At 61.8% G+C, this 57,671-nt stretch carries 45 protein-coding genes and 3 pseudogenes (1 of these 48 running past the window's edge); 26 read left to right on the top strand and 22 right to left on the bottom strand.

The genetic code is table 11. From position 1 onward, the window contains the following. The 4 genes from CZ345_RS11345 to CZ345_RS11325 all read left to right on the top strand — a co-directional run. Window positions 1–296, top strand: the 3' portion of a protein-coding gene (locus CZ345_RS11345; protein ID WP_077073254.1) for a helix-turn-helix domain-containing protein. The gene continues 43 nt to the left of window position 1, outside the view; 296 of the gene's 339 nt are visible here — the last part of the coding sequence; its start codon lies off the left edge, out of view; the stop codon is at window positions 294–296. A gap of 484 nt (window positions 297–780) precedes the next feature. Continuing rightward, on the top strand, window positions 781–1,191 hold the full coding sequence (locus tag CZ345_RS11335; protein WP_077073252.1) for an ArsR/SmtB family transcription factor: 411 nt from the start codon (window positions 781–783) through the stop codon (window positions 1,189–1,191). 167 nt (window positions 1,192–1,358) lie between these two features. Further along, window positions 1,359–2,459 carry a permease gene (locus CZ345_RS11330; protein ID WP_077073251.1) on the top strand — a complete coding sequence of 367 codons (1,101 nt, stop codon included), beginning with the start codon at window positions 1,359–1,361 and terminating at the stop codon, window positions 2,457–2,459. 210 nt (window positions 2,460–2,669) lie between these two features. Beyond that, on the top strand, window positions 2,670–2,906 hold the full coding sequence (locus CZ345_RS11325) for a thioredoxin family protein (RefSeq protein ID WP_077073250.1): 237 nt from the start codon (window positions 2,670–2,672) through the stop codon (window positions 2,904–2,906). Between the two features lie 364 nt (window positions 2,907–3,270). Here CZ345_RS11325 and CZ345_RS11320 read toward each other — a convergent pair whose 3' ends face one another. Next, entirely contained in the window at window positions 3,271–4,485 is a 1,215-nt protein-coding gene (locus CZ345_RS11320) for an aminotransferase class I/II-fold pyridoxal phosphate-dependent enzyme (protein WP_077074073.1), read from the bottom strand. A gap of 458 nt (window positions 4,486–4,943) precedes the next feature. Between CZ345_RS11320 and ppdK the strand changes: the two genes are divergently transcribed. Further along, entirely contained in the window at window positions 4,944–7,589 is a 2,646-nt protein-coding gene (gene ppdK / locus CZ345_RS11315) for a pyruvate, phosphate dikinase (RefSeq protein ID WP_077073249.1), read from the top strand. Between the two features lie 669 nt (window positions 7,590–8,258). Here the strand turns inward: ppdK and yedF are convergent. After that, window positions 8,259–8,864 (bottom strand): sulfurtransferase-like selenium metabolism protein YedF, encoded by a 606-nt coding sequence (gene yedF / locus CZ345_RS11305; RefSeq protein WP_077073247.1) that lies wholly within the window; start codon window positions 8,862–8,864, stop codon window positions 8,259–8,261. Between the two features lie 248 nt (window positions 8,865–9,112). Between yedF and CZ345_RS11295 the strand changes: the two genes are divergently transcribed. Beyond that, entirely contained in the window at window positions 9,113–10,594 is a 1,482-nt protein-coding gene (locus CZ345_RS11295; protein WP_077073245.1) for a PfkB family carbohydrate kinase, read from the top strand. 292 nt (window positions 10,595–10,886) lie between these two features. Here the strand turns inward: CZ345_RS11295 and CZ345_RS11290 are convergent, their stop codons facing one another. Beyond that, window positions 10,887–11,798, bottom strand: a complete 912-nt coding sequence (locus CZ345_RS11290; protein WP_077073244.1) for a LysR family transcriptional regulator — start codon at window positions 11,796–11,798, stop codon at window positions 10,887–10,889. Between the two features lie 323 nt (window positions 11,799–12,121). Between CZ345_RS11290 and CZ345_RS11285 the strand changes: the two genes are divergently transcribed. Both CZ345_RS11285 and CZ345_RS11280 read left to right on the top strand, forming a co-directional pair. Then, complete coding sequence (locus CZ345_RS11285) at window positions 12,122–12,991, top strand: amidohydrolase family protein (RefSeq protein ID WP_077073243.1); 870 nt, start codon at window positions 12,122–12,124, stop codon at window positions 12,989–12,991. A gap of 154 nt (window positions 12,992–13,145) precedes the next feature. Then, on the top strand, window positions 13,146–14,519 hold the full coding sequence (locus tag CZ345_RS11280; RefSeq protein WP_077073242.1) for an SLC13 family permease: 1,374 nt from the start codon (window positions 13,146–13,148) through the stop codon (window positions 14,517–14,519). Between the two features lie 90 nt (window positions 14,520–14,609). Here CZ345_RS11280 and CZ345_RS11275 read toward each other — a convergent pair whose 3' ends face one another. From CZ345_RS11275 to CZ345_RS17450, 5 genes are all read right to left on the bottom strand, one after another. After that, a complete protein-coding gene (locus tag CZ345_RS11275) occupies window positions 14,610–15,791 on the bottom strand; it encodes a hypothetical protein (protein WP_077073241.1) in 1,182 nt (393 codons plus the stop codon). After that, the gene (locus tag CZ345_RS11270; protein WP_144277339.1) at window positions 15,751–16,149 is read right to left on the bottom strand and encodes a hypothetical protein; all 399 of its coding nucleotides are present in this window, start codon (window positions 16,147–16,149) and stop codon (window positions 15,751–15,753) included. The genes CZ345_RS11275 and CZ345_RS11270 overlap by 41 nt, the downstream gene beginning before the upstream one ends. Before the next feature lie 16 nt (window positions 16,150–16,165). Next, window positions 16,166–16,627: a type III secretion system chaperone gene (locus tag CZ345_RS11265; RefSeq protein ID WP_077073239.1), complete on the bottom strand. Its 462-nt coding sequence runs from the start codon at window positions 16,625–16,627 to the stop codon at window positions 16,166–16,168. Then, on the bottom strand, window positions 16,611–17,195 hold the full coding sequence (locus CZ345_RS16685) for a hypothetical protein (RefSeq protein WP_144277338.1): 585 nt from the start codon (window positions 17,193–17,195) through the stop codon (window positions 16,611–16,613). The genes CZ345_RS11265 and CZ345_RS16685 overlap by 17 nt, the downstream gene beginning before the upstream one ends. A gap of 114 nt (window positions 17,196–17,309) precedes the next feature. After that, on the bottom strand, window positions 17,310–17,849 hold the full coding sequence (locus CZ345_RS17450; protein WP_239446680.1) for a hypothetical protein: 540 nt from the start codon (window positions 17,847–17,849) through the stop codon (window positions 17,310–17,312). On the opposite strand from CZ345_RS17450, the gene CZ345_RS17445 reads away from it, so the two are divergent. The 4 genes from CZ345_RS17445 (at window position 17,836) to CZ345_RS11245 (ending at window position 21,364) form a co-directional block, all read left to right on the top strand. Then, a complete protein-coding gene (locus tag CZ345_RS17445; protein ID WP_239446679.1) occupies window positions 17,836–18,282 on the top strand; it encodes an AEC family transporter in 447 nt (148 codons plus the stop codon). The two genes, CZ345_RS17450 and CZ345_RS17445, sit on opposite strands and share 14 nt — an antisense overlap. A gap of 102 nt (window positions 18,283–18,384) precedes the next feature. Next, window positions 18,385–19,458 (top strand): TRAP transporter substrate-binding protein DctP, encoded by a 1,074-nt coding sequence (gene dctP / locus CZ345_RS11255; protein WP_077073238.1) that lies wholly within the window; start codon window positions 18,385–18,387, stop codon window positions 19,456–19,458. Window positions 19,459–19,524: 66 nt separating this feature from the next. Continuing rightward, complete coding sequence (locus CZ345_RS11250) at window positions 19,525–19,995, top strand: TRAP transporter small permease (protein ID WP_077073237.1); 471 nt, start codon at window positions 19,525–19,527, stop codon at window positions 19,993–19,995. Window positions 19,996–20,068: 73 nt separating this feature from the next. Beyond that, window positions 20,069–21,364: a TRAP transporter large permease gene (locus CZ345_RS11245; RefSeq protein ID WP_077073236.1), complete on the top strand. Its 1,296-nt coding sequence runs from the start codon at window positions 20,069–20,071 to the stop codon at window positions 21,362–21,364. A 317-nt stretch (window positions 21,365–21,681) separates the two neighbouring features. Here the strand turns inward: CZ345_RS11245 and CZ345_RS11235 are convergent, their stop codons facing one another. From CZ345_RS11235 to CZ345_RS17435, 5 genes and pseudogenes are all read right to left on the bottom strand, one after another. Next, window positions 21,682–22,140: a hypothetical protein gene (locus CZ345_RS11235; protein WP_077073234.1), complete on the bottom strand. Its 459-nt coding sequence runs from the start codon at window positions 22,138–22,140 to the stop codon at window positions 21,682–21,684. 650 nt (window positions 22,141–22,790) lie between these two features. Continuing rightward, a complete protein-coding gene (locus tag CZ345_RS11230) occupies window positions 22,791–25,916 on the bottom strand; it encodes a hypothetical protein (protein WP_077073233.1) in 3,126 nt (1,041 codons plus the stop codon). Window positions 25,917–25,930: 14 nt separating this feature from the next. Then, entirely contained in the window at window positions 25,931–26,632 is a 702-nt protein-coding gene (locus CZ345_RS11225; protein WP_077073232.1) for a hypothetical protein, read from the bottom strand. A 335-nt stretch (window positions 26,633–26,967) separates the two neighbouring features. Further along, entirely contained in the window at window positions 26,968–27,240 is a 273-nt protein-coding gene (locus CZ345_RS17440) for a hypothetical protein (protein WP_239446732.1), read from the bottom strand. A 54-nt stretch (window positions 27,241–27,294) separates the two neighbouring features. Next, a pseudogene (locus CZ345_RS17435) lies at window positions 27,295–27,438 on the bottom strand (helix-turn-helix domain-containing protein); the annotation flags it as partial. A gap of 1,069 nt (window positions 27,439–28,507) precedes the next feature. Between CZ345_RS17435 and CZ345_RS11210 the strand changes: the two are divergent. Continuing rightward, entirely contained in the window at window positions 28,508–29,503 is a 996-nt protein-coding gene (locus CZ345_RS11210; RefSeq protein ID WP_077073229.1) for a diguanylate cyclase domain-containing protein, read from the top strand. A gap of 933 nt (window positions 29,504–30,436) precedes the next feature. Here CZ345_RS11210 and CZ345_RS11205 read toward each other — a convergent pair. The 4 genes from CZ345_RS11205 to CZ345_RS17215 all read right to left on the bottom strand — a co-directional run bounded on the left by CZ345_RS11205 (window position 30,437) and on the right by CZ345_RS17215 (window position 36,533). Next, complete coding sequence (locus CZ345_RS11205) at window positions 30,437–31,084, bottom strand: CatB-related O-acetyltransferase (protein ID WP_420843773.1); 648 nt, start codon at window positions 31,082–31,084, stop codon at window positions 30,437–30,439. 794 nt (window positions 31,085–31,878) lie between these two features. After that, complete coding sequence (locus CZ345_RS11200; protein WP_204224291.1) at window positions 31,879–33,690, bottom strand: ABC transporter ATP-binding protein; 1,812 nt, start codon at window positions 33,688–33,690, stop codon at window positions 31,879–31,881. Window positions 33,691–33,848: 158 nt separating this feature from the next. Beyond that, on the bottom strand, window positions 33,849–35,678 hold the full coding sequence (gene glmS, locus CZ345_RS11195; RefSeq protein WP_077073227.1) for a glutamine--fructose-6-phosphate transaminase (isomerizing): 1,830 nt from the start codon (window positions 35,676–35,678) through the stop codon (window positions 33,849–33,851). A 183-nt stretch (window positions 35,679–35,861) separates the two neighbouring features. After that, a complete protein-coding gene (locus CZ345_RS17215; RefSeq protein WP_077073226.1) occupies window positions 35,862–36,533 on the bottom strand; it encodes an OmpH/Skp family outer membrane protein in 672 nt (223 codons plus the stop codon). A gap of 225 nt (window positions 36,534–36,758) precedes the next feature. Here CZ345_RS17215 and CZ345_RS11185 point away from each other — a divergent pair, with 225 nt between their 5' ends. Together CZ345_RS11185 and CZ345_RS16300 are read left to right on the top strand one after the other, a co-directional pair. Then, window positions 36,759–37,046, top strand: a complete 288-nt coding sequence (locus tag CZ345_RS11185; protein ID WP_077073225.1) for a chorismate mutase — start codon at window positions 36,759–36,761, stop codon at window positions 37,044–37,046. A gap of 987 nt (window positions 37,047–38,033) precedes the next feature. Beyond that, window positions 38,034–38,787, top strand: a pseudogene (locus CZ345_RS16300) (IS5 family transposase). A gap of 12 nt (window positions 38,788–38,799) precedes the next feature. Here the strand turns inward: CZ345_RS16300 and CZ345_RS11170 are convergent. From CZ345_RS11170 to CZ345_RS11160, 3 genes are read right to left on the bottom strand one after another with little or no spacing between them, the layout of a single operon-like run. Beyond that, on the bottom strand, window positions 38,800–39,660 hold the full coding sequence (locus CZ345_RS11170) for an SIR2 family NAD-dependent protein deacylase (protein WP_144277337.1): 861 nt from the start codon (window positions 39,658–39,660) through the stop codon (window positions 38,800–38,802). Continuing rightward, window positions 39,629–40,390 carry a protein-ADP-ribose hydrolase gene (locus tag CZ345_RS11165; RefSeq protein WP_077073223.1) on the bottom strand — a complete coding sequence of 254 codons (762 nt, stop codon included), beginning with the start codon at window positions 40,388–40,390 and terminating at the stop codon, window positions 39,629–39,631. The genes CZ345_RS11170 and CZ345_RS11165 overlap by 32 nt, the downstream gene beginning before the upstream one ends. Continuing rightward, complete coding sequence (locus CZ345_RS11160) at window positions 40,387–41,088, bottom strand: 4Fe-4S binding protein (protein ID WP_077073222.1); 702 nt, start codon at window positions 41,086–41,088, stop codon at window positions 40,387–40,389. Before CZ345_RS11160 ends, CZ345_RS11165 begins: the two co-directional genes overlap by 4 nt. A gap of 677 nt (window positions 41,089–41,765) precedes the next feature. Between CZ345_RS11160 and CZ345_RS11150 the strand changes: the two genes are divergently transcribed. After that, window positions 41,766–42,668: a carbon-nitrogen hydrolase family protein gene (locus CZ345_RS11150; RefSeq protein ID WP_077073220.1), complete on the top strand. Its 903-nt coding sequence runs from the start codon at window positions 41,766–41,768 to the stop codon at window positions 42,666–42,668. A gap of 535 nt (window positions 42,669–43,203) precedes the next feature. Here CZ345_RS11150 and CZ345_RS11140 read toward each other — a convergent pair. Further along, entirely contained in the window at window positions 43,204–44,307 is a 1,104-nt protein-coding gene (locus tag CZ345_RS11140; protein WP_077073218.1) for a DHH family phosphoesterase, read from the bottom strand. Window positions 44,308–44,391: 84 nt separating this feature from the next. Continuing rightward, entirely contained in the window at window positions 44,392–45,357 is a 966-nt protein-coding gene (locus CZ345_RS11135; protein WP_077073217.1) for a polyprenyl synthetase family protein, read from the bottom strand. Between the two features lie 355 nt (window positions 45,358–45,712). On the opposite strand from CZ345_RS11135, the gene CZ345_RS11125 reads away from it, so the two are divergent. The 10 genes and pseudogenes from CZ345_RS11125 to CZ345_RS11080 form a co-directional block, all read left to right on the top strand. Then, on the top strand, window positions 45,713–45,922 hold the full coding sequence (locus tag CZ345_RS11125) for a DUF2065 family protein (protein WP_077073215.1): 210 nt from the start codon (window positions 45,713–45,715) through the stop codon (window positions 45,920–45,922). A 1-nt stretch (window position 45,923) separates the two neighbouring features. Beyond that, entirely contained in the window at window positions 45,924–47,315 is a 1,392-nt protein-coding gene (gene glmU, locus CZ345_RS11120; protein WP_077073214.1) for a bifunctional UDP-N-acetylglucosamine diphosphorylase/glucosamine-1-phosphate N-acetyltransferase GlmU, read from the top strand. Window positions 47,316–47,417: 102 nt separating this feature from the next. Then, window positions 47,418–48,750: pseudogene (hisD, locus tag CZ345_RS11115) on the top strand (histidinol dehydrogenase). Between the two features lie 185 nt (window positions 48,751–48,935). Further along, entirely contained in the window at window positions 48,936–49,841 is a 906-nt protein-coding gene (locus CZ345_RS11110) for a phosphoribosylaminoimidazolesuccinocarboxamide synthase (RefSeq protein ID WP_077073213.1), read from the top strand. 39 nt (window positions 49,842–49,880) lie between these two features. Next, on the top strand, window positions 49,881–50,645 hold the full coding sequence (locus CZ345_RS11105) for an enoyl-ACP reductase FabI (RefSeq protein ID WP_077073212.1): 765 nt from the start codon (window positions 49,881–49,883) through the stop codon (window positions 50,643–50,645). 498 nt (window positions 50,646–51,143) lie between these two features. Next, window positions 51,144–52,868 (top strand): ABC transporter substrate-binding protein, encoded by a 1,725-nt coding sequence (locus tag CZ345_RS11100; RefSeq protein ID WP_077073211.1) that lies wholly within the window; start codon window positions 51,144–51,146, stop codon window positions 52,866–52,868. Window positions 52,869–52,875: 7 nt separating this feature from the next. Next, window positions 52,876–53,169: an Asp-tRNA(Asn)/Glu-tRNA(Gln) amidotransferase subunit GatC gene (gene gatC / locus CZ345_RS11095; RefSeq protein WP_077073210.1), complete on the top strand. Its 294-nt coding sequence runs from the start codon at window positions 52,876–52,878 to the stop codon at window positions 53,167–53,169. Then, window positions 53,170–54,639, top strand: a complete 1,470-nt coding sequence (gatA, locus tag CZ345_RS11090) for an Asp-tRNA(Asn)/Glu-tRNA(Gln) amidotransferase subunit GatA (RefSeq protein ID WP_077073209.1) — start codon at window positions 53,170–53,172, stop codon at window positions 54,637–54,639. Between the two features lie 447 nt (window positions 54,640–55,086). Beyond that, window positions 55,087–56,196, top strand: coding sequence for a pyridoxal-phosphate-dependent aminotransferase family protein (locus CZ345_RS11085; protein ID WP_077073208.1), 1,110 nt, complete (start codon window positions 55,087–55,089; stop codon window positions 56,194–56,196). A gap of 70 nt (window positions 56,197–56,266) precedes the next feature. Continuing rightward, on the top strand, window positions 56,267–57,671 hold a 1,405-nt coding region (locus tag CZ345_RS11080; RefSeq protein WP_083717388.1), incomplete at its 3' end, for a malic enzyme-like NAD(P)-binding protein.

The following is a 57,671-nucleotide window of genomic DNA, read 5'->3' as shown; positions in this document are numbered from 1 at the left end:
CCAACATCACGGCAAAGAGAAAACGCATGGGTTTGAACCAGGCCCAGTTCGCGGAAAAACTGGGCATAGGGCCTGATTCCCTTTCGCGCATAGAACGCGGCCTCACGGCGCCCCGTTTTCAGACCCTGGAAAAGATTGCCCTTATTCTGGAATGCCCCGTTGCGGAACTTTTTCTGACGGGAGACGAACCCTCCTTCCGTTCATTCGTGCGGCATCATCACAACGCCGATTCCGCCATGAGCGAAATCATCTTCATGGCCGAAAAGATCATTCAGACGGCAAGAAACAAATCCTGACGCGCCGCAAAGGCCGGCTTCTCTGCGCAAGGCGTTCCCGATGCGGAACGTTTCGCGCTTCTTTTTTGCCCTCCGCAGAAAAAACGTGCCCCCGCCGCCTGCATACGGCCGAAGCAGCGACGCCTTGAAGGCGTCCTGCCGCGCGGCGGCGCCCTCTTCCGCCGTACCGCAGCGCCTTCCCCCGGCCTCTTCCGCCGTACCGCAGCGCCTTCCCCCGGACGGCCCCGCCCTTCGACGTGCGCCCGCGGCGCCCTTCTCCCGGGAAAACGTGTTTGCCCCGCAAACGCTCTCGCGCCACCCTCCCCCCAGAAACCGTCCCCGGCCGGATGCCCGCTCCTGTTCCGGCGGGAAAACGCCGCCGGCCATCTCCGGGAGTGCAGCACTCGCCTTTTTCACCATTCCGGCCTGTTCCGCCTTCCGCGCCTGCGAACTTCTTCGCCACGGAGACTTGACACAATTCAATATTTGTTGAATTGTCAAATCCATGGAAAGCAGACATGCCAGCAAGATATTTGAAGCCCTTTCGTCCGACGTGCGCCTCGACGTGTTCCGCCTGCTCGTCAAAAACGCGCCGGGCGGGCTTGTGGCCGGGGATATTGCCAAAAGCCTCGACCTGCCCGCCACCAACCTTTCCTTCCATCTCAAGGCGCTGGTGCAAAGCGGTCTGGTAGGCGTGGAAAGGGAGGGGCGCTTTCTGCGCTACCGGGCCTCCATTCCCCTCATGCTCGACATCATCGCCTACCTCACGGCAGAGTGCTGTTCCGGCAACCCGGAATGCTGCCGCACCTTCCGCAGGGAAAGCGGCGTGAATCCGCGCTTCCTGCCCCCCGTGGCGGAAAACGCCTGCCGCTCCGGCGAAAACGACGAAAAAGACGCCCCGGAGGCGACGGCCTGAATTCCGGGAACGGCCCCGGCCGGGCGCGGCAGCGCAGCGTCCGCATCCTGCCGGGCATGACAAAAGCCCGCAGGCCCCGTCGGAATTCGTAAAAAGGGCGGAAACGCTGCGGCATGTTTCTACGGTTATATTTCAATATTTCAACAAACATTGTAAGGAGACTTTCCATGTCCGAACTTCCCCGTTCCGGCCGCCCGCAGGGCGATGCGCCCGGAAAGAAACATATTTTCCCGGCAGGCATTGCCGGGGCCGTGCTTCTTGCCGTGCTGTGGTGGGCGGCATACAGCCGGGTGCAGGGCGTGTCCTCGTGGCTGGTGTTCGACGCGCTGGGCCTTGAAAGAGAATCGCACGTTGCCCTCGCGCTGGAATTCTTCCTTTACGATACGGCTAAGATCCTGCTGTTGCTCGTTGCGCTCATCTACGTCATTTCGTGGCTGCGCGCAGGGCTGAATGCGGAGCGAGTGCGCGATGTTCTCACCGGCAGAAAACGCGGGCTGGGCTATGCGCTGGGCGCGCTTTTCGGCGCGGTCACGCCCTTCTGCTCCTGTTCCAGCGTGCCGCTTTTTCTGGGCTTCACCACCGCGGGCATTCCCACGGGCATCACCATGGCCTTTCTCATCACCTCGCCCGTCATCAACGAAATTGCGGTGGTGCTGCTGTGGGGCCTGCTCGGCATGAAGTTCACGCTGCTCTATGTGGCGGTGGGGCTTGCGGCGGGTATCATAGGCGGCGCGTTCATGGATGCGGTGCGGGCCGAACGCTTTCTCCAGCCCTTCGTCATCGAGGCCATGAAAAGCCCCATACGGCCCCTGAGTTTTGCCGGGGGCCGCGCAAGGCTCACCCTGAGGGACAGGCACGACTTTGCCCGAAAGGAAACCTCCACCATTTTCCGGCGCGTATGGAAATGGGTGATTGTGGGCGTGGGCGTGGGCGCGGCCCTGCACGGCTTCGTGCCGGCGGGGTGGTTTGCCGAAAACCTGGGCGCAGGGGAATGGTGGACGGTGCCCGCCGCCGTTTTTCTGGGCATTCCGCTCTATTCCAACGTGACGGGCATCGTGCCCGTGATGGAAAGCCTGCTGGCCAAGGGCATGAGCGTGGGAACCACCATGGCCTTCTGCATGAGCGCCGTGGCCGCAAGCCTGCCCGAACTCATTCTGCTGCGGCAGGTGATGACCGCAAAAATGCTGGCCCTCTTCCTCGGTTATGTGTGGGTGATCTTCACCCTCACGGGCTGGCTGTTCAACGCCCTTCAGGGCGTACTGTTCTGACCCCCTTTCCGGGAAGGCGCACCGCTTCTGCGGTGAAGAAGGAGCGGTTTCGCGCGCTTTCCCCGTACCGTCAAAGCCCTCGTCCGGGGCCGCCCCGGGCGGACGGCTGAGGCCCTCCGTGTGCCGCCGCGCTGAAGCCGGACGCATTTTCCGGCGTGCCGCGGCAACAAAGCTGCGCTGTTCATCCATAAAAAACAAAGCGAGGTTGCCATGCTTGTCAGAGTGTTCGGCCCGGGCTGCGCCCGGTGCGCGGAAACGGAACGCATCGTTCTTGAAGCCGTTGAGGAATCCGGTTGCAACGCCGAAGTGCGCAAGGTGACCGACTTCAGGGAAATGATGGCCGCGGGCGTGCTCACCACGCCCGCCGTGGCCGTGAACGATACCCTGCTCTGCTCCGGCCGCGTGCCGGAAAAGGAAGAAGTGCTGGACTGGCTGCGCCGCGCGTAGCCCGGGTGCAGGGAGCGGGAAAACCGAATCCGCAGGCAGGGCCTTCCCCGCCCCTTCCGCCGGGGCGGCCGCTCTGCCGGGGAAGCGTTTCGCCCTGAGGCCGCCTTGCCTTGCGCCCCAAGGGGAGCACCGGCCGGAAAAGGCGGACTGCCCGGAAAAGGAAGCTTTTCCGCGGACCGCCTTCCCGGAAGAGCGCCGCTTTCCGCACGGCGCAGCTTTTGACCGCGGAGCCGGAATGCCCGTGCGGAAAAGGCCGTGCCCTGCGCTCCCCGAGCTCTTCCGCAGGATTGTTCCATTTCCGTAGCGCTGCCCGTTAAACAAAAAAGCCCCGCCGGACGACGGGGCTTTTTTTTGCTGCGGCAAGCTACTGCCTGTAATGGCGCAGGAAGTGTTCCAGCTTTTCCACGGCCTCGGCCAGAATGGAAATGCGGGGCAGGTAGACGATGCGGAAGTGGTCGGGCTTTTTCCAGTTGAAGCCGGAGCCGGGCACGAAGAGGATGCGGGTTTCGCGCAGGCAGTCCAGAGCGAACTGGGTATCGTCGGTGATGTGGTAGCGTTCCGTATCTATCTTCGGAAAGATGTAGAAGGCCGCCTTGGGCCTGGTGGCGGAAATGCCGGGAATGCTGTTGAGCGCTTCGTAGATGAAGTTGCGCTGTTCGTAGATGCGGCCGCCGGGCACGATGTACTCGTTCACGCTCTGATAGCCGCCGAGGGCCGTCTGAATGATGGACTGCCCGGGCACGTTGGAGCACAGGCGCATGTTGGAGAGCATGTTGATGCCTGCGATGTAGTCTTCCGCAAGGCTCTTGTTGCCGCTCAGAATCATCCAGCCCACGCGGAAGCCGCAGACCATGTGCGACTTGGAAAGGCCGCTGAAGGTCACGCAGAACAGATCCGGCGCAAGGGAGGCGATGGAAACGTGCTTTTCCCCGTCCATGACCAGGCGGTCGTAGATTTCATCGGAAAAGATGATGAGCTCGTGCCGCCGCGCAATGTCCACGATGCGTTCGAGCACCTCCACGGGATAGAGCGCGCCCGTGGGGTTGTTGGGATTGATGATGACGAGGGCCTTCGTCCTGTCGGTGATCTTGCTTTCCATGTCCTCCAGGTCGGGGAACCAGTCGGACTGTTCGTCGCAGATGTAGTGCACGGCCTTGCCGCCCGCGAGGTTGGCGCAGGCCGTCCAGAGCGGATAGTCGGGCGAGGGGATGAGGATTTCGTCGCCGTTGTTGAGCAGCGCCTGCATGGAAAGCTGGATGAGTTCGCTCGCGCCGTTGCCGGTGTAGATGTCCTTCATGCCCACATTGGGAATCTTCTTGATCTGGGCATACTGCATGATGGCCTTTCTGGCGGAGAACACCCCGCGCGATTCCGAATAGCCCTGCGAATTCACGATGGAATCGCGCATGTCGATAATCACCTCTTCCGGTGCGGAAAAACCGAACGGCGCGGGATTGCCGATATTGAGCTTCAGAATGTTCATGCCGTTCTCTTCCATGCGGGCGGCTTCGTCCACCACGGGTCCGCGCACGTCGTAAAGCACATTGTCCAGCTTGCTGGATTTGGAAAAGGTTCTCATCATAACTCCCGGTATGCTTTTCAGGCCAAAAAGGTATCTCTTCCGCAGGCCGCCGGAAAAAACGCGAATCCGGCGCGGAAAGGCCGCACCGAAGGCGGCGATGGAAAACCCTAGCACCATTCCCCCCGGACGCAAAGGACGTCCGCCCCCCTTTTTGAAAAAAAATCCGCCCCTTGAGGCCCCGTGCGGAAAAAACGCGCGCCCGCCCCGAAGCCGATGCCGCCGGAAAAAACGCGGAAGTTTCTCCGTGCGGGAAAAAGCGCACGCGCCGTATATGAGGCGCAATCTGCGCCGACTTCCCTGTGATTTCGCGCCTTCCGGGGGAAAGAGCCCTTTCTCCGACCCGTCCGTACGGATGCATAAGCCTTATTAATTGCTCCGCCGTATTGACGTTGCAAAAATACTTTCGTACTCTGATGCAAAGAACTGTCATCCTCATCAATAAGGAGAACGTCCATATGAAGTACGTGTATCTGTTTCATGAAGGGAATGCACAGATGAAGAGCCTCCTGGGCGGCAAGGGCGCCAACCTGGCGGAAATGACCAATATCGGCCTGCCGGTGCCCTACGGCATGACCATTTCCACCGACGCCTGCCGCGACTACTACGCCCACGGAGGAAAACTCCCCGAAGGGCTGGTGGAGGAGGTCATGGACAGCCTCGCCAGGGTGGAGGAAAAGGTGGGCAAGCGCTTCGGCGATGCGGAAAACCCGCTGCTGCTTTCCGTGCGTTCCGGGGCCGTCTTCTCCATGCCCGGCATGATGGATACCATTCTGAACCTCGGCCTGAACGCCGTCACCTTCCCCGCGCTGGCAAGGCTGACGAACAACCGCTGGTTCGCCTGCGACACCTACCGCCGCTTCATTCAGATGTTCTCCGACGTGGTGATGGAAATCCCCAAGGAAAAGTTCGAGGAAATTCTTCAGGAGCAGAAGGCCGCGCAGGGCGTGACCCTCGATCAGGAACTTTCCGTGGAATCGCTGGAAAACGTCATCGCCCGCAGCAAGGAACTCTACCGCCGGGAAATCGGCAAGGACTTCCCGGAAGACGTGCACGAACAGCTTCTGCTCTCCATCGAGGCGGTGTTCCGTTCCTGGAACAATCACCGCGCCATCGTGTACCGCACCATCAACAAGATCGACCACAACCTCGGCACCGCGGTGAACATCCAGTCCATGGCCTTCGGCAACATGGGCAATGATTCCGGCAGCGGCGTGGCCTTCACGCGCAACCCCTCCACGGGCGAGAACAGGCTCTACGGCGAATATCTGGTGAACGCCCAGGGCGAAGACGTGGTGGCCGGCGTGCGCACGCCCAACCCCATCGCCCACCTTGCCGAGGAAATGCCCGACATCTACAATCAGTTCCGCGACATCGCCGAAAAGCTGGAAAAGCATTACCGCGACATGCAGGACATCGAGCTTACCATCGAACACGGCAAGCTCTACATTCTTCAGACGAGAAACGGCAAGCGCACCGCGCAGGCCGCCCTCAAGATAGCCTGCGACATGGTGGAGGAAGGGCTCATCACCAGGAGCGAAGCCATCATGCGCATCGACCCCGAACACCTTGCCAACGTGCTGCACCGCCAGATCGACAGCTCCGCCAGCCCCCACGTTCTGGCCACGGGCCTTGCGGCCTCTCCGGGCGCGGCCTTCGGCTCCGTGGTGTTCGACGCCGACGAGGCGGAACACCTCGGCCGCATCGGCGCGAAGGTCATTCTCGTGCGTGTGGAAACCACGCCCGACGACATCCACGGCATCGTGCAGGCGCAGGGCATTCTCACCAGCCGCGGCGGCATGACCAGCCACGCGGCCGTGGTGACGCGCGGCATGGGCAAGCCCTGCGTGTGCGGCTGCGAATCCGTGAAGGTGGATTACGGCCAGCAGTGCTTCAGCGTGGGCGACACCGTGGTGAAGAAGGGCGACCTCATCTCCATCGACGGCACCACCGGCCGCGTCATTCTCGGCGCCGTTCCGCTGAAGGACCCGGAACTCTCCCACGAATACCAGACCATACTCGGCTGGGCCGACGAGGTGCGCGACCTGCAGGTGCGCGCCAACGCCGACACGCCGGAAGACGCGGAAAAGTCCCGCCGCTTCGGCGCGGAAGGCATAGGCCTTACCAGAACCGAACACATGTTCATGGCGCAGGAACGCCTGCCCTATGTGCAGAAGATGATTCTGGCCGAAACCACGGAAGAACGCAGCGCCGCCCTTCTGCCGCTGCAGATCATGCAGGAAAACGACTTCTACGGTATTTTGAAGGCCATGAACGGCCTGCCCGTGTGCATACGCCTGCTCGACCCGCCGCTGCATGAATTTCTGCCCAGCCTGGAAAAGCTGCTCGTGGAAACCACGGAACTGCGCGTGCGCGGCGACAACCCCGAACTTCTGCAGGAAAAGGAACATCTGCTCGCGCAGGTGCAGAAGCTCCATGAAGTCAACCCCATGCTGGGGCACCGCGGCTGCCGCCTCGGGATCACCTACCCCGAAGTGTACGAAATGCAGATGTACGCCATCTTCAACGCCGCCTCCCGCCTTGCGCGCGACGGCTACACCCCCCTGCCGGAAATCGAGATTCCGCTCACCATCAGCCTTGCGGAAATGGCCATTCTCAAGGAACGCTGCGACCGCATCGCCAGGGAATGCATGGCCCTGCACAAGGTGGAATTCCCCTACCTGTGCGGCAGCATGATAGAACTGCCCCGCGCGGCCCTGCTGGCCGGAGAAATCGCGGAAGCGGCGGAATTCTTCAGCTTCGGCACCAACGACCTCACGCAGACCTGCTTCGGCTTCAGCCGCGACGATGCGGAAGGCAAGTTCCTGCCCATCTACATCAACCAGCACATCATGAAGGACAACCCCTTCGCCGTGCTGGACCGCAAGGGCGTGGGCCGGCTCATGGAAATCGCCATCGAGGAAGGCCGCAAGACCAGGCCCGGACTCATGATCGGCATCTGCGGCGAGCACGGCGGCGACCCGAGCTCCGTGGAATTCTGCCATCAGATAGGGCTGGATCTGGTGAGCTGCTCGCCCTACCGTATTCCCATCGCCCGCCTTGCGGCGGCTCAGGCCGCGCTGAAGTACCCGAGAAACAAGTAAACGTACGCGCCCTGCGGCGCGCATGAACCTTCACTGCCGACAGGGGCCGCCGGGGCGAAAAAAGAGGAACGCCCGGGCGGCCCCGCCCTTTTACGGGCGGAAACCGGCCCGCCCTGCTTCGCCTCCCCGGCAGGAAAAAGGGCGCACGGCAGAACGCGCCGCCGTCTTCCGGGGAAAAGTCAGGCAAAGGAAAAAGTCACGGAGAAAAGGCCGCCGTCTTCCGCATGGCGGCGAGGCGGAGCGCCGAACGCCTCTCGTGCGCCGGGCCCCGGCGCAGACAACGTCCCTGCCGCATTCCTGCCGGAAATCCGCAGGCCGGGAGGCGAAGAACTCCGGCAGGGCCTGCTTCCGCGCTTTCCGGGGCAGGAAAATCCTGCATGCGGCACGGTTCCCCCGCTTCCGGCAAGGCGCGGCGGCTGAGAAGGCTCCCTTGCCGCCGAGGCCGGAACTTCGGAAGCAAAAACACCCTGCGATTTCGGCAAAAGGCAAAAAACGCAGGCAATCCCCCATGTTCCGCAAAGTCTGCAAAGCGCTCCGCCGCAATCCGGCGAAGTTTCCCGGAACGCTCCGGCGCAGGCAGGAGAAAACACCGCGAGGAGCACAAAAAAAGCCCCGGAAACCGGGGCGTTTTCTCCTTCGGCCCGCACGGGGGCGGAGGCTGCGGGCATATCAGACGCGTATGACCTTGTCCGCAAGGTCGAGGCTGGTCACGATATCCAGCATGTTGGTGGTTTCGCCCACCTGCTTCTGTTCAAGAAGATGATAATAATCCAGGCACGTTCCGCACACGAGTATGCTCACGCCCGCGCTTTCGAGCTTCTTCAGGGCGTCCAGCGCAGGGCCGGGGGTGGAGGCCAGGCGCACGCCGCCGTTGACCATGACGATGCGCCACAGGTTCCGCCCCATTTCCGGGAGCGTGGCAAGGAAGTTGTTCATGAGCTTTGCGCCGAGCTCGTCGCTGCCGCTGCCCACCACGTCGGAACTCAGAAACACCAGCGTACGGCAGGGCTCTTCCTCCCCCGCCTGCGCGATGACTTCCTCCGCAGCGGCGCAGCTTGCGCCCGCCCGGGCGGCAATGACGGCCCACAGGGAATCCCCGCGCTTCTCCACCTGCGGGGCATAGCCGCTCTTTGCCAGAAAACGGCTCACGTTTTCCGAGGCGGGGGCGTTGTCCACCAGCACTTCCACGGCCCCGGGCTTCTTTTCCACCAGCGCGCGGGTACGCAGCACCGGTTCCGGGCACGCCAGGCCCCGGCAATCCAGAACTTCCGACATGGTTCCTCCTTTTGTCCTTACGGGAACGGAAAACAGGCCGCGGCCTGCGCGGCCTTTTGCAGGCCGGCATTCCGCATGTTCCGCAAAAAGCAGGGCTTTTGCGGCGGAAGGCGGCCTACAGCCTTTGTGCAGGCTAACGGCTTTTCCCTGCCGAGGCAAGAAAGGGCCGCCTTTACTTCACCCTCCGCGCCTGCTATCGTTGCCATGCTCCGGCCCGTATGCGCCGTTCTTTTTTACGAGGAAACGCCATGCTGCTTTCAACCATAGTCAAGTCATATGCCAAGGTCAGGGTGCTCTGCGTGGGCGACGTGATGCTCGACCATTTCCTGTACGGAAAAGTGGAACGCATTTCCCCCGAAGCGCCGGTTCCCGTGTTCAACTTCCAGAGCGAGAAAAGAATGCTCGGCGGCGCGGGAAACGTGGTGGCCAACCTGCACAGCCTGGGCTGCTCGGCCGACCTTCTCTGCTTCATCGGAAGCGACTCCGCGGGCCGCGAGGTGCGCGCCCTGCTGGATGAGGTGTGCGAACACGCCCTGCCCGTGGAGGTGCCGGGCTTCCCCACCATTGAGAAAACCCGCGTCATTGCGGGCAACAGCCACCTTCTGCGCATCGACAACGAACGCCGCTTCGACTGCGCCGCCGATACCGGCGGACTGCTCGGCCCGGAACTGGATGAACGCATCCGTGCGGCGGACATCGTGCTTCTTTCCGACTACGCCAAGGGCATGCTTTCGCCGGAACGCTGCCGCCGCATCATCGACGCCTGCAAAAACGCGGGCAGGCCCGTCATCATCGACCCCAAGGGCGACGATTATTCCAAGTATGCCCGCGCCACCGTAGTCAAGCCCAACCTCAAGGAATTCAATCAGGCCACGGGCATGAACTGCAGCCCCGCCGATCCGGATTTTGAAGAAAAGCTCCGCGAAGGCGCGAAAAAGCTCTTTGAACGCCACGGCATAGAAAACCTGCTCGTCACGCTGAGCGAACACGGCATGGCCTTTGTTTCGGCAAAACGCCCGGACGAAGTGTTCCAGATTCCCACCGAGGCGCGGGAAGTGTTCGACGTTTCCGGCGCGGGCGACACCTCGCTTGCGGCCTTCGGCGCATCGCTTGCCACAGGCGCGGACATTCAGGACGCCATGAAGCTTGCCAACATCGCTTCCGGCGTGGCCGTGGGCAAGCTCGGCACCTCGTGCGTGACGGCGGCGGAAATACTCGACGCGCTCTCCCGCCGCCGCAGCGCCTCCGGCCCGGGCTGGAAGCAGAAAAGAAAGATCATCAGCCGCCGCGAAGCCGCCGACATGGCCGCCCAGTGCCGCGAACAGGGTAAAAAGGTGGGCTTTACCAACGGCTGCTTCGACCTGCTGCATCAGGGCCACCTGCATTCTCTCATGCAGGCGCGGCAGGAATGCGACGTGCTTGTGGTGGGCCTCAATACCGACGCCTCCATCAAAAGGCTCAAAGGCCCGGAACGCCCCGTTCAGGACGAAAAGACCCGCGCCCTGCTGCTGGCCTCGCTGGAATTCGTGGACTATGTGGTCATGTTCGACGACGACACCGCCCTGCCTCTGGTGGACGCCATACGCCCCGACCTCATTCTGAAGGAGGGCTATACCATCGACCGCTGGCCCGAGGCGCAGTTCGTGGAAAGCTACGGCGGAAAGGCCGTCACCCTCTCGAGGCTGGAAGGCTATTCCACCACGAACACCATACGGCGCATGAAGGGGTAAACGCGGGCTGCTCCCGCAAGACGCCCCGGCGAACACGCCGCTTTTCCGAAGGCCCCGCAGCACGCGGGGCCTTCGCTTACGGCCGGAGCACACAAAAAGACAAGGGGGAAGGCCGATGCCCGCGACTTCTCCGCCGCCCCCGCCTTCTTCCTCCCCGGCGGGCCGCCCCGCCATGCCGGGGAAAGGACGCCAAGGCTCCTTCCCCTCGCCCGGCAGCGAGCACAAAAACCCCGCCTGCACCATGAAAAACACGCCGCCCGCGCCGCCGGGAACATCCCGGAAAAAACGCGGGCTAGGCGGAAAGCCTCTTGGCAAAGCACTCTTTAATGGCGTCCACCACTTCCCTTTCCTCCCGCGTTATTCTGTCCGCAGAAGGATAAATGACGATATAGACAAGCGGGCTGTATTCCCCGTCCAGCTTCAACAGCTTCATGTCACGGTACTTCACCACGTCGTTGTACCGTATGACGGAGGGCATGAGGCCGAAACAGTCCGTCCTCGATATGAAGTCGATCTGAAATATCTTTTCGTTGATGTAGGTATTCCGCACGGAGGTAAAGATATTCTGCAGGCCGAACTTGAAGTTGGTCTTGTTGAAACTGTCGACCACGCTGTATGCTTCCAGGTCTTTCAGGCCGACCTTTCTTTTCCGTGCAAGAGGATGCCCCTTTCTTACGACAACCCTGTATTCGTCCTCGCCGAGAATATCCATGTCGTAGTGAAAGCTTTCCACCAGGGAAGAAATATACGTCATGTCTTCCTTGAGGTAGGAGCTTACGGCAAGGGAAAAATCCCTGTCGCCGATGCAGCTTTCTATTTCAAAGATATTGTGTTCCCTGACGTTCAGAACATAGTCGCCGTTTTTTTCCAGCACGGAGGAAAGCACTTCGGAAAACAGGGAATGATAGATGACGGGAATCGTCTGTACGTTGATTTTTTTTCTTCCCAGCGTGCTGAACTTCAGAAAATTCCATTTTTCCTGAAGGTTCAGCACCTTGAGGCAGTCTTCAAAGAACTCCTCCCCTTCTCTGGTCGCCTGTGCGCCGTGCCTGGAGCGCACAAGCAGAGAACAGCCCATTTCATTCTCAAGGCCGTTGACGCCCGACAGGAGGGTGGAGGGATTGACATCCAGCTTTCTTGCCGCCCTGTTGATGGAGCCGCAGCGGATGATCTCCACAAAATATGCAAGCTGATTGAAGTTCATACCGTCTCCGCGTACAGTCTGCGTTCCTTTCCTGCGGAGGGACGCGCCAGGCGGCTCCTCCCCTCCGCCATCTTCTATATACCGGAAACGCCGCGCCGAAAAGAACCCGCGCCCGGAGCCGGAAACCCGCCCCGGTCTCCCGCTCCGTGACGGAGGGCAGGGAAGATACGCCTGAACACGGTGAGGTATTCACTTTTTTCCCATACGTCATGGAAAAAGGGCATCGGAAAACATCGAAAAGCTCATGGATTTTCCGCTCTATGCGCAGACGGGCAAAACCGATATCGGAATCATAGAAAAACCCTTTTCCATGGAGCATGACTATGAAGATCATCGATTTCCGTTTCCGTCCCCCGTACAAGGATTTCCTCAAGGAAGGTCAGACCATCTACGATCCGAAGTTCGCCCTGCCCTTCGCCGCGCAGTACGGCGCAAAACTTCCGCCTTCCGCCATGGAAAAGTCCATGGAGCTTGCCTGCAAGGAAATGGACGAGAACAGCATCGTGAAGGCCGTTGTTCCCATCCGCGTCTGCCAGGGAGGTGACAACAGGAACATGGCCGATCTGTTCACCCTGTATCCCGACCGCTTCATCGGCATGGCCGGTCTGCCCACGCAGTACGACGGCGCCGTGCGGGATTCTCTGGACTTCATCGACGAATTCATTCTCGAAGGCCCCTATCACGGCGCCTTCATGGAGCCGGGCTTCGGATACAACGGCAGCTTCGGCGAACACCGGGGCGCGCACTTCGCCGACGATGAAGTGCTCTTCCCCATTTATGAGAAATGCCGGAACCACGGCATTCCGCTGCTCATTTCCTACGGCGGCTTCACCGCGCCCGACCACAGCTACAACGACCCCATACACATCGACCATGTGGCGGCCGCCTTCCCCGACCTGACCATCATCCTCGCCCACGGCTGCTGGCCCTATGCGGCGGAGGCGTGCTTCATGGCCATGCTCAGGAAAAACGTCTATCTTTCCCCCGACCTGTACATGATCAATTCCCCCGGTCAGTACGATTACACCATGGGAGCAAACTACAGGCTGCGCGACAAAATTCTTTTCGGCACGGCCTACCCCGTCATTGAACTCGACAGGGCCGTCAATCATTACAGGAGCATCCTGCGTGAAGAGGTGCAGGAAGACGTGTTCTACAACAACGCCGTCCGCGCCCTCGGCCTGAAGGACTGAACACGCGCCGCTTTCCGCCGGAGGCAGGGCCGTGCCCTGCGGGAAACCGGCGGAAAGCGCCCGCCCGCCTTCTATGGAAAAAGCCGACGTTTCTCCCTTCGCCTGAACCAACAGCCCGGCAACACTCCGCTCCGCCGGGCATTCGAGGAGTACCATGGATAACGACAACGCCATGACAAAAACGCAGCTCATGCAGTGGGGGCTGCTCATCGTCGCCTGCATTCTGCTTCTCTCCATTCCCAACGGAGAATTCTATACCCCGAAAACGGCCATGTTTCTGGCCATTTCCGTTTTCTGCATCGGGCTTGTATGCTTCGGCCTCGTCAACATCTACGTTCCCGCCTTTCTCATGCCCGCCGCCTATGTGATATCCGGCGTGGCCGACTGGCAGGCCGCCATGTCGGGCTGGACCAATTCGCTGCCGGGCATCATCTTCTCGGCGTTCATCATTTCCGCCGCGCTGGAACGCTGCGGACTCATACGCCGTATGGCCTATTTTGCCGTGATGAAAACCGGCGGCAGCTACGCAAAGCTGTGCTTCGCCATTCTCATCGTAGGCTGGATAGCCTCGCTGATGACGTCCTGCAACGCCCACATGATCATGATCATCATTGCCGTGGGCATCTGCAAGGCTCTCGGTTTTGAAAAGTTCGACCTCCGCTCCGCCGGACTCTTCATGGCCGTTGCCCTCGGTACCATTTCCTCCGAACAGTGGCAGTATTACCCAAGCCCCATGAGCGTGCTCGGCCCGGCGCTCATGCGCGTCGATCCCTCCGCGCAGATACGCTGGCTGGACAACATCATCTACTGCTGGCCCATGGCGCTGTACAGCGCCCTCTATCTTGCGGTGGTCATCAGATTCTTCGTGCCCAAAAGCCGGCCGGTGAACCTCGACTCCATCCGCAGGGACTACGAAAGCCTCGGCCCGTGGAGCCGGGCGGAAAAAAAGATGGCCCTGCTCATGGCGGCCTTCGTCATTCTGCTCGTCAGCTCCACATGGACGGGCATGGATATCTTCATTCCCTTCCTGCTGATTTCCGTCGTCCTGTTCTTCCCCGGAATACGGCTGGCGGGCGAAGAGGAGGTGCATAAAGTGCCCTATGCCATGATCGTGCTCATCAGCTCCTGCATGTCCATGGGGGCCATCGCCAATTCCCTCGGCATTTCCGGCGCGCTCAGTTCCTCCCTGCTGCCCGTGTTCCGGGAACTCGGCACCTGGCCCGCCGTGGCCGCGCTCTGGAGCATCATCGCCGGGCTGAACGTCATCCTCACCCCCATCGCCATCTATTCCGCCTTCGGCGAAACCTTCATGATGCTGTTCCAGCAGATAGGCATCAACCCCCACAGCATCGTTTTCCTGTCCGTCATGGGAGGCGACGCCATCTTCCTTCCCCATGAGCACATGTTCTATCTGGTGATCTTCAGCTTCGGCATGATAAGCATGAAAACCTTCATCAAGCTGCCCTTCCACCTGGCCTGCATCCTGCTCATCCAGCTCCCCTACTGGAAAATCATAGGTTTCATTTAGCCCCTGCACTCCCCTGCCCTGCAACGATCCGGCAGGTGCGGACGGATGGCGGCGGGAGGACATTCTCCCGCCGCCCTTTCGCCTTAAAGGCTACTCTTGAGGATAGGCAAACACGTCGATGAGGGAATCGGCAAGACTGCCCATAGACCGGCGCTCCTGCTTCCCGGTAAGGGAATTGCGGAGAATGAGGCCGCCCTCTTCCGTGCCCACCACGGTCATGTAATGCCCGTTCTCGAAAAGAATCACCATCCGCCCGTTGTTCAGATGCCGCGAGATGATAGCGATGTCGTCGCCGCCGCCTGAAAGACGCTCCTGATACTTCTCTTCCCCGCCCTGCATGCGGTAAGGCACGGCGACCATGCCGAAAAGCTCCGCAAAATTGCCCGCAAGGCCCATGGAGCCGTAGTTCCACAGGGCGTCGTGCCCCTTGTAGGCTGCGCCCATGGAGTGTTCCAGTCTGCTGAGCTGTTCATGCTGTATCGTGCCGTCCCATACGTTCTCTCCGGGCAGGCGCAGAAGTCCGTCGGAAGTCATGTTCCGCCGCAGCATGCCCCGCCCCTGTTCCGTGGTCATGAGGCTGTTGACGACACTGAGCATAAAGCAGGTGTTTTTCCCCTGCCTGAGTATGGCCTCCGGGGCGATGTTGCCGGAAGACAGGTCGGTCACGTCGCGCGTCCTGCCCTGAGGTGCAGGGTGAAGGCCCGTTGCGAGCCGGTCGGGCATGAGACGCGCCACAAGACGCTCCGCCGTATCCGCCGCAGACTGCTGCAGCATCTTGCGCGGCACGGTTCCATCCTCCCCGCGCAGGGAGGGAAGCGTATTCTCCGCCATGTCCTGATTCACGGCGAGCGCCACCTGAAAGCGTTCCTCCTCGCTGAGCCGTGGGAAGTTCCAGCCCAGATACCTCGTCGTCATGTCGTAGAGCTCCGTCTCAACATATTCCGCCTGCACCAGGGAGGAAGACGGCGCGGCGGCATCCGGGGCAGGATCGGGAGAAGATTCGCCGGAAACAGGAGACGAGACGGAGGAACCTGTTTCGACAGGGGCCTTCTTGTCGGAAGAATTTCCGGAGGAAAGGGGGCGTACCCCATCCTTCACCACGTTCTTCGCCACATCCGACACCATCCCGCGCAATACCTCCATGTCGATACCGCCCGAAAGATCCGCATCGTACAGAAAGCCGTGCATGCGTTCAAAAACGCGCTCCTCGCACAGGGCGCGCTCCTTCCCGTCAAGTTGCGGGCAGAGACCTTCCAGCTCCTCGGCGGCCATGGCCCGCACCTCTTCCATGACCTGGAGGCTGTATCATATACACATCTTGATGTGTATACGAGACAGTCCCCGACCTGACCACGGCGGCCGCACGGCCCGCAGGCCGGGGAATCTCCATGCGGCCGGGGTTGACGAGGGCGTCGCGCCGGATCATCTCATCCACGGCCCTGCTCACGGCCGCGTCGCGTTCCGCCATGGCCGCACGCCCCGAGGCGGAAAGAGAACGAAATGCGTCGCCTATCTTCTGAAAAAAGCGGGCGACGGCGCCCTGCGTTTCCAGGCGGCCCTGCCCGTCCAGTGTCAGAAAACCTCCGGCCTCAAGGTGCCGCCGCATCTGATCCAGCGATTCGATATGCATCATCATCCCCCTTGTTTCAGACTTTCAGAAAGTTCATCATGAACGATCTTTCCTCTCCCCCTTCGGGCGGAGAGGGCCGCCATTCCTCCAGACGGATCATCCATTCCACAGCCACGGAAAGCAGATTGTTCACTATGCGCGCAAAGCTTTTCCCATCCAGATGAAAGGCATCCCAGGCAAGCTGAAGCGTGACGAGCTGCCGAGCCTCGTCCACCCCCAAAGTGAAGCCCCTGGTCCCGCTGAAAAGATTGTCCGCGCCGAGGAGCTTCATGAAGAGCTCCTCCCTCCCCTCTCCCTTCGGAGGAAGCGTGGCCACGGCCGTGTGAAACAGCATCATGCCGGAAGATTCCAGGAACCCGACATGCACGCGCACGCCTTCCACCAGAAGAACAACATGGGACTCCTCTTCCTTCCTTTCGCAGGCGCAGCCGGCGGCGGATGCATACTCCGTTGTCAGTTCGTCAAGTATTCTGTGCATGGATACTCCTCTCTGCCCACCATGTGGTCATGCCGGAACCATCATGAATGGATGATGCAAAAAACATGCCGTAAAATCGCGCATCATCTTTCCCACAGAAATGATAGCGTGAGAAAAGGCCGTTCTCAAGGAAGGCCGGACCCCGGCGGAGAAGGGGGAAACGCAAGGCAGGGGCCTCGCCCCCTGCGGGGCGGCACGAAAAAAGCCCCGCCGCAGAGCCGAAGGTCAGTTCCGCAATTCCCTTTGCACCCGACGCCTGCGGCAGTTGCAGCGGCCTTGTGCCCGGCCCGGCGCTCCGGCGCGCAACGCAAAAGGGCCCGACACATTTTTGCCAGAAGGCATTTTCTCCGCAACGGCATGTAACTTTGTTAAAAAACTCATCATTTATTCCGCTTGTTCGGCGTTGTTCAAAAAAAACAGCAACAGTGTTTGACAATTTTTGAAAACTTATTAGTCTGGAAAAAATTGTCCTACCCAGGCCGTATCCTTGTCCCGCAAGGGAGGAAACGGCTTCCGGCAGCGCCTGTTCCTTCCGGGCGGGCATGTCGGCCGCATCTTCCGGGCGCATGCGCTCCGAAGGTTCCCGGGGCGGGATGTCCGCCGGTTTTTTCTCTCTCCTTGTGCGGTACAGGGCCAGAAGCCGGGCGGTAACTTTTTGCCCCCTCAGCGCGCCATGGATCGGCTACTGCTCACCCTGACCATCATCTTCGTCAGCCTTCTTGCCGGATACGGAATCCGGCAATGGGTGAGTTCGGGCCGCGCCCCCCTTTCCGAAACGGCGCTTCTTCGTCTTCGCCTCATCATTCAGAAAGCGGCCATGTTCGGGCTTATCCCGGTTTCGGCCATGCTTTCGCTCTGGGGCCTGCCCTCGCCCGACCCGCGCCTGCTCTCCCTGCCCGTTCTCGGCCTTGCCGCGTGGACGGCGGGCGGCGCGTTCGCTCTTTTCTTTGCGCGCCTCATGCGCCTTTCCCCCGCCAAAACGGGCAGCCTCTACTGCTGCGGCACCTTTACCAACATAGGCGCCGTGGGCACGCTCGTGGCCGTCATGTACTTCGGGGAACAGGCCATCGCCATAGCCTCGCTCTACCGTCTGTGCGAGGAAATGTTCTACTTTTCCGTGGCGCTTCCCGTAGCGCGGCGTTTCGGCGAAAAGCCCCGCGAAGGCTCCGCGCGCCGCTTCCGCCTCGACCCGGTGCTCGCGGCACCCGGTGCTCGCGGCCATCGTCGCCGCGCTGGCGCTGGGGCTTGCGCTCAATCTCGCCGGGGTATCCCGCCCGGCCGCCTTCGGCGTCCTTTCCTCCGCCGCCATGCTTGCGGGCACGGTGTGCTTTCTGCTGTCCATAGGCATGGGGCTGCGCCTTTCGCGCATGGCCTGCCATGCGAAGGAATCGGCGGCCGTTTCCCTCATCAAATTCGTGCTCGTTCCGGTGCTCATCACCTCGCTGGCCATGCTTGCGGGGCTGGGCGGCATGGAAGACGGCATGCCCCTCAAGGTGGTCGCCATTCTTTCCGCCATGCCCGTGGCCATGAACGCGCTCATTCCCCCGTCCCTGTTCGACCTGGACCTGGACCTGGCCAATGCCTGCTGGGTGTTCACCACGCTGGAACTTGTCGTGGTGCTGCCCATCATTATTCTCATTCTGCCGCTGCTGTAGGCGGCCAAACACGCTCTCGCCCATACCCGGGGCGGGAGTGGTCTCTTTACTTGGGGTGCAACGTGGCTTCGCGTCACCAAGAACATATCCGAGGAGGAAGTTATGAAGCTTTTCCGTACCGCCCTCATGGCCGCCGCCTGTGTGGGAATCCTGTCGGCTCCGGCGCTCGCCGCCTATAAGCAGGAATACAAGCTGAGCGTGGTGCCCGCCGCCACTTCCGGCTGGGGCCTTTCCGCCACCTATTTCGCCGAGCTCGTCAAGGAACGCACGAACGGCCGCATCAACATCAAGGTGTACCCCGGCGCTCAGCTCATGGCCGGCAAGCAGACTTCCGAACTGCTGCTCGTCCGCCGCGGCGCCATCGACTTCGCGCTTGCTTCCACCATCAACTGGTCTCCCCAGGTGCAGGAACTCAATCTCACCGCTCTGCCCTTCTTCGTGGCCAACAACCCCGACCGCTACAAGGCCATGGACGCCATCGAAGCCGGCAAATCCGGCAAGATGCTCGTGGACGCCGTGGAAAAGACCGGCGTGAAGTTCATAGGCTGGGGCGAAAACGGCTTCCGTGAACTCACCACCAGCAAGGGCCCCATCAACAAGCCTTCCGACATGAAGGGCATGAAGCTGCGCGTGTGCGGCACCCCCATCTTTGCCGACATCTTCACCGCTCTCGGCGCCAACCCCCAGGCCATCAACTGGTCCGAAGCCGTGACCGGCTTCCAGCAGGGCATCGTGGACGGCCAGGAAAACCCCACCAACGGCATCAACATCACGCTGCAGATCTGGACGTGGCATAAGTATCACACCGACTGGCACTACATGATCGACCCGCTGCTGCTCACCTCCAACGCCAAGGTGTGGAAGTCCTTCTCCAAGGAAGACCAGGAAATCATTCTGGAATGCGCGAAGGAAATGGAAAAGTACAGCAAGGCCCTTTCCCGCCTCGGCTTCGACGACGGTTCCTCTCTGGAATACCTGAAGAGCATCAACAAGGTGCCCGCCGTGACCGATCCTTACAAGACCATGGAAGAAAAGGGCATGACCGTCGTGAAGTTCACCGATCAGCAGGTCGATGAATTCTATGCCGCCACCCAGAGCGTGCGCGACAAGTGGACCAAGGAAATCGGCGAAGAACTCGTGAAGGCCGCCGAGGCCGACATGAAGGCCGCCCAGTAAAACAGTTCGGACCGGGAGCGGCGCAAGCCAGGCCGCTCCCGGCCTTTTCAGCATCGGGGATTTATCATGTGGAGCTTTCTGAACGCCCGCTTCGAGGAACTGCTCGGAGCCTTGCTTCTGGCCGTGATGGCGTGCATCTCGTTCATCAACGTGATCGTGCGCTACTGCACCAACTTTTCCTTTTCCTCTTCGGAAGAACTGACCGTCAACCTTTTTGTATGGAGCGTTCTTCTGGGCACGTCGCGCGCCTTCCGCGAAGGCGGCAACTTCAGCATGAACCTGCTGTACGACGCCATGCCCCGCCCCGTGAGGAAGCTCCTTTATGTGTTCAGCGTCGTGTGCTGCATCGCCTTCTTCGCCGCGCTCTGCTGGCAGGGAACCATTGAAGTGATGGACGAGATCGAACTCAACGTGGTTTCCGAATCCCTGGCCATTCCGGTATGGCTCTACACCATTGCCACGCCGCTTTTTTCCGCCCTCATCATCGTGCGCATTCTCCAGAAGGTCTGGGAAGATTTCCGCGCCAGGAACTACTAGACCCTTACGGCCGACGCGGGGCCGCGCGCCCCGGAAAAGCCCCTGAAACAAGCCTCACCAACGGAGTTTACGCATGGATATGGAACTTTTCAAAGACCCGGCATTCTGGCTTCTCATTTCCTTCGCCGTCCCGCTCATCTTCCGCGTGCCCATCGCCATTTCCCTGGGCGTTTCCGCCCTGCTCGTGGGCTGGTGGTGGGATATGGGCGTGGACATGCTCTCCTACAACTTCTTCGCGGGCGTGGCCAAGGTGCCGCTGCTCGCCATTCCCTTCTTCATTCTCGCCGGCTTCATCATGGAACGCGCAGGCATTGCCGCCCGCATCGTTCTTCTGGTGGAAACCATCGTGGGCAACATGACCGGCGGCCTCGCCGTGGCCACCGTGGGCGTGGCCACCTTCTGGGGCGCGGTTTCCGGCTCCGGCCCGGCCACCGTGGCGGCGCTCGGCCTCATCCTCATTCCCGCCATGGTGAAAAGCGGCTACGACAAGCCCTTTGCCGCGGCCACCGTTTCCGTCACCTCGGGCCTTGCCATCGTCATTCCGCCGAGCATCGCCTTCATCGTGTACGGCGGCATTGCCGACGTGTCCGTGCCCGCGCTCTTTGCCGCAGGCTTCATTCCCGGCGTGGTGGTGGCCGCCTTCCTCATGATTTCCGTGCTCATCACCTCCCGCAAGAAGGGCTACCGCGGCAGCCCCCGCACCATGCCCGTTTCCAAGGCCCTGCGCGAGGCCTTCTGGGGCGTGATGACCCCCGTGGTCATTCTGGGCGGCATTTACGGCGGCGTGTTCACCCCCACCGAAGCCGCAGCCGTGGCCATTTTCTACGGGCTCTTCGTGGGCGTGTTCATCTACCGCACCATCAACAAATTCTCCATTCTCGTGGAAGTGCTGGTGGAATCGGTGAAATCCACGGCCGTCATCATGTTCGTGGTCACCTGCGCCGGGCTGTATGCCTGGGTGGCCAGCACCGTGGGGCTGGTGGAACGCGGCGCGGCCGTGCTGCTTTCCCTTTCCGACAACCCCACCATTCTGCTGCTGCTCATCAACGTCATTCTCTTCATCGCGGGTATGCTGCTGGACGCCATTTCCATCTACTATGTGCTGCTGCCCTTCCTGCTGCCCATCATGGCCCACTTCGGCTGGGACCCGGTGTGGTTCGGCGTGATGATGACCATCAACCTCGCCCTCGGTCAGGTGACTCCCCCCGTGGCCGTGAACCTGTATGTGGGCGCGAAGATAAGCAACCTCACCATGGAAGAAATCACCCCGCCGGTGCTGCCCATGCTCGGAGCCGCCACCATCGCGCTCATCGTCATCATGCTCTTCCCCGACATCACCCTGTTCCTGCCGCGCCTGCTCGGCATGTAACGGCCTGACAGAAACCGCAAAAAGCGCTTCCCCCGCAGGAAGCGCTTTTTTTTGCAGAAGGCACGGCGCTATGGGCCGCCCCCGGGAACGGTTTCGCCTCGTCGACGGGAACCCGGCTTCTGCATCCCCGCCCTTCTTCGTGCAGCAAAGGCGGGACGGAACCGTCCTTTCCCCTCCTGAAAAGGCAAAAAAAACGTGTCCCGCCGTGCCGGAAAAGCCCGGAACGGGGCACAGGACGGCCGCCGCCTCTTCCGCGCGCCGCAGCAGGGAAAAGCGCCCCGCGGCAAGGCAGACGCAAACGTACGGCCGGCGGCCCGTCAGGCGGCGGCTTCGCCCGTGAGGATGATGTCGACCATGGCCGCATCCCCCTCTTCCGTAAGGGAGAGAAGAAACAAAAATCCCCGAATACCGTTGTCCCCGGCCGCCATGGCGCGCACCTTTGCTTCCACATCGTCCACGGCGGCGGAAAAATCGTTCATCCCCAGGTTCTCATCAGACACCCGGAGCACCGTTATCACATACGCGACATCGCAGACGGAAAACACCCCGGAGAGGGGGAAAAGCGCCTCATCCTTCGCCCGGAGCAGACAGTTTTCTCCGCGGGCGCTTCCGTGCGAGGCCATGATGACGGAGCAGGCCGCGGCCGCCTCCAGCTCATAGCTGTCGCAGTTCGTAAGCCCCGGCTCGCGGCACCGCTCATCCAGAAAAGCCTGAAGTTCCGCATGACCGAGCCGCCTTACCTCCGATACTCTCCCGCCGTCTTCCCTGTACTGCATACCATACTTCCTGTCGCTACTGGTTCCGAAACAGGGCGGAACGCACGCACGCTTTCCGCCACGCCTTCAGCATAGCGGAGGCCGCGCCTGCAACCAGGAAAAACGGCCCCTCCGTCCACAGGAGTATGGAAAAAACGCCGTGAAAAGCCGCTGCACGCGGCGGAAAAACGGCAGAGAACGCGCGGGAAAGGCCCGAAGACAACGAAAGCGGGAACACAGGGCCTGCGCCCGATGAGGCACAGGGCCTTTGCCGGGCGCGCATCCGTATTCCCCGCACGGATTCAGGCGGTTGCGCCCCCGTCCGAAGCGCCTTTCCTCTGTCCCTCTCTCTGCGGGGTACCTGGCGAAGTCCGGCACTTTTCCGTACCCTTGCGGGGGAACCCTTTCGGAACATACGCCCGCCGCGACCAGTGAGCCGGGCGCGCCCGAAAAAAGCCCCGTCCGTCAGCGCGAAACGCCCCGCAGGGATTGCGGCGGATGCCCGTCGGAAAGAAAAACGCCCGGGGCGGCCGCGGGAAAAAGCGGGACCGGCCCGCTTCCGCCGCTTCGCCCATCCTGCAAAACAAGCCGAAGCGCATGAAAAAACGGGGCCGCAAGGCCCCGTTCCCGTTTGCAGACCGCCTTTGCCGGAAACGCTTTCCGGCTTGCGCCTACTTCAGCAGGGGGATGAAATCCCGCTGGAAAAAGCCGTTCTTCAGGGCCGTGCTCAAACGGCCTTCTGATATTCTTTCCTCCGCCATCCTGTCGAGCAGGTCCTTATTCTCCCAGTTATCCACCACGCGGCCGTTTGTCGCAAGTTCGTCGGCAACGGCCTTTGCATCGCGCAGGCGCAGCATGGCCGCTTCCACAGCCTCCTCATCCAGGCAGGAAGCCAGAGTCCGGCGGTAGGCGTTCTCGTCAATGCTCTTGAGGGCAAGGTACGTTTCCCTGTCTATGCACGAAGGCCGGAAAAGCTGGTTGAAGCCGAAACAGTTCCGCAGCGCAATGAGCTGGTTTTCGCTGAACCCGGCGGCATCCACGACCACGCGGGGCAGATCCAGCCCCAGATTCCGCAGGCGCTGCTGCAGTGCCGGCATGGCGGCAATATTCACCTGGGGCTGCTGCGTCAGCATGAACCGGCCTGCGGCCAGGGCGAAGATACGCCTCTGATCTTCGGTAAGCTTCGAGGTGCGAACAATCTCACGCGGCAGAACAACGCCGCTCGTCAGCAAGGCCCGCTGCGCCTCTGCCGAGCCGGAAATATTCACGGTCGTTCCCGGAAGCACGGACTGACCGAGCGCCGCTTCCAGGGCGCGCTTCTGCTGCGCCGTCAGCCTGTCGACGGACACGATCACGGGCGGAAAGTTCATGCCCGCCTGCTGCAACGCCACGCGGGCTTCGGGAAAACTCGCCATGTTCAGCATCGCGCGGGCAAGAGCTTCTTCGCCCATCGCCAGCGCCATCTCGTCCTTCTGGGCCCCGGTAAGCGCGCTGACGTCCACATTCATGGGCGGAAAGACGACGCCTTCGGCCATCAGGCTGTTGTGCGCCTTGATATCTCCGGTAATGTCCACGCGGGTCGCCCCCACCTTGCGCCAGCCGAAGCTTGCGTCGTTGTCGATGCCCGTCACCTTCACTTCGCCGGTATCGGCATGGATGAACACAAGGTAGTTGTCAGGATGACGGTCCACCTGACCGGAAAGAAAATCCGCCCATTCCAGCCTGTTCAGCTCGCGCATGAGGTTGCCCCGCACGCGCATGCCCAGCTTTTTCCCGTCAAGATGGGAAAGGGCCTCGGCAAAGCTCAGGCTCCTGCCGTCCACGGTGAAGGCGCAGGGCTTTCCCAGGCGCACATCCCGGGCGGTACAGCCAGGTGCGGCCTCCATGAAAAGCCCGAGGCGCCCGTCGTTCATGCCTACGGAAGAGCGGGCCACCACGTTGCCGCAGCCTATGGCGTCGGCCGCACGGCAGGCGGCCACGTTGATCTGCATGATGCGCACGCCGCCCTCATAGCCCATGTGCCCCGCCATGAGATTGTCCAGCCCCTGCCTTGCGCCCGCTTCCGGCTTGAAGACAAGCTTCACATCGTCGCCTTCGTTCCGGTAGGTGCACAGTTGCACCGTGTTGGCCGCGCCGTGCCCCAGCACGCGCGCACTTTTGCGTACGGCGTCGCCCGCGCGCACTTCCAGCTGATCGGCGGGAATGCCCCGCAGCGAGGCTTCCACTATGGTGGGCGCATCCACATGCCCTTCCAGCGCCGCCGCCACATATTCCCCGCGCAGGAAAGGCCGGTTGCTTTCTACGGTGTGGCACATGGCGGAAATTTCCCCAAGCTGAGCCTCAAGAATGTCGGCCCGGACATGGGGCGCTCCCATGAGCATGGACGCCAGAGCGCCAACGGCGCTCTGTTGAAAGTCCTCGCTACGGGCCATGTCCATGAGCTTTTGCGCCGTGCGTCTGGATATGTGGAGTCCTGCGCGGTTCCGGCACTCGGCCTGAAACGCCTCCGTATTTCTGATCCCACCCTCGCTGGCCACATGCATGGCGAACAGCAAAAACACGCATTGCCCCGCCTCGCCCTCGCGCAGGCGGCTTATGGCATTCTGAAGCCCGTCATGAAGCTGGAGAGAGGTAAGCGCGCCCGCCTGCACCTGCTGCTTCAACTGACTCACTTCCCTGTTGCAGGCCGCCGCCTCCTGCCACAGAGTCCGTGCCAGTCCCTTTACCTCCCGCGGCATGAGCTGGTAACAGGAACGCGTCAGATTCTCGTTGATGGCGGGCATGAGCTCGTCGATGGCCCGGCACACATCCCTGCCCGGGTTGATCTGCCGGAGCGTTTCCAGCCGTTCCGCGGCACGCTCCACCATGCCCTTCAGGGCTTCGCGAAGTTCCGGTTCGCCAAGAAGCGCTCCCCGGCTCACATCCAGCGTGTCCACCTGCCCCCTGAGCTGCTCCACCTGCCGCTTCACCTCACCTGCGGCCATGCGGAAGTCATCCGCCGTCATATCCGTGTTGCGCTCCAGCTCATCCAGCGCGGCGAACGCCGCCTTCGACTGAGCGACAAGAGCATCCAGCAGCACGTGCCCGTGCATGGAAGGAGAAACGGCGCGCATCCCCTCAAGCATGTTCGCTCCTTCTCCCATATCCGCAAGCTTGTCGGCCATACCGCCCCTTACCGCCCTCTCTTCCGGGGAAAAATCCCCCGTCCGGCCCGCAAGCTGAAGGGAAGCGGCCAGGTTCAGCGCCTCGGCCGCCCTGAACTGCGTGCGCTGCATCTCCACGGCAAGCAGGGGACTTTCTCCCTTTCTTTCCATAAAGGCGCGTATTGCGCCGTACAGAGCGTTCTGCGCCTCGGTGTATTCCCTGAGCGCCTGAACATGCGCCTCCGCCGGAGGCTGCGCGGTAAAGGCCTTCACCGGGATGCGGGCCAGCGCCGCCGCGGCCCTGTCGCAACGCTGCGCGGCCGCCGTCATGTCGCCATGCTTCCGCCATCCAGCGGCAAACAGCGGAGGACGGGGCACTTCGTTGCGTATGTGCGCATACATCGAACCGGTAAGCCCGGGAAGATGACCTGCGGCGCGGCCGAGAAGGCGCTCGATGCGCCTCTCCGCGCCCTGAAGCTGCACGGCCACGGGCACGCGATCGGCAGGCGCGGGGGAAACGGAAGTCTCTCCGCCGGGCTCCGCAGGGGACGTGGTGGTCGTCGCCGTGGTGGTCGTGGTGGCGACGGGGGAAACCTCCTCCGCATGGGAGGCGGAAGCATCGGGGGAAAGAAGAGGCATATGAAGCTGCGACATGGCTTTTCTCCTTGCTATACGCGCATCCACTGATAAAAGGGCACCGCGCCTTCCGCCGCGGCTCCATGCGCTTCCCACATGTTCAGAAGCGAATCCACGGTATCGCCCTCATACTCGTTTTCCCCGTCCTTCCAGTTCCAGAGACAGCCCTCCGGCCCGATGAATACGGAAAGGCTTCCCTCCGCGGGAATATGCCGCAGGCCCAGTTCCGCCAGGCGGAAGGCGGCGGCAAGATCCTCCTTCTCCTCTTCCGGGCTGCCGAAGGCGCGGTTCCAGGGCAAGGAAACGCCGAAGCGCAGACCTGCCGCCTCCACAAGAAACGTGGCCCGCAGCCCCTGAAGCCCGTAGCCCGCAAGGCCGAAGCCCGCATAGCGGAGAGGATCTTCCTCCACGGCTCCGTCGGCAGGCTCGTCCTCCCCTGATGACTGCTCTTCCGCAACCTCATCCTTTTCCTCTTCGACGGGCGCATCTTCCGCCTCCTGCACGAAGAAGCGGCGTTCCCCTTCTTCCCGGAAGGGACCGGCATCCAGCACGGCGTCCATGTCGGCGGGAACGTCCATGCGGCTCACGATGCGCCGGTCGGTGCCAAAAAAGTTCTCGGAAATCTGTTCCAGCCTGTTCACGGCAACGAGGGGAAGCGGCGGCAGAAGAAGCCCCGTTTCTTCCAGAAGCTGCGAAAATCCTTCGGGAAGGCGTATATCCTGATATTCCGTCATATCATGCTCCGGTGTTTATGACGATGCAAACGATGTCGGCTCACGAAGCCCTTTATCCTGTATTATGCAAAAACCGTACCGAAAACAGCATAGCGTTTCCGGCACGGCTCTGGCAACAGCGCGGAAGGCGCCTCCGCCCCTGTCGCAGCGAAGAATGCGCCCCGGCATCCTTTTCCCCGCCCCTCCCTGCGGAACGCCATGAAAAACGGAAAACAAGAAACGCGGCTGCCGCGCCCGGAAGAACCGGACCGGGACGCCGCACAACAGGTCTGCGCGCCCCTCAGGCGGAAGGCGCGCCGCAGACCCCCGGCCGGAAACAGGGGGAAAACGGGCGTTCAGCTCTTGCCCGTGCGCTCACTGGAGCAGGGGGCCTGTGGTTTATCAAACAGCGGCAGCAGTTCCCGCCGCTTTTCCCTTTCCTCGTAACGCGCGCAGCGCTCGCGCAGCTCGGCGTTCTCCTTCCACAGACGGCGGTTTTCCAGAGAAAGTTCCCGTCGTTCGTCTTCCAGCCTGTCCAGACGGCTTTCCAGCCGGGAACAGCGCGGACAGCTTTCCGGGCAAGGCTCTTCCTGATGCCGGACTTCCCTTTCCCCGTCCGCCGGACGCATGGGTCCTTCTCCGGTGAGCAGCCATTCCAGCCCGATGCCGGCCTTTGAACAGATTTTTAGTATAACATCGGCATTGGGCAGATTTTCGTTCCGCTCATAAAATCCCAACGAACCTTTGCTGATATTGAGCGCCCGGGAAAAGGCCTCCTGGGAGCTGCCTCCTCTTGCCAGTCTTATACGTTCTCCAAGCGTGCTCATAGGGGTGCAACATTCCGCACCCGAAACGCATTCGCCGCCCTTCCGCCGGAAAAGCTGCCTGCGGAAAGGAACCCACGAACGGTTCCGGGAAAGATTTTCAAGTTTCGCCCTATAATTCTGCTTTACTTGAACAGAAAAATATTCTAAAACAGATTCACGGGCGGTTACAGAGTACCTCGACATACCGACTTTAACCGCTCCCCCGGGGAATGGCAACGGCCAACTCCCGCGTCCTCGGCCGGACAAAAGGCGGCAACCATGCCGCGCTGTCCTTTTTTCTTTCATAATCTCAACATGATACAGAATCCATCAGATTCTGCATTCCCGGGGAGCCGGTATGGCCGACGCCCACGGAAAAAAATATCACCCCTCAAGGCTGCTCTTTCCGGCACGGTCTGCCTTCACGCAGGGGCGCGGGAAACGGACGGTTCTTTTTTCTCTGCCCTTTTCCGACCGGGGCACATGAGGCCGGATTCCGGCCGGACTGTTCTTTCCCGCATGGGGGGGGGAAACTACGCCGCGCGGCGTTTTTCCCCGGAACACGGGACCATGCTTCCTATTTACGGGCCGGAGACCATGGTACGGGTTGCGGGACGATTTTGAAATCGCAGCCTTCGAAACGTTCCGCCGCAGCGTTTTCACGGAAGGCGGGAGTACGTGTCGCCACGGACGCCGTTCTTCCCTCTCTGCCCGTAATCCGATTTTCGTACCGTTCCTTCAGGGCGGGCGGAGCGCCGTGCGCGCATTGTACGGACGCATTTTTCAAGACGCCCGGAAAACCTGCTTTTCTGCGGAAAAAGTCCTGCCTCGGAGCACGTTTTCCTTGCACGGAGAGGGGAAGAACTGTAGCATAACGGACATACCTTCCATTATTCTCAACTGTTGCAGAAAAGGACCTCTCTGTCGTCTTTCCGAAACTTTGTCTGAAAACCGTAAAAACGCCGTCGCTCCATCAACGGAATACATACCGTGAGCGAAAGGAAAGTTCACGGCATGCTCCGCAAGTCCGCCGGACCTGCGGAACGAAGCGGCATCGTTGAGAGAACCGACAAACTCCAGGGCGTCAACAATGGAACGTGTATTTTCTACCCTCGAGGAAAAAAAGCGGAAAATTGCCGACTTAACCAGTTTTTTTCTTCATGAGCATTACTGCAAGAACAACGCGGCCGCCTTTATTCCCTATATAGACGATTCCTTTCTCTGGTTCGGCGCGGCCGAACACGAGTATGTGGCAGGGGCGGAAAAAGCGAAGGAAATACTGCATACCTTCAAAGACAGGGTGCCGCCCTGCGAAATTTCCGACGAACATTACGATGTCATCGCCCCCGAGGACGACGTGTACATCTGCACAGGCATGTTGTGGATACGCACCCTGCCCTCTTCCGAAATCTATCTGCGCGTTCATCAGCGCATCACCAGCGTATTCCGCTGGACGGAAAACGGTCCCCGATGCTGCCACATTCATCTTTCCAACCCGTACACGGAAATGATGGAAGACGACGTGGGCTTCCCGGAAAGAATGTCGCTGGAGTCGCGCCGCTACCTTCAGGAACAGATTGAGGAGCAGAAGAAAAAAATCGAGGAGCAGAACGCCTCCATCCTGCAGATGCATTTTGAAGACCTTTCCACAGGCCTGTACAACCGCAACAAGTTCAATCAGGTATGCGACGAATTGCGGGAAGAACATCCCGAAAGGCTCGGCATTGCCTATTTCGACCTGAACGGCCTGAAAAAGACCAACGATACCCTGGGCCATCATGCCGGCGACGACCTCATCTGCCGCACGGCGCATCACCTGCGCAGCGTGTTCGATCAGAAGGCCTACCGCATAGGCGGGGACGAGTTCATCGTCATCGACCGGGACTCCCCGGAGGATGCCTTCAAGGAAAGCGTGCGGGAAGCCATAGCGTCCATGCAGAAAGACAACCTGAGCATTTCCGCAGGGGTATGCTGGCGCTCCGCCCCCTGCGACATCGACGAGCAGATCAACGAAGCGGACAAGAACATGTACCTTGCCAAGAAGGACTTCTATTCCCGGCGGGAGCACAACCGCAGAAGCCGCTGACCCCCCGCCGTTTCCGGTACGACGGCCGGGAGGGCGCACCTTCGCCGGGGCAACGCGAAACGCCCTCCGGGAAAGGCCCCTTCGCCCGGGTATCACAACCGCCCGGCTGCGCCGGGCACGCCGTACGGGGCGCAGGGTCTGTACGCCCCGGACCCGGCCTGCGGCGGACATGAATTACGCCTGCGCGACACCTTTGCCGCGTGCCACGAAGACACGCCTGCTCTGGACATGCGGTACAGGAAGCGGAACCTGCACTGAGGCACGCTTAACGCCGCAAATGCATTTCACCTGCGCGGCCCTCGCGGCCCGGGCGTTTGAAAGCGCCCGGGGCCCGGAGCGCTGAGAAAAGGTTATTCCTCCGCAAACAAAAACAGCATGAAGCGGAGGGGCTTTCTTCCGCAAACAAAGGCCGGATAGTACATTGAGAAAACGTTGTGCCTGAGCAAGGGCAAAATAACGCCAGTGCCGGGTACAACGCTCCCCTGCGCTTGCCATCCCTTCCCTTGACACGACGGCCCGGCAACGCCGGGACGGAATCGGCCTGCGTGAGCGGGTACGAAGCACACGCTCACACGGAGGGCTCCGCCCGAACGCGGCAAGTCGGAACATTCCGCATCCGGCGGCCATACGGTAGGCAGGCCTTTTCCGCCCCCTGCCCTTCCGGCAGGCCCCCTGCCCCGGGCGCCCTCCTTTCCAGAAAAAACGCAACAGAGCTTCCGCACAAGCCTGCGCTTCCCATAAGAGCGCGAACACACTCCCGCCGCGAGCCGAAGGACAAGCGTTGCAGCTCCGCCGCCTTCCGCCCTGCCGGCCATGGGGGTCCGGGGGAGATTATCTCCCTCGAGAAACGCTTTTTTCTCCCTCTTCCGCCCGGCGGGGTCTGGGGCGGAGCCCCGGTGCCTTTTCTGCCGCGACGCACCGCCGGGGGAAAGGCTATGCTCCGGCGGCGGGGTTCAACCGTTCCACATCGCCCGAACGCAGAGCCGCAAGGTTTGCCGCAATGCGTTCTTCGGGCCAGTCCCACCAGCGAAGTTCCAGAAGCTTCTGCACCACCTCTTCCGCAAAGCGGGGGCGTATGCTCCGTGCCGGAACACCGCCCACGATGGCATAGGGCGGCACATCCTTCGTCACCACCGCGCGGGAACCGATAATGGCCCCGTCCCCAATGGTCACGCCCGCAAGGACGACGGCCTCATATCCTATCCACACATCGTTGCCAATGCGGATATCGCCCTTGTTATCCCACGCCGAGGCCACCTCTGCCACATTCAGCCCCCACTCCTCGTAAAAAATGGGAAAAGGATAGGTGGAAAGGGAAGAAAGCGCATGATTGGCGCTGTTGAAAAGAAACTTCGCTCCGCAGGCAATGGAACAGAAACGGCCGATGATGAGCCTGTCGTGATTGACGGGATAATGGTACAGCACGTTGTTGCGTTCAAAATCCCTGGGATCATGCACGAAATCGTTGTATATGGTGTAATCGCCCACCTCTATGCCGGGTTTTGTTATCACGTTTTTCAGATAGACGGTCTGCGTATCCCCGGTGCGGGGGTATATTCTTTCTGCATTCATGGTTTCCACTCCTTGTTTATATGACGGCGGGGGGACGCGAAACTCCGTCTGCGCAGGATACGCGGTACAGGCCCGGGCGTTTGAAAGCGCCCGGGGCCCGGAGCGCTGAGAAAAATATTCCTCCGCAAACAAAAACAGCATGAAGCGGAGGGGCTTTCTTCCGCAAACAAAGGCCGGATAGTACGTTGGGGAAAACGTTGTGCCTGAGCGAGGGCGGAATAACGCCAGTGCCGGGTACAACGCTCCCCTGCTCTTGCCATCCCTTCCCTTGACACGACGGCCCGGCAACGCCGGGACGGAATCGGCCTGCGTGAGCGGGTACGAAGCACACGCTCACACGAAGGTTGCCGCCCGAACGCGGCAAGTCGGAACATTCCGCATCCGGCGGCCATACGGTACGGCAGGCCTTTCCGTACCCTGCCCTTCCGGCAAGGAACAGCCCCAGGCGCATTCTTTCCTCTAAAAGGCATCGGAACGGCAGAGCTTCCGCAAAAGGCTGCGCTTTTCCATAAAACCGCAGGAACCTTCCCGCCGCGAGCCGAAGGAAAAACGCAGCAGCTCCGCCGCCTTCTGCCCTGAGTCATGGGGGGGCCGGGGGAATTTATCTCCCCGAGAAACCTTTCTCCTCCACTTCCCTCCCAGCGAAATCTGGGGCAGCCCCCGGGGCCTTTACCGTGGCGCGGGCAGGGCATGGCCCGTGTGCCTTTTCCGCCTCTCCCCTCCTCCTGCCTTTCCGGGCTTAGATACGAAAAAGGGCGGAGAAGCCTTGTGCTCCGCCGCCCTGCTGCCTGTGACTTCTGCCGCTACGCCACTTCTTCGGAGACAGATTCCTCCTCGCTCTGGTGAGCGGGATTTTTGAACTGCATGTTGTAGAGGGTGCGGTACTGGCCGTTGGGGATGGCCATGAGTTCTTCGTGGCTGCCGAGTTCCACGAGGTTGCCCTCGTTGATGACGGCGATACGGTTGGCGTTTTTCACGGTGGAGAGGCGGTGGGCGATGACGAACACCGTCTTGTCCTTCATAAGGTTGTCGATGGCGCGCTGCACGATTTCCTCGGATTTGTTGTCGAGGGCGGAAGTCGCTTCGTCGAGGATGACGATGGGGGCGTTCTTGAGGAAGGCGCGGGCGATGGCCACGCGCTGCTTCTGACCGCCGGAAAGAAGGATGCCGCGTTCCCCGATATAGGTTTCCACACCGTTTTCGAGGGAATCGATGAAATCGCTGAGGCAGGCGTTGTGCAGGGCCTTTCTGATATCCTCGTCCGTGGCGGAGGGGTTGCCGAGGAGGATATTCTCCTTGATGGTACCGTCGAACAGGAAATTATCCTGAAAGACCATGGCGATATGCTGGCGCAGATCGTTGAGGGCGAAGTCGCGCACATCCACGCCGTCCACCTTGATGCTGCCTTTCGTCACATCGTAGAAACGGGGCAGAAGGCTGACGAGCGTGCTCTTGCCGCCGCCGGAATTGCCCACAAGGGCCAGCATTTCGCCCACGCGCACATCGAGGTTGATGTCGTGCAGCACTTCCACGCCGGAGTTGTAGCCGAAGCAGACATGCTCGAAGGTCACGCCCTTCTTCACTTCCACGAGGGGGGTGGGTTCTTCCTTTTCCAGCAGCACGCAGGGGCGTTCCAGAAGGTCGAACACACGTTCGATGGCAAGGAAGGACTGCTGCACGGAAACCGCCACGTTGGTGATGTTCTTGAGCGGCGTATAGAGCATGAGCAGCGCGGTAATGAAGGAAACGAAGTTACCGGCGGAAATGGTGCCCTGCACGATGAGCCAGCTCCCCAGAGCGATGGCGAGGCCGAGGCCTATGGAAATGACGAAGTGCATGAACGGCGTGATCCACGCGGTGCGGCGCGTCATGGCCACGGTAAGGTTGAACACGTCGTCCAGCAGGGTGTTGAAGCGGCCCTTCTGCCTTTCCTGAAGGTTGTAGGCCGCAATGGTGCGGTTGCCGGAAAAGGTTTCGTTGTAGGTGGTGTTGAGCTGGAACATGCAGCTGTTGTTGCGCGAAACCAGCGACTTGAGCAGCTTCTTCACCTTGGTGAGGGGGGCCACGGCCACCGCGAGAATGACGATGGCGAGGATGGAAAGCTGCCAGGAGTTATAAAAGAGCACGCCGATGAGGGCGATGGAGGAGCATATTCTGGTAAGAAAGCTCTTCAGGTTGCCGAGCAGGCCGGAGCAGGCGAGTTCCGCATCGGAGCTGAAGCGGAAGAGCACCTCGCCGGAGGTGGTGGTATCGAAGAACGAGGGTTCTATCTGCACCAGCTTTTCGTAGAGCCGCGCCTTGAGGCCCATGGTAAGCTTGCCGCCCACCCAGGCATTGAGGTACGCGCCGCCGAAGTTCAGAAGGCCCTGCACGGTGGTGAAGCCCACGATGAGCAGGGGGATGTACCACGGCGATTCCATGCTCTTGCCCACCACGACGACATCGGTATAGGGCTTGAGGAAAAGCGCGATGACGGCGTCGAGGCTGCCCACGGGAACGCAGATGAGCAGCGAAAGCAGGGCCATGGGCCAGAACGGCTTCACGAAGGGCCACATGCGCCGGTAATTGACGACGAACTGATTGTTGTTCAACGCCTTCGTCAGGTCTATCTTCATCCTGTATCCTTATGGAAACGGTTTATGATGGAAGCGCTCCCGCTCCGGCAGGAACGGAGGGGGCGTGCGCCGGGGCGCCTCGACAGCGCCGGACCGGCTTTGCAGATGCGCGAAAGCGCCCCATGGTAGCCGTGAAAGGCCGCCTTGGCAAGAAATCGTTATTCCACGGTGACGCTCTTGGCGAGGTTGCGGGGCTGGTCCACATCCTTGCCCAGATAATCGGCCATCTGATAGCTGAAAAGCTGGAGCGCAGGCAGAGCGAAGAAACCGGAAAGCTCGGGCATGGCTGCGGGCAGCACCCAGAGTTCCTCCACGGCAAGATCGGGCGCACGGCCCTCCCTTTCCTGCACCAGGGCGATGACGCGGCCCTGCCTTGCCAGCACCTCCTGAATATTGGACTTCACCTTGGCAAAGAGCGCATCGTCGAGAGCGAGGGCGAAGGTGGGGAACTGCGGGTCGATGAGGGCGATGGGGCCGTGCTTCATTTCGCCTGCGGCGTAGCCTTCGGCATGGATATAGGAAAGTTCCTTGAGCTTGAGCGCGCCCTCCAGCGCCAGCGCGTGGCACTGACCGCGCCCCAGATAGAAGAAGCTGCGGGAGGTGGAAAAACGCAGGGCAAGCTGCGCGGCGCGTTCCTGCATGGAGGGGAGCGCGGCGGCAAGCCTTTCCGGCAGTTCGCAGAGCCCGCGGAGCATGTCGCACGCCTGCACGCCCTTTCTCTGGCCGTAGTACAGCGCCATGAGGGCGATGAGCACCATCTGGCTGCACATGGCCTTGGTGGAGGCCACGCTTATTTCCGGCCCCGCCTGGGTATAGAGCACCACATCCGCCTCGCGGGCGATGGAGGAACCCACCACGTTGCACAGGCCTATGACCCTGCAGCCCTCTTCCCGGGCAAGACGAAGCGCGGCCAGCGTGTCGGCGGTTTCGCCGGACTGGCTGATGACCATGACCACCTCGCCGGGCAGGAGAATGGGGTCGCGGTAGCGGAATTCCGAGGCGATGTCGAGATCGGTGGGAATGCCGCCCACGCCTTCCAGAAGCTGACGGCCCCAGAGACCGGCATTGTAGGAGGTGCCGCAGGCCACGATGTGCAGGCGCGTGGGCACGGGGAGCGCGTCGAGCTCATGCAGGAGCACGCGCGGGCCGCCCTGCTCTTCCGCCACGCGGCCGGTGAGGCAGTCGGTGATGACGCGGGGCTGCTCCATGATTTCCTTGAGCATGAAGTGCTTGTAGCCGCCCTTGGCCGCGGCCTGCATATCCCACGGCACATGGCTCACGCTCTTTTCCACCACGGAAAGATCGGCAAGGGAAAGCACCTGCCAGTGCGGGCCCGAAATGCGGGCCAGTTCCCCGTCTTCCAGAAAGACCACTTCGCGCGTGTAGGGCAGAAACGCCGGAATATCCGACGCCACGAAACATTCCCCCACGCCCACGCCCATGAGAAGCGGCGCGGCCATGCGCGCGGCATACATGACGCCCGGTTCCTCCAGGGCCACCATCACCACGGCATAGGCCCCGTGGGCGCGGCGCAGCGCGCGGGCAAAGGCCTCTTTGAGGGAGGGCGCGGTCTTTCTTTCCTCGCCTATGAGGTGGGCCAGCACTTCCGTATCGGTATCGGAAAGGAAGGTGTGCCCCCTGGCGGAAAGTTCATCCTTGAGTTCCTGAAAATTCTCGATGATGCCGTTATGAACGATGGCGATGCCGCCGTCCTGCGAAAGGTGCGGATGGGCGTTTTTTTCCACAGGCAGGCCGTGGGTGGCCCAGCGGGTATGGCCCACGCCGGTGGTGGCCAGCATGTAGGCGTTCTCCTCCAGCTTCGCCTCAAGCGCCGAGAGCTTGCCCGCCGCCTTCACCACCTGAAGGCGGCCCGCCTGTTCAAAGGCCACGCCCGAAGAATCGTAGCCCCGGTATTCCAGGCGATGCAAACCTTCCAGCAGCAGGGGGACGGCGGGACGGTGCCCGCTGTAGCCAATGATTCCGCACATATAAGAACTCCTGTTTCAGGGAACGTATATCGCCTTTATACAGAGGGAACGGCCCGTGGGCAAGAACTTCTCTTTCCGCCCGAAAAAAGGAAGCTCCGCAGAAGCCTGCGGCAACGCCGCCCCCACGGCGAAAAAAAAGCCCGCCTTCCCGAAGGAGGGCGGGCAACACACCGTAAGAAAAACTTACTTGGCGTCGGGAGCGGCCTGAGCAGCCGGAGCGGCGGCCGGGGCCTTTTCGGCAGCGGGGGCCTTTTCGGCGGCGGGAACGGCTTCTTCCGCGGCGGGTTCGCCGGCCGCGTCGTCCTGCCCGGCGTTGGCGGGTTCAGGCAGCGCGGGCATTTCCAGAGAAGGCAGCGCGCCGAAGTCGGCCTTGTTCGCATCCATGATGGACTTCACGGCATCGGTCATGTCGACTTCCGGGCTGTAGGAAGGCATGACTTCCTCGCTGAACAGGCCGAAGAGCTGCTTGTCGGTACGGCACTTGTCGAAGGCCTTCTTCATTTCCGTCTGGAGCACGTTCATCACATGTTCCTGATCCTGCTTGATGACGTTCTGCAGGAAGTACACAAGGCGCTGAAGTTCCTTTTCCAGCTTCTGGGCTTCGGCCTCGTTCTTGTCGGCGCGGGCCTTTTCCAGCCTGGCCTGAATATCGCCGAGCACGGCCATGGCCTTGTCCTCCAGCTCGCCCACACGGGCGATGCCCTGCTTACCGAGCTGGCTTTCCTGATAGATTTTCGCCACCTGAACGACGCCGAACTGGGGCGCGGGCTTCTGGGGCTTCGCTTCTTCGTTGCAGCCGCCGAGGAGGGCAAGCATGGACACAAGGGCAAGAGAGGAAACAAGGTTCCTGTTCATTCATATTCTCCTGTAATGTACTGTCCGCCGGCAAAGTCGGCGAAACGCAGAAAAAGAGATATCCTTTTTACCCCCGCTCGGCAATGGGGAGAAGCCAGGAAAAATTTTTCCCCCTTTCCCCGAACGCCGGGACTTGACAGAGCAGAGAGGCGGGAGCATTTCCACTGAAAACCCACCAAGGCCCGGCCCGCAAGGGCTTCGCCGCATACCACAAGGCAGGAACGCATGGCAGACCAAAGATCCGAAGAGGCCATTGAAAAACTGCGGGCGGAAATGGACGCCCTTGACGACGAAATCCTTACCCTGGTGCGCAGGCGCTTCAACCTGAGCCGCCGCATCATGACCGATCAGCACCGCTACGGTATGCCCGTGGAAGTATTCAGCCACGACCGCGAACAGCAGACCATAGACCGCCTCAAAAAACTCAATGAGGATTCCGACTGCCCCATGCGCGGCGCTCACATCGGCAACATCTGGCAGATGATATTCTCCTGCACCCGCGTGGGCTGGTAAGCCGCCCTGCCGGAGAGCCTTCGTGCATGAGACCAGGGCGCGGGGAATTTCCCCGCGCTTTTTTCTTGCCCGGGACACCTTCGCCGGGGTGGAACGAAGGCCCGTCTGCACAGGACACGCTGTACGGAGCGCAGGCCTGCACGGGGGGCCTTTCGTTTAACGCCGCAAGTACATTGCGGCGGCCTACAGCCTTCGGCCCGGCCGCCTGAACGCGCCCGGAAGCCCCGAAGCGCTGAGAAAAGGTCATTCCTGTGCAAACAAGAGCAGAATGAAGCGGTGAATACCTTCTGCATCTTCGTCAACAAAAGCCGAACGGAACGTCGAGAAAAAGTTACTCCTTCACGAGCAGGAGCAGAACAACACCTTGCGGAAAAGCCCGAACATTGCAGACAAGAACCGAACGGAGCGTTGAAAAGCGCTTTGCCCTTCGCAAACGAAGGCCGGACGGAACGTCGAGCAAACGCTGTGCCTGAGCAGGGGCGGAATAACGCAAGCGCCCGGGCACAACGCTCCCCTGCTCTTTTCATCCCTTCCTTTGACACGACGGCCCGGCAACGCCGGGACGGAGTCGGCCTGCGTGAGCGGGTACGAAGTACACGCTCACACGGAGGGCGCCGCCCGAACGCGGCAAGTCGAAACATTCCGCATCCGGCGGCCATACGGTACGGCAGGCCTTTCCGCACCCTGCCCCGGGCACACTCCTTTCCAGAAAAAGACGCAACAGAGCCTACGCACAAGCCTGCGCTTCCCATGAGAGAGCGCACACATTCCCGCCGCGAGCCGAAGGAAAAACTTTGCAGCCCCGCCGCCTTCCGCCCTGCCGGCCATGGGGGTTCGGGGGAGATTATCTCCCCCGAGAAGCTCTTTCTTCTCCCTCTTCCGCCCCGGCGGGGTGCGGGGCGGCACCTGCCTTTTCTCTCTTCTAGGCTCAGGACTCATTATTTCCAATGACGTCAAAAAAGGATAAGTATGGATATGGAGGTTTCTATGTCCACTCTTTTTTACCTTTCTTCCGCTCAGATGGATGTCATTCGCCCTTTTTTTTCTTCGTTCAAGAGGCATTCCCAGAAAGGACGATCAAAAAATTATCAGTGGAATTATCTATGTTCTCAAGTTCGGTCTCCGATGGAAGGATGCTCCAAAAGAATACGGCCCCTATAAAACTCTTTATAACCGTTTTGTCAGATGGAGTAACATGGGCGTCTTCAAAAAGATTTTTACGGCTCTTTCCGAAAGTACCCAGGACACCTCCCTTCTCATGATTGATGCTACCTGTCTGAAAGCTCACAGAACTGCCGCAAGTTTGAGAAAAAAAGGGCTTCCTCTCGCTGTATCGGACGCACAAAAGGAGGATTGAACACCAAATTACATGTAGTCTGCGACTTCGACGGACGTTCAATTCGGACATTGCTGACAGCCGGAAGCATCAGTGATTATGGCGGTGCGGCATGTCTCTTGCCAACTCTGCCTTCAACCCGAATACTTCTTGCTGACAGGGGCTATGATGCCGGATGGATTCGCAGTTTTTTGAAAAATCGAGGTTGCACTCCCTGCATTCCTTCTCGGAAAAATACAAGAGTCATGAGTATTGCAACAAGAAACAATATCTCCAGCATCACAAGATAGAACACATGTTTTCCCGGTGAATGACTGGCGTCACATAGCCATGCGCTATGATCGCTGTGCTCATACATTCCTTTCAGCAATTCACCTTGCGGCTATCGTTATTTTTTACCTTTAATGAGTCCTGAGCCTAGGCATCCTCAAGCAGGGCGTTTATGCTTTCGCCGATATCGCGGCGGAGCCAGAAGGCGCGGCCGGACAACTGACCGGGGATACAGGGGGTATCGAGGTTGAGGGCGGCGTAGGTTGCGCGGGGGTTCTTTTTGGCCATTTCCCAGAAGGGATATTTGATGATGCCGGGGGTATTGTAGCCGACGCCGAGTTCGAGGAGCAGGAGGGAGCAATCCTGATGACGGCGCACGAAATCGCGGTAACGTTCGTTGGCGGCGAACCATCCCTCATCTTCCACAAAGGTATCGTCGCAGCGCAGGTTCATGGACATGGGCGCGCCGCAGCGGGGGCAGCGGGGCACGAGGTCCGAGGGGATGCGCATATTCTTCTGCGCCTTCAGCATGGCAAGGACGGCCTCCTTATTCTCATAGGTGCTTTCGTGGCAGGGCACGGAGCACTGCCAGAGGCCGTAATCGCCCTGCATGTAGAAGAGGCGCTCTTTGGCAAAGCCCGCCAGGCGGAACTGATGGTCCACATTGGAGGTGAGGACGAAGTAATTCTTGTCCTTCACCAGTTCGAGGAGCTTTGCGTAGAGCGGCAGGGAGCCGGGTTCGTAACGGTTGTGCCAGACATGGCGGCTCCACCAGGCCCAGCGTTCTTCCGGGGTGGCAAAGGGGTAGAAGCCGCCGGAATACATGTCGGTAATGCCGTAGGCCTTGATGAAGTCGGGAAAAAGGCGGCGGAAGCGCTCGCCCGAGTAGGTAAGCCCTGCGGCGGCGGAAAGGCCCGCGCCTGCGCCGACGAGCACGGCGTCCGCCTCGTTCAGGGCGCGTTTCAGGCCCGAAACATCATCCGAGCAGACGTTGATATATCGCGGCATCGCTGTCTTTGAACACATTGAAAATCACCTTTTCCATCCATGGATATCGTTCCAGTTGCTTTTCCGCCGTTGCCACGGCGATTTCCGCCGCCCGCCGAGGCGGGAAACGGAACACCCCCGTGGAAATGCAGCAGAAGGCCAGAGAACGCACACGGCGTTCGGCCGCGCGCTCAAAACAGGCAACATAGGTTGCGGCAAGAAGCCTTTCGTGTTCCGGCGCGAGGGGGCCGTGCAGCTCCGGTCCCACGGCGTGAATGACGAAATCCGCCGGCAAATTGAAGGCCGGGGTAAGTATGGCCTCGCCCGTGCGGGCATACGCCCCCTTCATGACCGAGGCGCAGGCCAGACGAAGCTGTACCCCGGCAAAGGTGTGTATCGCGTTGTCGATGCAGCCGTGATTGGGGTGAAAACAGCCCAGCATGGCCCGGTTGGCCGCATTGACCACGGCCCCGCAGGCAAGGGTGACGATATCCCCCTGCCACAGGCAGAGCCGCCCTCTCACCGGAGCGATATCGACATCGCGCGTGATGCCCCGGGAGGCTATTTCCTCCTGAAGCCAGGCATCCTGCACCTTGAGAAACTCCGGCGAGGCCGGGCGCGGCTCACGCACGTTGAACAGCGCGCGCAAAAGGCGCTTCTGCTCCTCTTCCCCTTCGGGAAGACGAAAACGCTCTCCCCGCTCCTCGAAAAGCATCCTGATGAGATACGCCCGCCGCTGCTGCTGCGTCATGCCTCATGCCTCCCGCCATGCGGCGCGTTCCCGGGCAGGCCCTTGTGACGCACGGCCCCGGCAGGACAGTGCACCCAGCAGTCGCCGCATTCGTCGCAGCGCGAACCGTCGATGACGAAGCGGTTCCCCTCGCGCCGTACGGCCTTGAAGGTGCATACCTTCATGCACCTGCCGCAGCCCGTGCAGGATTCGGTAATGACAAGCCCCGGCTCTTCCACCCGATGCCCGCCGAAGCAGAAGCGCTCCCGCTCCAGCTTGTGATCGCGCTTCTTCATGTCGAAATCGTAATCGAAAATCTCGCCCCAGGCCCGGTACAGCACAAAGGCCGTCATGGCGGGATAACGCTGCTGATCCTCGATGCAGTAGGCAAAGGCCGGGTTGTTCTTCGCCCTGATTTCCTCCATGCTCACCTCGCGCACGTCGCCGGTGACGCGGATGAAATACCCCGGTTCCATTTCCAGAAGCCCTTCTTCCGTCTGCCGTATCTCGGGCGAGGCCGACAGCGCGCATACCGACACCCTGCCCCCTTCCTTGAGCTGACGGTAAAAAGGCTTGGTGGTCATGGTCATAAAATACAGCCCCTCCTCGTCGCAGGCGAGAAAATGCGCCACGCGGGTTTCGGGCGTATCCCCGTTCACCGTGGCGAACACACAGCTGCCTACCCTGTCGAAACGACGGTAAATCTCTTCTATGGTCATAGGGCCTCCCGCATGTCATGCGTTCATTTTAGTTCGATGTCGAAATATACAATCTTCCCTGCCCTGTCAAGCCGCCGTGTTCCGCCAACGCCGCAGTCTCCGGCCCCCGCCGGAAGAGAACACGGCCGGGGCGGGCACAGGACGGGAAGCTCAGGCGGGAAAAGCCCGTGCACCGCTCCCGCAAAGCCTGCCCGCATGGAGACGCCCCCTTCCTGCGGGAGCGGCCGCACGCAAGGCAGGTTTCCCGGGACTTGTGCCGCCGCGCCCAGCAAGTCCCTCAGCTGCGCCCCGTGTCCGGCCCGTTCTGCCTGCATGAGATTCCCCGGCACGGACACGAAGGCCCGCACCCCGCCCTGCCGCGCATGGAAGGCCCGGGGCGTTTTTCCCTTTTTCAAAAGTTCTGCCCGCACAGGCCAACGCATTGTAGGTACTGAGGATTTATGTCAGGTTCAAACACGTATTCAGACCGAAAAAGAAGGGGGAGGCGCTGCATTAAATCCATGGAAGGAAAAAGCCTGTTCGGCCGCCCGCCGATTCTACAGGCAACCGGCCGGCGCGGACAAAAGAAGGCATCCGGGCACGGGGCGACAAGCAGGCACGCCATCAAGGGATGACCGGACTGAGCCGGTACGATACGGAAAATCCATCAGGCGAACGTATGACGAAGGAGAAAGGGAATGTCGACGCTCCGCATTGCGCTGGTACAAAAAAAAGCCATACCCAACAACAGAAACAGGAATGCGGAACTGGCCGTTCAGCATATACACGAAGTCTCCTGCCTAGGGGCGGATATGGTACTTTTTCCAGAAATGTGGTCGAACGGATATGCCGCGCCTTTTGAAGGTGCGTTTGAATATCCGACAAATCCTGCTTTTGAAAACGAGCGCAGCGCATGGCTGGAAGATGCCGTCACCATGGAAAGCGACTATGCAGCCGCCATAAAGAACGCTGCCGCCCAAAACAGGATTGGAGTTTGCGCCACATGGCTGTCAAAGACAGAGAACGCCTTCCAGAATACCGCCGTCGTCATTGACCGGAGCGGAAACATCCTGCTGAATTACGCAAAAGTGCATACCTGCGATTTTTCTCTGGAAGCACTGCTGCAGCACGGAGATGAGTTCAAGGTATGCGACTTTGAAGGCATTTCGCTGGGCGTCATGATCTGCTACGACCGTGAGTTCCCGGAAAGCGCCCGTGTTCTGATGCTGAAGGGAGCAGAAATCATTCTGGTTCCCAATGCCTGTGCCATGAACGCTCACAGAATCCATCAACTGAATGCCAGAGCTTTTGAAAACATGGTCGGCGTTGCCATGGCGAACTATCCCGGCAAAGGATGGGGGTGTTCCTGCGCCTTTTCCCCGGTTGTGTTTGATGAAAACGGAAACAGTCTGGACAATACGCTTGTAAAGGCCAACGACGTTCAGGAAGATATTCTGACGGCGGAGTTCGACATGGATCGCATCCGAACCTACCGGGAACTGGAAACATGGGGAAATGCGTACCGCAAACCTGCGGCTTATGCGGCCCTCGTCGATGTCGAAGTGAAAAAGCCGTTTATACGAAACCGGCAAAACGGATGAAAAAACATGGCTGCGGAGAAAGAGAAAACGGTAAAACGGAGCGTGAGGAGAGTTCGGCAAATCCGACCATGCTTCCGCTTCCCGTCGCACATACGAAGGCCCGCACCCCGCCCTGCCGCGCATGGAAGGCCCGGGGCGTTTTTCCCTTTTTCAAGCCCTTCCCGCACCGCAACACGTTTTCCCCCGCGGTCTGCAAAAGGCTCCGCGCAGGCGAACGCTCCTTCTCCCTTCCGAAAAATACGTTCCGTCCCCGAAGTTCCGCCGCGCCCCGGTCACGGCTCCCCACGGCGGCAATCCTTTCCCCGGCATAACCATCCTTTTTTCCCTTCCCCGCACTCCGCGCGGAGAAATCCCGCCGGGAAGCTCCCTGCCGCCGATGCCGGCCGCAAGAGATGCTTCCGTCCGTACCCGCCCCCTCCGCAGGGAAGCCGGCCGCCGGGTTTCCGCATGGCGGGTTTCTCCGGCACGCCTGCCGCCGCATACGAAAAAAGGCCGGAACGGCCCGGCCTTTTCCCTTCTCTGCAACGACGACGCATCAGGCGCTTTTCTGCTCCGCGCCCTTCTCCGCATCGTCATCTTCATCCTTCTTTTTCGCATCCTCTCCGGCCTCGTCCCCGTTGCCGGGTTTCGGGTCGGGCCCGGCCTTGCGGCGGCGCTTTTCCGCAGCCGCGTAGATGAGACGGAACACATATTCCTCAAGGCCGCTGCGCTCCTCCACGGGAATATCCATGACGGCGGCTTCGGCCCGGGCCATGGTCTTGTGGCCGCCGCCGCTGCCCATGCCGGAAAACACGCCGGAGGCCACCGCGCCGAGATCCATCTTGCCGTAGCCGCCCCGGAAAATCACGATGACGCGGCCCGCACACGAACCGCATACGGCCACCCAGCGCAGGCCGTGCACCTTGAGGAAGAAATCCGCCACCACCACGAGGATGTCGGAGCTTTCCACCTTGCCGAGCCACACATAGCTTCCGCGGCCGCAGGGGCGCAGGGTTTCAAAGGCGCGGGAAAAATAGGGAAGCCACTCGGGCATGTATTCGCTGCGCAGGATGCGGTTCATGATGCCCGCGTCACCGAAGCGGCTCAGGTAATGATAGGCCCGCATGTCCACTTCCATGCAGTTGCGCCCGAAGGTGCCCGTGTCCGTGCGTATGCCGTACTGCAGGGCCGTGGCCAGCAGGCGCGCCGGGCGTATGCCCGCGGAATAGAGGTATTCCGTCATGATGGTGCTCACCGAGCCGTAGCCGGGCCGTATGTCCTGAAACGGCGCGGAACAGGGTTCGGTGGGCAGGGGGTGATGATCGATGACGACGGAAAAGTCGATGCCCGCAAAGGCCGGATTGTGATGCGCCTGGGAATCCACCAGCGCAAAGCGCTGTATCTTCTTCCGCATGGAGGGCCGCCACTTCACCACGGGAATGTTGAGGTAGCGGATCATGGCCAGGTTGTCCGGCCGGCTGATCTCGTTGGTGCGGGCTATGGTCACGCTTTTCACTCTGGCGCGGATGATGCGCTGAAGCGCCATGGCGCTGGCCAGCGCGTCCGGGTCGGCGGTGATGAGTATGGCCCACGATTCTTCCTTGACGAGCAGAGACTGAAGAAGCGCAAGCTGCGCGGAAAGCACGCGAAAATAGGCCATCCTGCTTTTCTCCTGAAAAATCCCCGTAAGGACGGAACGCCCCGGACTCACGACGCGCCCGGACGCCTTCCTCATTAAATGCCGTTAGGACCTGCGGTCGCGCACAAAGTCGAGCGCCTCGCGGAAGAGCTTCTGCTCGAAGCGCTGGGGCAGGCCTTCCAGGCACTGCTGCGCCCTGTCGAGGTACTCGCGCGCCATGGACCGGGTTTCCTCATCGAAGCCGAGGCGCCGGATGTCGGAAGAAACGCGGGCGCGTTCCTCGGGCGTGAAGGAACCTTCGCGGAACTTCTCGCAGAAGGTTTCCCTGTCGCATCGGGGAAGAAATTCCAGATACTTCATGACCGGCGGGGTGAACTTGCCTTCCACAAGGTCGCCGCCCGTGGGCTTGCCCGTAACGGCCTCGTCCGCAAAATCCAGCGCGTCGTCCACCATCTGGAAGGCGATGCCCAGGTTGAGGCCGTATTCGGATATGGCCTCCACCTGCGAAGCCGTGGCCCCGGCGTAAAGCGCGCCCAGGCGGCAGGAACCCTTGATGAGCCAGCCCGTCTTGCCCGCCACGATGTCCAGGTATTCCCCCATGCTGTGGGTGAGCGAATGCTGGAGCGCGATTTCATGCGCTTCGCCGGAAGCGGTCATGAGCACCGATTCCGACACGCAGGCAAGCAGCTCCGGTATGCCGAAGGAGGCCGTCTTATGGCTTGCCGCAGCAAGCAGCGCGTCCCCGGCGAGAATGGCGCGGGGCACGTCGAAACGCACATGCGCCGCCTGCCTGCCCCGGCGCGAATCCGCGCCGTCGAGCACGTCGTCGTGCAGGAGCGTGGCCACATGGATCATTTCGGGGATGACGGCAAGCTCATAAAGCTGCGGGCCCTCCGCGCCGAACAGGCGCGCCGAGGCCAGGGTCATCAGGGGGCGCAGGCGTTTGCCGCCCGCCAGCAGGACATGAGCGGCGATATCGCGCAGGGGCGCCGGCATGGATTCCAGTTCCCTTTCCAGCGCGGCGTTCACCTTCACCTGCTCATATTTCAGCACGGACATGAATGTTATCATAACCATTAAACCTCTGCCCCGGAGGGCTTCTCGGAAACTCTCCCCTCCTTTTTGAACGCATTTTTCATTCTTCGCAAGCATTTTCGTCCTCTTCCGCAGAACATGTGCAGAGGCGCTTCCGCTCCTCGTCCTTCCCCTTGCCGGAAAGCGCGGCCCCGCGCGGCCGGAGAGCGGGGATGCTCCCCGGACGCGAGGAAAACGGGGCGCAGACGCCCGCCCGGAAGCTCGGGGAAAAAGCCCCGGCCGCCCCCGCCCTGCCGTCCGCCCTTTTTCTTATGGGGCACAGCGCTCCCCGCGATTCGGAGCGGGACAAAAATCACTTTACAAGTCGGCCGATACCTAGGATACTGCCGCGATGAATTTCAATTTTTCCCTGTTTCTCGCCGCCCTGGGCCTGGCCTGCTTTCTGGAAGCCCTGCCCTGGGTCCTCTCGCCCGCGAAAACGCGCGAGGCTCTGCGTATGCTGCTTTCCCTTTCCGACGGGCAGCTCCGCAACGGCGGTATCCTGCTCCTGGCCCTCGGCCTTCTTGTCTGCGCCGCGGGCCGCGCCCTCCGTGGAGACTGACATGATTCCTACTGACGCCCTCATCCTCGCCGCCGGCAAGGGCACGCGTATGCCCTCCCCCCGCCCGAAGGTTCTTCAGACGCTGCTCGGGGAAAGTATGCTTGCCCTGGTGACGGCCACGCTCGACAAGGTGCCCGGCATCGGGCGCATCCTCACCCTTACCGGCAACGAAGCCGCCATGGTGGAGGCGGAAGCCGCATACGCCGCGCAGCGGCTCGGCAGGCAGGAGGTGTGCATACGCCAGGAAAGGCAGCTCGGCACGGGGCACGCCCTCATGACGGCCATGCCCTCTCTGCAGGGCGACGGCTGCGTGCTCGTGGTGAACGGCGACACGCCCCTCATCACCCCGGAAGTGCTCGGCAGCTTTCTGGAAAAAGCCGCCGGCGCGGACGTGGCCTTTTTAAGCGTGGAGCTCGACGACCCCGCCTCCTACGGCCGCGTGGTACGCAAAGACGGAGCGGTACGCGCCATTGTGGAAGCGAAGGACTTCGACCCCGCCCTCTACGGCCCGAAGGAAGAGGCCCGCGAGGTGAACACCGGCATCTACCTCTTTTCCCTGCCCGCGGTGCGTACGCTGCTGCCCTCCCTTTCCTGCGAGAACGCCGGAGGGGAATATTACATCACCGACCTTGTGGCCCTGGGCCTGAACGCGGGCATGGACGTGCGCGGCATACGCGCCGAGGGCGCGGGCTGCGATGCGGCCGCCCTTCTCGGCGTGAACACCCCGGCGGAACTTGCCGTGGCGGAAGAGATTCTCACCGCAAGAAGAACCCGGGAACTGCTGACCTCGGGCGTCATCCTGCATTCTCCTGCGCTTGTGCGCGTCAGCCCCTTCAGCCGTGTGGAAAGGGGCGCGGAAATCTTCGGCCCCTGCGAAATCTACGGCGATTCGGTGATTGAAGGGGGCGCGCTCATCCGTTCCCACGGCGTGCTGCGCAACGCACGCATCGCCGGCGGCGTGGAAGTGAAGGAGTTCTGCCATATCGAAAGCGCGGAAATAAAAAGCGGCGCCATCGTCGGTCCTTGGGCGCGCCTTCGCCCGCAGACCGTGGTGGAGGAAGGCGCCCATGTGGGCAACTTCGTGGAGCTCAAGAAAACGCGCCTCGGCAAAGGCTCCAAGGCCAACCACCTCACCTATCTCGGCGATGCCGAAGTGGGGCCGGGCGTCAACTTCGGCGCGGGAACCATCACCTGCAATTACGACGGGAAAAACAAGTTCCGCACCGTGGTGGGCGAAGGCTGCTTCATCGGCAGCAACACCTCGCTGGTGGCCCCGGTGAGCATAGGCGACGGCGCGCTTGTGGGCGCAGGCTCCGTCATCGTGGAAGACGTGCCCGCCGGAAAACTGGCCCTGGGCCGGGGCCGGCAGGTGATCAGGGAACGGAAAAAGTAGCTTCCCGCCCCGCAACTTGACTATTTTTCCCGGAATATCCATTCTGTGCTGCGCGACAGAGCCACGGCCTGCCGAATGCCGCCAACTCCAAGGAGAAACACCATGTCTTGTCGCATACTGAACATCAAATCCACCGCCGACGCGGAAGCGACGGCCTTCTTCCGGCATCTTGCCGAACGCGGCAACCCCGCCGACGGTTCCGGGCAGGACGTGGAAAACCAGGTGCGCGCCATTCTTGCCGACGTCATCGCACGCGGCGACGAGGCGCTGCTGGAACGCACCCGCGCCTTCGACGCGCCGGAAATGACCATGCCCTTCGCCGTGCCTCAGGACGAACTGGCCCGCGCCGCGGCCTCCATTTCCGGCGAGGAACGCAGCGTCATCGTGGAGGCGGCCTCGCACATCCGCGCCTTCCATGAGGCGCAGAAGGACAAATCGTGGTTCATCACCCGTGAAGACGGCTCCATTCTCGGCCAGAAGGTGGACGCCGTGGACCGCGCGGGCCTCTATGTGCCCGGCGGCAAGGGCGGCGACACGCCGCTCATCTCCTCCATGCTCATGGGCGCCATTCCCGCGCAGGTGGCCGGAGTGAAGGAAATCGCCGTGGTCACGCCTCCGCGCGCCGACGGCACGCTGAACCCCTACATGCTGGCCGCCGCCTACCTGCTGGACATCAACGAAGTGTACCGCGTGGGCGGCCCCTGGTCCATCGCGGCGCTCGCCTACGGCACGCAGGAAATCCGCCCCGTGGACGTCATCGCCGGGCCGGGCAACATCTTCGTCACCACGGCCAAGAAGCTGGTGCAGGGCAAGGTGGGCATAGACATGATCGCCGGGCCGAGCGAAATTCTGGTGTTGGCCGATGAAAGCGCCAACGCCGAATGGGTGGCTGCGGACATGCTCTCCCAGGCGGAACACGACAGGCTGGCCTCGGCCGTGCTCGTCACCACGAGCGGCCTTCTGGCCGACAGGGTGGCCGCCCGACAGGGTGGCCGCCGCGCTGGACCGCCGCGTGGCGGAACTGCCCCGCGCCGACATCGCCCGCGCCTCGCTGGAGAACTGGAGCGCCATCATCCAGGTGTCCAGCCTTTCCGTGGGCGTGGACATGGCCAACCTCATCGCGCCCGAGCACATGGAAGTGTGCACCGCCTCCCCGTGGGAGGTGCTGCCCGCCATCCGTCACGCCGGGGCCGTGTTCCTGGGCCAGTACTCCCCGGAACCCGTGGGCGACTACTACGCCGGGCCGAACCACGTTCTGCCCACCCTGGGCACGGCGCGCCACTCCTCCGCGCTCAGCGTGCAGACCTTCTGCAAGAGGACCAGCGTCATCGCCGCCTCGCGCGAATTTACCGGCAGTCACGCTTCTTCCATTGCGCTGCTTGCCCGGCTGGAAGGCCTCGAAGCCCACGCCCGTTCCGTGGAGCTTCGCGGCTAGGACGGCGTTTTCGCACAACCTGCGCGGCGCTTCCCTGCGCCGCAAAAAAACGCCGCTTGCACCGGCAACGTGAAATGCCTGCGACGCATCCCGTTCCGCACCGGGGGGCCGGAACACGGGAAGCGCCGCGTATGCGCGCCGCATTGCCGCAACCCTTATCCCGCTTTACGTTGAGGAATCACTCCATGCAATCTCTGCCCTACCCCGTCGTTACCTCCACCAGCCTGCCCGGATTCCACATGTGCGGCCGCGGCAAGGTACGCGATATCTACGACATTGATGAAAAGACTCTGCTCATCGTCACCACCGACCGCATGTCCGCCTTCGATGTCATCCTCGGAGACCCCATACCGTGGAAGGGCGTCATCCTGAACCAGCTCACCCTGTTCTGGATGAAAAAATTCTCCCACCTCATCCCCAACCACATCATCGAATCGGATGTGGACAAATACCCCGCCGCACTACGCCCCTTCCGCGATCAGCTCGCCGGGCGTTCCGTGCTGGCCAAAAAGGCCGAACCCATCAAGGCCGAATGCATCGTGCGCGGCTATCTTGCCGGTTCCGGCTGGAAGTCCTATAAGAACGATGGTACGCTCTGCAACGTGAAGCTCCCCGAAGGGCTGCTGGAGGACTCGAAGCTCCCCTCCGTCATGTTCACCCCCTCCACCAAGGGCGAAGCGGGCACGCATGACGAAAACATCAGCCTGGAGAAGATGCGCGAAATCGTGGGCAGAGAACATGCCGACAAGGCGGCCGAAACCGCCCTCGCCATCTACCGCGAAGCTTCCGAATACGCGGCCGGGCGCGGCATCATCATTGCGGACACCAAGTTCGAGTTCGGCATCGCCGACGGCGAGCTCATCCTCATCGACGAGGTGCTCACCCCCGATTCCTCCCGCTTCTGGCCCGCGGCGGGCTACGACCCCGGCCACAGCCAGCCGAGCTTCGACAAGCAGTACCTGCGCGACTGGCTGGAAACGCAGGACTGGGACAAGACAGCCCCCGCGCCCGCGCTGCCCGACAACGTGCGCGACACCACCGCTGCAAAATATCAGGAGGCGTACCGCCTGCTTACGGGCAGCCCCCTGTAACCTCCCCCCTCATATAAACATTCATCAAAGGAGAGGAATATGCTTCTTGAAGGAAAAAAAGCCGTCATCTTCGGCGTGGCCAACAAGCACAGCATCGCCTACGGCATCTCTTCCGCCTTCCGTCGCGAAGGCGCCCAGCTTTCGTTCAGCTACCTTAACGACGCCCTGAAAAAGCGCGTCGACCCCATCTGCGCCGAACTTTCCGGCGACTTCACCTTCCCCTGCGACGTGGCGAGCGACGAAGACATCGCCCGTTCCGCGGAACTCGTGAAGGAAAAGTGGGGCAAGGTGGACGTGCTCGTCCACTCCGTGGCCTTCGCCTCCAAGGACGACCTGAAGGGCCGCTACCTCGACACCTCCCGCGAAGGCTTCAAGCTTGCGCTGGATATTTCCGCCTACTCCCTGGTGGCCCTGTGCAAGGCCTTTGAACCGCTGCTCAACCCCGGCGCGTCCGTGCTCTGCATGACCTACTACGGTTCGGAAAAGATGATTCCCAACTACAACGTCATGGGCGTGGCCAAGGCCGCTCTTGAAGCTTCCGTGCGCTACCTCGCCACGGACTTCGGCCCGGCGAACATCCGCGTCAACGCCATCAGCGCCGGCCCCATCCGCACCCTGGCCTCCTCCGGCATTTCCGATTTCCACCAGATCGGCGCCATGTTCGAGCAGCGCGCTCCCCTGCACCGCCTCGTCACCATCGACGAAGTGGGCAACGCCGCGGCCTTCCTGGCTTCCGACCTCGCCTCCGGCGTGACCGGCGAAATCCTTTACGTGGACAACGGCTTCCAGAGCACCGCTCTGTAGGCGCCGCGCCCTTTCCGGCCCGGAATCCGGGCCGGAAGAAACGAAGCGTTGAGGCCGAAACGGAAAAACGCGGGCTTCCCGCAAACGGCGCGCGGTGATTTCCGCACGCATTCCTGCCGGAAAAGGAGCGCCCATGGACGCCGTGGACGGCATCATCACCCTGCTTCTGCTTGCGGCCGCCCTGGCGGCGGGCACGGGTCTGTACAAGGGAACCACGCCCTCGTGCTGATTCCGGGCGGACCCCTTGCCGTCGCGTGACGACGGCGCAGGAGAAAAGAAAAAACGCGGAGACATTCCCGGGGATGCCCCGGACTCCCGCGAGGGGAAGCGCTGATTGCGTCTTGCCCTCCCTTGCAAGCTGGCTTATGATGAAGGCTCCGGGCGTTTTCGCGCCCGGGGCCTCTTTTTCGAAACGGCGGCGCAGCCCGCAAGCTGCGCCCGCTTCGACGCGCCGTTTCCGCAAGGCCGCTTCCCGCCCAGATGAAAAGGACAAAAACCATGATTCCCCGCTTCCGTCTCGCACTTCTTCTGGCCCTGTGCTTCGCCCTTCTTTCCTCAGGCTGCGCCCTGCTTGAAAAGCAGCGTCTGCCCTTCCAGGCACAGGATGAGGCCACGGTCTGGGTCAACAGCATCGCCGGTCTGAGCGGCATGGAGCAGGGGCTCCGCGCCGAAGCGGTGCTGAAGAACCCCGCCTCCTCCCCCGCGCTCAAAAGCCGCGCCCTTTCCATAGCCGCCAGCCGCCCCGGCAGGCAGGGCTTCTCCGCCCGCAAGGAACTCGCCTCCCTGTACGCCGCCGCTTCCCCAGAGCAGCGCGCCACCTGGGAAACCCTGTACTGGACGGACCTCGACGGCATGGACGGCGATTCTCTGAAAAAGCTCGCCTCCCAGGTTTCCTCCGAACAGGAAGCGCGCTTCCCCTGGAACCTCGTCATGCTCAAGGCCGCGCGCCGCAACCTGCTCCCCGAAAGCGCGGCCGTCATCGCCCGCCTGTCGAACCCCATGATGTACGCCGCCCCCTCCATGCTGGGCATCGCCCCCCTGCCCCCCGGGCAGAAGACGGTTTCCGTGGCGCTCGTCATTCCGCAGACGGGTTCCGCCTCGGCCCTCGGCAAGCAGGTGGCCGAAGGCGCCCTCGCCGCCGCCGATTCCCTGCGCTTCGCCGGCAAGACGGTGGATCTGCGTATCATCGACTCCGGCAAAACGGGCTGGCAGCAGGCCGTGCAGGCTCTGCCCCCGCAGTTCACCGTGGTGGGCGGCCCGCTTCTGCCCGGCCGCTACAACGCCCTGAAGGCCGCCGCCGCAGGACGCGCCGTATTCTCCTTTACCGCCTCTCTTCCCGCAGGCGAGGAAGGCGTGCATGCCTGGCGCTTCTTCGCCAGCCAGGAAGACCAGATCGACGCCCTGCTCGACGCCGCCGAAAAGCTCGGCATCTCCTCCTTCGGCATTTTCAGCCCCGGCGATTCCTATTCCAGGCGCATGAGCGGCCTGTTCATGCAGAAGGCCACATCCCGCGGCCTTGCCGTCACGAGCGGCAGCTACACCGCCGGCAAGATGAGCGCATGGACCAAGGAAGCCGGAACCTTCGTGAAAACGCAGGTGGGCGCGCAGCGCGGCAGCATTCCCGTGGCCACGGCCGATTTCCGCGCCATCTTCCTGCCCGACAGCTGGAAGAACATGGACATGCTCGTTTCCAGCCTGCATTACAACGGCGCGCAGGACAGGCTCATGATGGGAACCTCCCTGTGGGAACAGAGCCTCGGCCAGACCAGCCACAGCAACGCCGCAACCTTCGCCCTCACCATTTTCCCGGGCGTGTGGGACTACCGTTCCGCCACTCCCGGAGCGACGGCCTTCAAGAACGCCATGGCCGCCAGAGACGCCCGTGCCGACGACTGGTCCGCCCTGGGCTTCGACTTCGTGTCCATGGCCGCCGACCTGAACCTTCAGCCCGGCTGGTCGGCGCAGAGCGTGAACCGCGCCCTGGCCTCAAAGCCGGATATGGACTGGGCGGGAGCGCCCATCTTCTGGGACGGTTCCGGCAAGGCCTCCCGCAGGCTCTTCCTCTTCCAGCCCGCCGCCACGGGGCATGTCCCGGCCGACCTTCAGGCGCTGAAGGAAAGGCTGGAATCCGGCGACCTGTCCGCCCCCGCCCACGAAACGCCCGCCGCTCCCCAGCGGCCCGTGAGCTTCGACCAGCTCGTCAATTCCCTCAGCAAGGATTAATCACCCCATGTCACTCGACAAAAACGACTTTCTGCATCTGTGCCGCCTTTCCCGGCTGGCCCCGGACCCTGCCGTTCAGGAAGAAATGGCGGCCCAGTGTTCCCGCATTCTCGCCTACATGGACAAGCTCGCCGAGGTGGACACCACCGGCGTGGAACCGCTCTATTCCCCGGTGATCCACGAAAGCGCCTTCCGTGAGGATATTGCCGTGCGCCGCGCCGACCGGGCCGACATTCTGGCCGGAGCCCCCGCCACCGACGGGGCCTTCTTCATTGTTCCCCGTATTGTGGAGGGAAAGTAAATGCCCGAACTTTTTGAACTCTCCCTCCTTGAGGCGCAACAGCTCATAAAAAAGGGCGACGTAAGCGCCGAAAGCCTCGTTTCCTCGTGCCTTGACCGCATCAACGCCACGGAACCCGCCGTGGGCGCGCTGCTCGCCCGCCGCGACGAAGAGGCTCTGGAACAGGCCCGCGCCATGGACAGGAACCGCCCGGCCGACCTTTCCGACAAGCCCCTCTGGGGCATCCCCGTCACGGTGAAGGACGCCCTTACCCTGAAGGGTATGCCCACCACCGCCGCCTCGAAGATTCTCGAAGGCTTCATGCCCCCCTACGACGCCATGGTGGTGCAGAAGCTGAAGGACGCGGGCGCCGTCATCCTTGCCAAGAACAACATGGACGAGTTCGCCATGGGGTCCACCACGGAACATTCCGCCTGGAAGAAAACCGCCAACCCGTGGGATGTCACCCGCGTGCCCGGCGGCTCCAGCGGCGGTTCCGCCGCCAGCGTGGCCGCCTGCCAGTGCTTCGCCTCCCTGGGCTCCGATACCGGCGGCTCCATCCGTCAGCCCGCCTCCCTGTGCGGCTGCGTGGGCATCAAGCCCACCTACGGGCGCGTGTCGCGCTACGGGCTTCTCGCCTACGCCTCCTCCTTCGATCAGGTGGGCCCGCTCGCCCGCACCGTGGAAGATACCGCCCTCGTGCTTCAGGTCATTGCCGGGCACGATGAACGCGACAGCACAAGTTCCCCCGTGCCCGTGCCCGACTACGCCGCGTCCATGAACGCGCAGCAGGATCTTTCCGGCATCACCGTCGGCCTGCCCCGCGAATTCTTCGGGCACGACGGTCTGGACAGGGGCGTGGCCGAAGCCTGCGAAAAGGCCGTGGAAGCCGCCCGTTCCCTCGGCGCGAAGGTGGTGGAAGTTTCCCTGCCCCATACCGAATACTCCATTGCCAGCTACTACATTCTCGCCGCTGCGGAAGCGAGCTCCAACCTCGCCCGCTACGACGGCGTGCGCTACGGCCACCGCACCGCCGCGCCCAAAAACCTTGAGGACATGTACACCAGCTCCCGTACCGAAGGCTTCGGGCCGGAAGTACAGCGCCGCATCCTGCTCGGTTCCTATGTGCTCTCCGCAGGCTATTACGACGCCTACTACCGCAAGGCCGCCCAGGTGCGCCGCCTCATCCGGCAGGACTACCTGAACGCGCTGGAAAGCTGCGACATGCTCCTCGCCCCCGTCTCCCCCGTGCCCGCGTGGCAGATGGGACACATGTCCGAAGATCCGCTCCAGATGTATTTCATGGATATCTTCACCCTTTCCCTCAACCTTGCGGGCCTGCCGGGCCTTTCCATCCCCGTGGGCATGAGCGGAGGCCTCCCCGTGGGCGTGCAGCTCATGGGCCGCGCCTTCGACGAAGGCCGCCTCTTCCTCGCGGGCGACAAACTCACCCGCGCCCTCGGCACCCACAACCTCCGCGCCCCGCTGTAAAGACAGAAAAGGCTCCGGGGGGAATGATTCCCCGATGAATCGGGACAAGCCCCCCGCGCCCCCTCGTTTCCGCCCCCCGGCTCCGCCGCAGGGCGGCGCGACGACGCAGATACCGGCCCCGCTTCATGCGGGGCTTTTCACCTCCTCCGCCGGAAAGCTGCCCCCCGATGCGCCTGTTCTCTGTGCGCCCGGACCGGGCATTACGCAAGGAAATGCACGGAATTTCCGGCTTCTGCGGCAGCGGGGGAAGTCCGTCCCCTCTCCGCCTTCGCGGGACAGGCAGGCTGCAATACCTCTTGACAGTACCGGGCCATTTTGACGAAAACCCTTCTTGTGTTTTATCGGCGGAAAAATTCCGCCCTTCTCCCGGCAGGGAGACGGCGGGGAAGGCAGCCACGCGCGGAAAAGCGACTTCCCCTGCCGCAACCACGCTTCCCGCGCCATGCCATGAACAGCTTCAAGCCCTATGCGGCCATGCCCTTCTATCCCGGCCCCGTTTCCATCCATCCCCGTGTCGCCCAGGCTCTTTCCCGCGATTATGCTCCCCCGCGCATGGGCACGGAATATCTCGAACTCTACAAGTCGGTACGTACCCGCCTGCAGGCCGTGCTCGGCACGAAGGAAGACGTGCTCATGGGCACGGGTGAAGGTATGCTCGTGCTCTGGGGAGCGCTGAAGAGTCTGCTCAGGGAAGGCGACACCGTGCTTTCCGTGGGTACGGGCGTTTTCGGTGACGGCTTTGCCGACATGGCCAAGGCCCTGGGCTGCAAGGCTGTGCTTGTTTCGGAACCGTACGATTGCACCATCGGCGCTTCCACGCTGGAAAGAGTGAAGGACGCCATACGCGAACATCACCCCGTGCTCATGACGGCGGTGCACTGCGAAACGCCTTCCGGCACGCTGAACCCGCTGGAGGAACTCGGCGCGCTGAAAAAGGACATGGGGGTTCCCTTCCTTGTGGTGGATGCCGTGGCCAGCGCCGGCGGCGCGCCCGTACATGCCGACGCCTGGAATGCCGACTGCGTGCTCGGCGGTTCGCAGAAATGCCTCTCCTGCCCGCCGGACATGAGCTTCATGAGCGTGAGCGCCGCCGCCTGGGAACGTGTGCGCGAGGTGAACTACACCGGTTACGATGCCGTGAAGCCCTTCGACAACGCCATTGAAGACGCCATGCGCTTCCCCTACACGCCCAACTGGTGGGGCATTGCCGCGCTGGACGCCTCTCTCTCCGCTCTGGAGGAAGAAGGGCTGGAAAACGTGTTCGCCCGCCACGAAGCCGTGGCCCGCGCCTGCCGCGAAGGCGTGCAGCAGCTCGGCCTGAAGCTGTGGCCTGCCGAGGGAGCGGTTTCCTCCCCCACGGTGACGGCCGTCCGCATGCCCGAAGGGTACGCATGGACGGCGTGGCGCGCCGCCCTTGCCGAACGCGGCCTCCATGTGGGCGGCAGCCTCGGCCCTCTGGCGGGCAAGGTGTTCCGCATGGGGCACATGGGCACGCAGGCGGACATGGAAGCCATGCAGAACGCCCTTGCCGTGATGAAGGACGTGCTCTCCCGCTAGACTCTTCCGCAACTTTCAAAAAAATAACGCAACTTTCCCGCATATGCGGGGCAACATATAAGGATATGCCATGAGCTACACCAAGGAAGACGTTCGGCGCTATCACAGCCTGCCGCGCCCCGGCAAAATAGAAGTCATGACCAGCAAGAAGGCCGTTTCGCAGGACGACCTCACCCTCGCCTACAGCCCCGGCGTGGCCGACGCCTGCCGCGACATCGTGGCCGATCCCTCCATGGCCGAAAAGCTCACCGGCCGCGGCAACCTCGTGGCCGTGGTGACCAACGGCACGGCCGTGCTCGGCCTCGGCAACATCGGCCCCCTGGCGGGCAAGCCCGTCATGGAAGGCAAGAGCATGCTCTTCAAGCTCTTTGCCGACGTGGACGCCTTCGACATCGAACTCGACTGCTCCGACCCGGAACGCCTCATCGACATCGTAAAGGCGCTGGAACCCACCTTCGGCGGCATCAACCTTGAGGACATCCGCGGCCCGGAATGCTTCCATATCGAGGAAGAACTGAAGAAGGCCATGAACATCCCCGTGTTCCACGACGATCAGCACGGTACCGCCGTCATTACCGGCGCGGCGCTCATGAACGCCTCGCGCATCACCGGCCGCGCCATTGCCGACATGAAGGTGGTGGTCATGGGCGCGGGCGCCGCAGGCATGGCCTGCGCCCGCTTCTACGCCTCCATGGGCGTGAAGCCGGAAAACATCTCCATGTTCGATATCCGCGGCCTCATCCACAAGGGCCGTACCGACCTTTCCGACGTGCAGATGACCTTTGCCCAGGAAGAACCCGCGCCCGGCTCCTCCATCGACGATACGCTCTACGCCGCCATGAAGGGCGCAAACCTCTTCCTCGGCCTTTCCGGCCCCGGCACCCTCAAGCCCGACATGCTCAAGGGCATGGCCGAAAGCCCCGTCATCTTCGCCTGCGCCAACCCCGTGCCGGAAATCGGCTACGAAGAGGCCAAGGCCGTGCGCCCCGACGCCATCATGGGTACGGGCCGTTCCGACTACCCCAACCAGGTCAACAACGTCTCCGGCTTCCCCTTCATCTTCCGCGGCGCGCTGGACGTGCGCGCCAGCAAGATCAACGAGGAAATGAAAATAGCCGCCGCCCGCGCCCTGGCCGAGCTCGCCCTCGAACCCGTGCCCGAAGAGGTGCGCGCCGCCTACCACGGCCGCAATTTCTCCTTCGGCCCGGAATACATCATTCCCATGCCCCTCGATCCGCGCATCATTGAATGGGTCGCACCCGCCGTGGCCATGTCCGCGCTGGAAAGCGGCGTCGCCCGCGGCACCATCGACGATATCGGCGGCAGCGTGGAGGCCTACCGCGCCATGCTCATCGACATGAACGGCCAGGAAATCAAGCTCTGGAAGGGCGTTCACGGCTTCCCGAACAAGATCTTCCCCGGCGGTTATCTGCTCGGCAGCCGCGGCATCCGCAACCCCAAGTACGGCCTTCAGG

It is taken from the genome of Mailhella massiliensis (genome assembly GCF_900155525.1).
In the GTDB taxonomy this organism is placed as follows: Bacteria; Desulfobacterota; Desulfovibrionia; order Desulfovibrionales; family Desulfovibrionaceae; genus Mailhella; species Mailhella massiliensis.
Note: the sequence above shows the minus strand (reverse complement) of the source record. Positions and strands in the feature narration are given on the sequence as shown.

Coding starts and splice junctions, on each gene's coding strand:
- CZ345_RS11335 (WP_077073252.1), top strand. CDS start 781: ATGGAAAGCAGACATGCCAGCAAGATATTTGAAGCCCTTTCGTCCGAC.
- CZ345_RS11330 (WP_077073251.1), top strand. CDS start 1,359: ATGTCCGAACTTCCCCGTTCCGGCCGCCCGCAGGGCGATGCGCCCGGA.
- CZ345_RS11325 (WP_077073250.1), top strand. CDS start 2,670: ATGCTTGTCAGAGTGTTCGGCCCGGGCTGCGCCCGGTGCGCGGAAACG.
- CZ345_RS11320 (WP_077074073.1), bottom strand. CDS start 4,485: ATGAGAACCTTTTCCAAATCCAGCAAGCTGGACAATGTGCTTTACGAC.
- ppdK (WP_077073249.1), top strand. CDS start 4,944: ATGAAGTACGTGTATCTGTTTCATGAAGGGAATGCACAGATGAAGAGC.
- yedF (WP_077073247.1), bottom strand. CDS start 8,864: ATGTCGGAAGTTCTGGATTGCCGGGGCCTGGCGTGCCCGGAACCGGTG.
- CZ345_RS11295 (WP_077073245.1), top strand. CDS start 9,113: ATGCTGCTTTCAACCATAGTCAAGTCATATGCCAAGGTCAGGGTGCTC.
- CZ345_RS11290 (WP_077073244.1), bottom strand. CDS start 11,798: ATGAACTTCAATCAGCTTGCATATTTTGTGGAGATCATCCGCTGCGGC.
- CZ345_RS11285 (WP_077073243.1), top strand. CDS start 12,122: ATGAAGATCATCGATTTCCGTTTCCGTCCCCCGTACAAGGATTTCCTC.
- CZ345_RS11280 (WP_077073242.1), top strand. CDS start 13,146: ATGGATAACGACAACGCCATGACAAAAACGCAGCTCATGCAGTGGGGG.
- CZ345_RS11275 (WP_077073241.1), bottom strand. CDS start 15,791: ATGGCCGCCGAGGAGCTGGAAGGTCTCTGCCCGCAACTTGACGGGAAG.
- CZ345_RS11270 (WP_144277339.1), bottom strand. CDS start 16,149: ATGCATATCGAATCGCTGGATCAGATGCGGCGGCACCTTGAGGCCGGA.
- CZ345_RS11265 (WP_077073239.1), bottom strand. CDS start 16,627: ATGCACAGAATACTTGACGAACTGACAACGGAGTATGCATCCGCCGCC.
- CZ345_RS16685 (WP_144277338.1), bottom strand. CDS start 17,195: ATGCGCCCGGAAGATGCGGCCGACATGCCCGCCCGGAAGGAACAGGCG.
- CZ345_RS17450 (WP_239446680.1), bottom strand. CDS start 17,849: ATGGCCGCGAGCACCGGGTGCCGCGAGCACCGGGTCGAGGCGGAAGCG.
- dctP (WP_077073238.1), top strand. CDS start 18,385: ATGAAGCTTTTCCGTACCGCCCTCATGGCCGCCGCCTGTGTGGGAATC.
- CZ345_RS11250 (WP_077073237.1), top strand. CDS start 19,525: ATGTGGAGCTTTCTGAACGCCCGCTTCGAGGAACTGCTCGGAGCCTTG.
- CZ345_RS11245 (WP_077073236.1), top strand. CDS start 20,069: ATGGATATGGAACTTTTCAAAGACCCGGCATTCTGGCTTCTCATTTCC.
- CZ345_RS11235 (WP_077073234.1), bottom strand. CDS start 22,140: ATGCAGTACAGGGAAGACGGCGGGAGAGTATCGGAGGTAAGGCGGCTC.
- CZ345_RS11230 (WP_077073233.1), bottom strand. CDS start 25,916: ATGTCGCAGCTTCATATGCCTCTTCTTTCCCCCGATGCTTCCGCCTCC.
- CZ345_RS11225 (WP_077073232.1), bottom strand. CDS start 26,632: ATGACGGAATATCAGGATATACGCCTTCCCGAAGGATTTTCGCAGCTT.
- CZ345_RS17440 (WP_239446732.1), bottom strand. CDS start 27,240: ATGCGTCCGGCGGACGGGGAAAGGGAAGTCCGGCATCAGGAAGAGCCT.
- CZ345_RS11210 (WP_077073229.1), top strand. CDS start 28,508: ATGGAACGTGTATTTTCTACCCTCGAGGAAAAAAAGCGGAAAATTGCC.
- CZ345_RS11200 (WP_204224291.1), bottom strand. CDS start 33,690: ATGAAGATAGACCTGACGAAGGCGTTGAACAACAATCAGTTCGTCGTC.
- glmS (WP_077073227.1), bottom strand. CDS start 35,678: ATGTGCGGAATCATTGGCTACAGCGGGCACCGTCCCGCCGTCCCCCTG.
- CZ345_RS17215 (WP_077073226.1), bottom strand. CDS start 36,533: ATGAACAGGAACCTTGTTTCCTCTCTTGCCCTTGTGTCCATGCTTGCC.
- CZ345_RS11185 (WP_077073225.1), top strand. CDS start 36,759: ATGGCAGACCAAAGATCCGAAGAGGCCATTGAAAAACTGCGGGCGGAA.
- CZ345_RS11170 (WP_144277337.1), bottom strand. CDS start 39,660: ATGCCGCGATATATCAACGTCTGCTCGGATGATGTTTCGGGCCTGAAA.
- CZ345_RS11165 (WP_077073223.1), bottom strand. CDS start 40,390: ATGACGCAGCAGCAGCGGCGGGCGTATCTCATCAGGATGCTTTTCGAG.
- CZ345_RS11160 (WP_077073222.1), bottom strand. CDS start 41,088: ATGACCATAGAAGAGATTTACCGTCGTTTCGACAGGGTAGGCAGCTGT.
- CZ345_RS11150 (WP_077073220.1), top strand. CDS start 41,766: ATGTCGACGCTCCGCATTGCGCTGGTACAAAAAAAAGCCATACCCAAC.
- CZ345_RS11140 (WP_077073218.1), bottom strand. CDS start 44,307: ATGGCCTATTTTCGCGTGCTTTCCGCGCAGCTTGCGCTTCTTCAGTCT.
- CZ345_RS11135 (WP_077073217.1), bottom strand. CDS start 45,357: ATGATAACATTCATGTCCGTGCTGAAATATGAGCAGGTGAAGGTGAAC.
- CZ345_RS11125 (WP_077073215.1), top strand. CDS start 45,713: ATGAATTTCAATTTTTCCCTGTTTCTCGCCGCCCTGGGCCTGGCCTGC.
- glmU (WP_077073214.1), top strand. CDS start 45,924: ATGATTCCTACTGACGCCCTCATCCTCGCCGCCGGCAAGGGCACGCGT.
- CZ345_RS11110 (WP_077073213.1), top strand. CDS start 48,936: ATGCAATCTCTGCCCTACCCCGTCGTTACCTCCACCAGCCTGCCCGGA.
- CZ345_RS11105 (WP_077073212.1), top strand. CDS start 49,881: ATGCTTCTTGAAGGAAAAAAAGCCGTCATCTTCGGCGTGGCCAACAAG.
- CZ345_RS11100 (WP_077073211.1), top strand. CDS start 51,144: ATGATTCCCCGCTTCCGTCTCGCACTTCTTCTGGCCCTGTGCTTCGCC.
- gatC (WP_077073210.1), top strand. CDS start 52,876: ATGTCACTCGACAAAAACGACTTTCTGCATCTGTGCCGCCTTTCCCGG.
- gatA (WP_077073209.1), top strand. CDS start 53,170: ATGCCCGAACTTTTTGAACTCTCCCTCCTTGAGGCGCAACAGCTCATA.
- CZ345_RS11085 (WP_077073208.1), top strand. CDS start 55,087: ATGAACAGCTTCAAGCCCTATGCGGCCATGCCCTTCTATCCCGGCCCC.